Source organism: Pseudomonas sp. 22526, from assembly GCF_052044735.1.
Taxonomy (GTDB): Bacteria; Pseudomonadota; Gammaproteobacteria; order Pseudomonadales; family Pseudomonadaceae; genus Aquipseudomonas; species Aquipseudomonas piscium.
The window spans coordinates 86,775-142,097 of sequence record NZ_JBQENK010000014.1 but is presented as its reverse complement, the minus strand read 5'-3'; the positions used below and the strand labels follow the sequence as shown (position 1 = coordinate 142,097).

Here is a 55,323-nt window from a genome sequence, read left to right as displayed (position 1 = left end):
ACGTCACCTGGCGACCTTCGACCTGATCCAACCCAGGCCTTGGGCGTAGGACGTGGTAGGCCACGGCCGTTGGATGATCGAGCCATGCCGAGCGCTGCCACCTGCAACTGGATCGACGCTCGCAAACAGGACGCTCGCCAATGGAAAGTGGAGCCCTGAGCGGCTCCACTGCTTTTCCACCCGACAACTTCAACCCGTCAGTGGTGCGCGCCCTTGGCGCAATCGCAGCCTTCGGTAGAGGCGCAGGGTTCGCCGTTGGCATGGTGGCTGGCGCAGGCCTGGCAACAGTAGTGCTTGCCGTGACGCACGATGGCATGGGCGCCGAGCTTGCAGGTGCAACCCGGACAGGCACAGGTATCGCTGGACATGGGGTGACTCCTTTGTGGTGGTCGTCGACGACGCGATGCTGGCCGCGTCTCTAGCAGTGTAGTGGCTGCCCGTCACCCCTATTGACCCCTGGTCGCGACGGCCTCAGTTCCAGCCTTCCAGGCGCAAGGTCGCGCGCACCAGGCGCTGTTCTTCGTTTTCGATTTCCCGCAGGTTGTCGCAGAGGCCCTGGATATGCGCGATGGCGGCCTTGCGCGCCTGTTCCGGCAGGCGCCCGGTGACGGCGTTGTAGAGCCGCGCGTGCTGACGGTCGATCTGGCGTTTCTGCGCCTGGCGGTGGTAGAGGTTGTTGACCGAGGCGAATACCGAGTTGAGCAGCAGGTCGGTCAGCGAACGCAGGGTCTGCACCAGCACCGGGTTGTGCGAGGCCTCGCAGATCGCCAGGTGGAAGGCGTGATCCAGCCGCGCATGGGCCGAGGCATCGAGCTCCTGGCCGTGGGCATCCAGCAGCGCCTGATAGGCGCGGCCGATCAGCACGAAATCGGCCTCGGTGCCGCGCAACGCCGCCAGCCGCGCCGACTCGCCTTCCAGCAGGCTGCGCACTTCGAACAGGTCGTAGAGGGTGCGCGGCTGGGAACTGAACAGATGCATCAAGGCCGAGGTCGCGCCCTGCCCCGACAACTGGGCGACAAAGGAGCCCTTGCCCTGTTCGGTTTCGATGATGCCCCGAGCCCGCAGCAGTTTCAGGCCTTCGCGCAACGCCGTGCGCGACACCCCGAGTTTTTCCGTGAGGCGCCGCTCCGAAGGCAGCAGCTGACCGGTCTTCAGCACACCGTCGACGATCAGCCGTTCGATGCGCTCACAGACCACATCCGCCACCTGGTGCCGGGTCGAATCCTTGCTGTGCATGCGTCCTCCACTGGTATGACCAGCTGCGAAGAAAAAACCCGATCAAACGGATCACTAGGCCATCCTGCTGATATGCCTGGTTTTTTATAAAAAACCCGGCATCCGCGGCAAAACAAACTGGTTCGACCAGTCCCCGGCCCCGTGGACAGTAAGGCCAGCCGGGCCAATGATGCAACTGAGCGGCCCGCCCCCTGCCGACCGCCAAATAAAAACAACTCAGGGTCGTTAGCCACCCATGAATATCCTCTACGACGAACGCATCGACGGCGCGCTGCCCCCCGTCGACAAAACGGCACTGCTCGAAGTGTTGCGCCAGCGCCTGCCCGACCTGGACCTCCTGCACCAGAGCGAAGACCTCAAACCCTACGAATGCGACGGCCTTTCGGCCTACCGCACCACGCCGATGCTGGTGGCCCTGCCGCGACATATCGAGCAGGTGCAGGAACTGCTGCGGATCTGCCATGAGCGCCGCGTGCCGGTGGTCGCCCGGGGTGCCGGTACCGGCCTGTCCGGCGGCGCCCTGCCCCTGGAACAAGGGGTGCTGCTGGTGATGGCGCGCTTCAACCAGATCCTGCATATCGACCCCGCCGCCCGCACCGCGCGGGTCCAGCCCGGAGTGCGCAACCTGGCGATCTCCCAGGCCGCCGCGCCGTTCGGCCTCTATTACGCCCCCGACCCGTCCTCGCAGATCGCCTGTTCCATCGGTGGCAACGTCGCGGAAAACGCCGGCGGCGTGCACTGCCTGAAATACGGTCTGACCGTACACAACCTGCTCAAGGTGGAGATCCTCAGCGTCGAAGGCGAACGCCTGACCCTGGGCAGCGACGCCCTGGACGCCCCCGGTTTCGACCTGCTGGCGCTGTTCACCGGCTCCGAAGGCCTGCTGGGGATCATCACCGAAGTCACGGTCAAGCTGCTGCCCAAGCCGCAGCTGGCCAAGGTGCTGCTGGCGGCCTTCGACTCGGTGGAAAAAGCCGGCCGCGCGGTGGCCGATATCATCGCCGCCGGCATCATCCCCGGCGGCCTGGAGATGATGGACAACCTGGCGATCCGCGCCGCCGAAGACTTCATTCACGCCGGCTACCCGGTGGACGCCGAGGCCATCCTGCTGTGCGAGCTGGACGGCGTCGAAGCCGACGTCCACGACGACTGCGATCGGGTCCGCGCGGTGCTCGAACGGGCCGGCGCCACCGAGGTCCGCCAGGCCCGGGACGAAGCCGAACGGGTGCGTTTCTGGGCCGGGCGCAAGAACGCCTTCCCGGCGGTCGGTCGCCTGTCGCCGGACTATTACTGCATGGACGGCACCATTCCGCGCCGCGAACTGCCGGGGGTGCTCAAGGCCATCGCCGCGTTGTCCGCCGAATACCAGTTGCGGGTGGCCAATGTGTTCCATGCCGGCGACGGCAACATGCACCCGCTGATTCTGTTCGACGCCAACCAGCCCGGCGAACTGGACCGCGCCGAAGCCCTGGGCGGCAAGATCCTCGAGCTGTGTGTCGCGGTCGGCGGCAGCATCACCGGCGAGCACGGGGTCGGCCGGGAGAAAATCAACCAGATGTGCGCCCAGTTCAACAGCGACGAGCTGACCCTGTTCCACGCGGTCAAGGCGGCCTTCGACCCCGGCGGCCTGCTCAACCCCGGCAAGAACATCCCGACCCTGCACCGCTGCGCCGAATTCGGCGCCATGCACGTGCACGCCGGGCAACTGCCCTTCCCCGAGCTGGAGCGTTTCTGATGACGGCACACGCGGACAACGACGCCAGCGACGCACTGCTGGAACAGGTCGGGCAGGCGCTGGCTGGCAACACCCCGCTGCTGATCCAGGGCGGCAACAGCAAGGCCTTTCTCGGCCGCACGACTGCCGGCGAGGTGCTCGACACCCGCGCCCATCGCGGCATCCTCAGCTACGACCCGACCGAGCTGGTGGTGACGGTCCGCGCCGGCACGCCGCTTGCGGAACTGCTGGCCGCGCTGGACGCCGCCGGGCAGATGCTGGCCTGCGAGCCGCCGGCCTTCGGCGACGGTGCCACCGTCGGCGGCATGGTCGCCAGCGGCTTGTCCGGCCCACGGCGGCCCTGGGCCGGTTCGGTACGTGACTTCGTACTTGGCAGCCGGGTGATCACCGGCACCGGCAAGCTCCTGCGCTTTGGCGGCGAGGTGATGAAAAACGTTGCCGGCTACGACCTCTCGCGCCTGCTGGTGGGCAGCTACGGTTGCCTCGGGGTGCTCACCGAGGTGTCGCTCAAGGTCCTGCCGAAACCCCGCCAGTGCCTCAGCCTGAGCCTGGAAATGGACAGCGCCAAGGCCCTGGCCCGGCTCGCTGACTGGGGCCAGCAGCCGCTGCCCATCAGCGCCGCCAGCCACGACGGCCAGCGCCTGCACCTGCGCCTGGAAGGCGGCGAAGGTTCGGTGGCCGCGGCCCGCGACCGCCTCGGCGGCGAGCCCTTGGCCGCTGATTATTGGGCCAATCTCAATGAGCAACAGTTGGAATTCTTCGACGAAGGCCTGCCACTGTGGCGCCTGTCGCTGCCCAATAACACCGGCCCCCTGGAGCTGCCCGGCCAGCAGTTGATCGGCCAGCAGTTAATAGATTGGGCCGGCGCCCAGCGCTGGCTGAAATCCGCGGCGCCCGCGGAGCGTATCCGCAGCCTGGTCGAGCGCGTCGGCGGCCACGCCACCTGCTATAGCCATGGCCTGGTGGACAGCCCGTTCCAGCCGCTGCCGGCGGTGCTGCTGCGCTACCACCGCCAGCTCAAGGCGCAACTGGACCCGCAAGGGATCTTCAACCCCGGCCGGCTCTACGCCGAGCTCTGAACGGAGACCCGAAGCATGCAAACCACCCTGAGCGAACAGGCGCGCCAGTTGCCCCGCGCCGCGGAGGCCGAGAGCATCCTGCGCACCTGTGTGCATTGCGGTTTCTGCAACGCCACCTGCCCCACCTATCAACTGCTGGGGGACGAACTGGACGGACCGCGGGGGCGCATCTACCTGATCAAGCAGGTGCTGGAAGGCCATGAAGCCACGGCCAAGACCCAGCTGCATCTGGACCGCTGCCTGTCGTGCCGCAACTGCGAAACCACCTGCCCGTCCGGGGTGGACTACCACAACCTGCTGGACATCGGCCGCGCGGTCGTCGATGCCGCCGTCCCTCGCCCCCTCGGCCAGCGCCTGCTGCGCCAGGGCCTGCGCGCCCTGGCGCCGAACCCGGCACTGTTCAAGGCGCTGATCGGCACCGGCGCCACCTTGCGCCCCTGGCTGCCCGAGGCCGTGCAGGGCAAGCTGCCGCGCCAGGTCCAGCCGGCCAAGGCGCGTCCGACCACGGCCCACGCGCGGCGTGTCTTGCTGCTGGAAGGTTGCGTGCAGGCGAGCCTGTCGCCCAACACCAACGCGGCGACGGCGCGGGTCCTCGACCGCCTGGGCATCGCCGTGGAGCCGGTGGCCGAGGCTGGCTGCTGTGGCGCCGTGGATTACCACCTGGATGCCCAGGACGCCGGCCTGGAACGGGCCCGGCGCAATATCGACGCCTGGTGGCCGCACCTGGAAAACGGCGCCGAAGCCCTGGTGCAGACCGCCAGCGGTTGCGGCGCCTTTATCAAGGATTACGGCCACCTGCTGGCCCACGACCCACGGTATGCCGCCCGCGCCGAGCGGGTCAGCACCTTGGCCCGGGACCTGGTGGAAGTGCTGCGCGACGAACCCCTGGAACAGCTGCTCGCCCACAGCGACCAGCGCCTGGCCTTCCACTGCCCCTGTAGCCTGCAGCACGGGCAGAAACTCGGCGGCGCGGTGGAGGCGGTGCTCAAGCGCCTGGGTTTCGAACTCACCGAGGTGCCCGACAGCCACCTATGCTGTGGTTCGGCGGGCACCTACTCGCTGACCCAGCCCGAGCTGGCGCGACAACTGCGGGACAACAAGCTCAACGCCCTGGAAAGCGGCCGGCCCGAGGTCATAGTCACCGCCAATATCGGCTGCCAGACCCACCTCGACGGCGCCGGGCGCACCCCGGTGCGGCACTGGATCGAACTGGTCGAGGCCGCCCTGCCGCCCCTGGATTCTTCCCCTCAACCAGTTACCCCCTGAAAGGAGCACGCCATGCACAGCAAAGCCATCCTGGGTCATCGCGAAGTCCAGCGCATTCTTATCGCCGCGCGGGATGAAGCCGAGCGCAACCAGTGGCCGGTGAGCATCGCCATCGTCGACGACGGCGGCCACCCGCTGGCCCTCGAACGCCTGGACGGCGCCTCGCCGATCAGCGCCTATATAGCCATGGAAAAGGCCCGTACCGCGGCCCTCGGGCGCCGTGAGTCCAAGGGTTATGAAGAGATGGTCAACGGCGGACGCACCGCGTTTCTCTCGGCGCCGCTGCTGACTTCGCTGGAAGGTGGCGTGCCCGTGGTGTTCGACGGCCAGGTGATCGGCGCCGTCGGCGTGTCCGGGGTCAAGTCCGGGGAAGATGCCCAGGTGGCGCTGTTCGCCGCCCAGGCCTTGGAGTGACGCCTGCCCCCATCAGGCCTGCCGGGCGTTGCTGCGGTACATGAACAGCAGCGCCAGGGCCAGGCAGGCCATGGCCAGGATCCGGCTGCCGGACAGATCGATGGCCGGGTTGCCCAGCCAGCCGAAGTTGTCGATCAGCATGCCCATGCCCAACTGGCCGAGGATCACCGCCACGGTCGCCACCGCCGTGCCGACCCGCGGCACCGCGCCCACCATGACCATCATGTAGACCACACCGAACAACGCCCCGGTCAGCTGCCACTTGGGCACGTCCAGCAGGCTCATGCTCTGGGCCGGCTCGAAAAACAGGATCAGCAGCGCGGTACTGATCGCCCCCACGACGAAGGTCAGCAGGCTGCTGCGCAGCACCCCGACCCTTTCCCCCAGGCGGCCGTTGATGGCCGCCTGCACGCTCAACACCGCGCCAGCGGCCACCACCAGGATCAACAACAGAATCAGGTTCATGTTCAACCTCGGGCAATCAGGACAAGGGCGACAACGATCAAGACCAGGGCAATCCAGCGTTCGCCATCGACCCGTTTGCGGGCGCTGCCGAACCAACCGAAATGGTCGATCAGCACACTCTTGCCGACCTGGCCGGAGAGGATCGCAATCATGGTCATGGCGATGCCGATATGAGGCGTGGCCAGGGTCAGCACCACCACGTACATCGGCCCGAGAAAACCGCCGATCAATTGCCAGCGCGGCAGCTCGGCCAGGGCCGGGCCTTTCTGCGGACCACTGAACAGCAACAGCAGGAACAGGATCGCCGAGCCGACCGCGAAAATGCTCAGGGTCGCCCACAGGTGGCCGACCTGCGCGCCCAGCGGACCGAGCAGCCCGGCTTCGACCGACAGGCCCATGCCGGCAAGGATCACCAGGGGCAGCAGCAACAGGCGCAAGCCCGGCCGGGGCCGCGTTTCGACCTGGGCCGGCGCCGTGCGCGCACTATCGAGGGAGGATGTTTGCATGACAAACCTACATCAGGGATGGAAAGGATGGCGTGCATTATCGGTTGCCGATGTTTTGCGATAAATGGGAGCATCCCGACAACACCTTTGCGCAATACGCACAGCAAGGACTCAGCATGCAAGGCTTCAACGAACTGGGCTTCAAGGCCCTGCGCCTGTTCGTGGCGGTGCTCGACCACGGCAGTTTCTCCGAGGTCGCACGCCGCGAAGGGCTGGCGCCGTCCTCGATCTCGCGGCAGATCCAGCTCATGGAACAGGCCCTGAGCCAGCAACTGCTGTATCGCCACACCCGGGCGGTCAGTCCCACCGAAGCCGGGCGTCTGTTCGGTCATTACGCGCGCCAGGTGCTGGCGCAATGGGAAGAAGCCGAGCAGGCGTTGCGGGAACAGGAAAGCGAGCCCAGCGGGCTGGTACGGATCAATGCGCCGGTGGTGTTCGGTCAGCGTCACCTGTCGCCCTGGCTGGGCGAGTTGTACCGGCGCTATCCGAAGCTGCAACTGGATATCCAGCAAACCGACAACTTTATCGACCCGCTACAGGAAGGCGCCGACCTGCTGTTCCGCATCGGCACCCTGGCCGACTCCGGCATGCAGGCGCGCATCTTCGCGTCACAGCGCTACCAGGTGGCGGCCAGCCCGGCCTATCTGGCCGAGCACGGCACCCCGCAGCATCCCGAGCAACTGGCCGATCACCAGTGCCTGGCCTACAAGGGCGAGAGCGGCCAGCAGCGCTGGTTTTTCCGCAAGGGCAAGCGCGACTGGGTGCCCTACAACGTCAAGGGCCCCCTCACCAGCAACCACGCCGATACCCTGACCCAGGCCGCCGAACAGGGCCTGGGGCTGGTGATGTTTCCATCCTGGCTGATGCTTGGCGAGGCCTTGGACCAGGGGCGGCTGGTGCCTTTGTTCGAGGACTACCAGGTGTCTATCGGCCTCGAGCCGCAACAGATCGCCGCCCTCTGGCCCGGCAGCCGGCGCCTGTCGGTGAAGGTCAGGACAGTGATCGATTTCTTCGTCGAGAAGTTCGGGCCGGTGCCCTATTGGGATAGGTGAAGGACGGCTTCACACCACCAGTTGCGCAATCAGCCAGGCGTTGGCGCCGCTGATAACGGCGAACAGGCTCCAGGCGAGGACGCGGGTCGGCCAGCGGTTGACGAACACGCCCATCAACTGCGGGTCGCTGGTCATGCGGATCAGTGGGTAGAGGGCGAACGGCAGTTGCAGGCTGAGCACCACCTGGCTCAGCACCAGCAACTGGCCGACCGCGCCGTCGCCCAGCAGCCACACGCCGACGAAGGCCGGCACCAGCGCCAGGCCGCGGGTGATCAGGCGGCGCTGCCAGCACGGCAAGCGCAGGTTGAGGTAGCCCTCCATGATCACCTGGCCGGCGATGGTGCCGGTGAAGGTCGAACTCTGCCCCGACGCCAGCAAGGCCACGCCGAACAGCACGCTGGCCAGGGCCCCGCCCACCAGCGGATCGAGCAGGTGATAGGCGTCCTGCAGCTCCACCACCTCGGTGTGCCCGGTGCCATGGAAGGCCGCGGCGGCGAGGATCAGGATCGCCGCGTTGACCAGCAGCGCCAGCGCCAGGGAACCGATGGTATCGATGCGCGCCAGCTTGATCGCATCGCGCCGGCTGGCCTCATCCTGGCCCACCAGGCGGGTCTGCACGATGGAGGTGTGCAGGTAGAGGTTATGGGGCATCACGGTGGCGCCGAGGATGCCGATCGCCAGGTACAGCGGCGCCGCCTCACTGATCGCCGCCAGCGATGGCGTGAAGCCGCGCGCCACGTCCGGCCAGTAAGGTTTGATCAACAGCAGCTCGACGAAAAAACACAGGCCGATGGTGCCCACCAGCACCAGCATGATCGCCTCCAGGCGGCGGAAGCCGCGGTTCTGCAAGGCGAGAATCAACAGGGTGTCGAAGGCGGTGATGACAATCCCGGTGGTCAGCGAGACCCCGAGCAACAGGTGGAACGCCAAGGCGCAGCCCAGGACCTCGGCAAGGTCGGTGGCGATGATCGAGACCTCCGCCAGCAGCCACTGGGTGCGCGCCGTGCGGGTGCTGTAGCGCTGCCGGCAAAGCTGCGCCAGGTCGCGCCCGGTGGCGATGCCCAGGCGCGAGCACAGGCACTGCACGGCCATGCCCGCGAGGCTCGCCAGCAGCACCACGAACAGCAGGTTGTAGCCATAACGCGAGCCGGCCTCGATGGCGGTGGCCCAGTTGCCCGGGTCCATGTAGCCGATGGAAATCAGCAGGCCGGGGCCGGCGAAACGCAGGATGCGTTTGAACAACGGCGCCTTGGGATCGACAACGATGGTGCCGGCGACTTCCGGCGGGCAGAAGGGTGCGGTACCGACTTTGGGTAGAGTGAATTTCACGCGGGCATCCGGAAGGCTGGAACGGTGGCCCAGCTTAGAGGTTTCAGCGAACCGGCCCAAGCCTTTGCAGCCTCACCGATCCCTGGCATCTGTAGGAGCGAAGCTTGCTCGCGATAGCGGTGCGTCAGTCACCACAACAGCTGAGCCAGCCCCCTTTCCCCCCCCCCCGCACCGCCCAGCCACTCCTACAGCACCAGCATTTTCAGGCATGATGCCGAGCAGCCATCCGCGGAGCAGCGCCATGAACACTCCAGCCCAACCCACTGTCGCCCTGGCGATGCGTTCGTATTCCGGGCAGGTCGAGCTGCACCATCACGATTTTCCGCAGATAGTGCTGCCGCAGTCGGGGGCGATGGAGATCGAAGTGGACGGCCGTGGCGGCAAGGTCGACGCCAGCCAGGGCGTGCTGATTGCGCCGGGCGCCCGGCATAGCTTCCTGGCCGAGCGCCGTAACACCTTTCTGGTGCTCGACCTGGATAGCTCCGGCAACGAGCCGTCTCTGGCCGATACCCGCTTCTTCGCCATCGACCCGCAGATCCGCCACCTGCTCGGCTACGCCAGCCACAGCGGCGCCTCGCTCAGCGCTTGCAGCCAGGTCGCCAGCGCCTGGAGCGCCCTGCCGCTGGCCTGCCTCGCCCGCCCGACGCCAAGCGCGCCGCAGCGCCAGGCGCTGGCGCGGGCCCTGGCCCATATCGAGCAGCACCTGGGCAGCCCGCTGAGCGCCCGCGCCATCGCCCAGGCCGCGGGGGTCAGCGAGCGCAGCCTGTACCTGCTGTTCGAACGGGACATGTACTGCACGCCCTTCGCCTATATCTCGACCCTGCGCCTGGACCGCGCCATCGACCTGCTCGGCCGCACCCTGCTGCCCATCAGCGAGATCGCCCAGCGGGTCGGCTACGCCGATCAGAGCGCCCTGACCCACGCCCTGAAGAAGGCGCGCAACCAGACCCCGGCCGCCCTGCGCAAGGCCGCTCGCGACGCCCAGGCGCAGGCTGCGACAAGACTTCGGCAGGCCTGATCAATACCACCGTCGCGGCGACTTCTATGCTGGCCACACCGCCCTTGCCTCGGTGTGCCTATGACCGCCATCCATTCAACCCGCCTCGCCCCCTCCCGCAGCGGGGCCGCCACCGCCATCGGCGTGATCGCGGTGTTTCTCTGGTCGTGTCTGGCGCTGCTGACCACCCTCACCGCCGGCATTCCCCCCTTCCAGTTGCTGGCCCTGAGCTTCGCCGTGGCCTGCGGCGCCAGCCTGGTGCTGCTGGGCTTGCGGGGGCGCGCCGGCTTTCGTGGCTGGCGCCAGCCCTGGCCGGTGTGGACCCTGGGGTTCGGCGGGATCTTTGCCTACCACGCGCTGTATTTCTTTGCCCTGAAAGCCGCGCCGGCCGCCGAGGCCAGCCTGATCGCCTACCTCTGGCCGTTGCTGATCGTATTGCTGGCGGCCCGGGCCGGCGGCGAACCGCTGCGCGGCCGGCAACTGACCGGCGCCTTGCTGGGGCTGGCCGGCACCGCGCTCATCATGCAGCAGCGTGCTTCCAGCCAGGTCGGCGCGATGCCGATCGCGGGTTACCTGGCGGCATTCGGCTGCGCCCTGGTGTGGTCCGGCTACTCGGTGCTCAACCGCCGCTTCAGCAGCGTGCCCAGCAGCCTGATCGGCGGCATCTGCGGGCTGGTGGCGGTGGCCGGGCTGCTCTGCCACCTGATGTTCGAAAGCCCGGTGCAACCGGACCTCAAGCAATGGCTGGCGATCCTCGGCCTGGGGCTGGGCCCGGTCGGCCTGGCCTTCTTCGCCTGGGACCACGCCACCAAACACGGCAACCTGGCCACGCTCGGCGCGCTGTCGTACCTGGCGCCGTTGATCTCCACCCTGCTGCTGATCGTCATCGGGCAAAGCCCGGCCAGTGTGTGGCTGCTGGTGCCGGCGCTGCTGATCATCGCCGGGGCGGTGTTGGCGACTTCGGGAGCCCGTTCCGCCCAGGGTTGACCAGCGAAAACCCTCACGCCCGATAAGCACCGCGAAGGCCGCTCCAGCGCCCTTTTATCCGAAATTTCGCGCCACCGAATATCCCGCTGGAGTGCCCCGCGACAGCCGTGGGAAGATGCGCGCCCCTACGCGCTCACTCTGGAGAATCTGCATGTCCCTGTTCGGTAAACACGCCGCGGTCCTGGTCCTGGCGGCGCTGGCCGGTTTCAGCGCCCTGGACGTGTCCGCGGCCCAGCCGACGAACAACAAGGCCAAGGTCGAGACCGTCTCGATGCTCGGCGGCAAGTTCAAGTTCAGCCTGCCCAAGGGGTTCATCGCCAACCCGCTGCCGGCCGGCGACGAAGCCAGCGGCACCGCCGGCGCCACCGGCACCATGTACACCAACGCCAGTACCAAGACCGTGGTCATCGCCGCGGAAAACCTGATCCCCGATGCGGTGCAGGCCAAGGACAACGACGCGCAGTTCCTCGACAGCGCGGTGTCGGGCTTCCTCTCGCAACAGGCGGCGGCCCTGCCGGACTTCAGCAAGCAGAGCGAAAAAAGCATGACCCGCGGCGGCCTCGGCCTGCGCCAGATCGACAGCACCGCGACCCAGGGTGGCGGCATGACCCAGAGCTCCACCCTGCTGGCCGGCTCCGGCAGCCGCATGGCGGTGGTACAGGTGATTTCGCGGATCAACGACAAGGCCAATCACGACAAGCTGGTCAGCCAGATCGTCGGCAAGTAAGCCGACAAACCCGTAGCGACAACAGCCGCTACAGGCTCACCTGCTTCAGGGGTTGAGGCTGAGCAACCAGCGGTTCAGGTCCTGGAGCTCGGTGTCGCTGATGCTATGGCCGATGCCTGGGTAAGCATGGAACTGCGGAGCCAGGCCCAGCCCGCGCAACAGGCTGGCGGCCTCGGAACCGTCGCTGTAAGGCAAGCGCATATCCGCGGTGCCATGGGCGATGAAAATCGCCAGCCGCTCCAGGCCCGCGCCGCTCTTGAGCTGCGAGCGCAACACCGGCAGGATCTTTCCGCTCAGCGCCGCAATCCCACGGACCGCCTGGGGATGGCGCAGGCCCAGTTCGTAGGACATGATCGCGCCCTGGCTGAAGCCCACCAGGAACACCCGGTCGGCGCGGGTGTGGTACTTGGCGATCGCCTGCCCCACGAACTCGTCGATCAGCTTGGCGCTGTCGGCCAGCTCGGCGGTCACCCCGTCATAAGCCCCTTCGCCCTGCTTGTGAAACCACTGGTAACTGCCCTCTTCCACAGTTTGCGGCGCCCGTACCGAAAGGTAGGTGTAATCCGCCGGCAACCCGTCCTTGAGGCCGAACAGGTCCTCTTCGTTGCTGCCGTAGCCGTGGAGAAAAATCACCAGGGGCCGGTCGCGGGAATCGGCCGGGGCCTGTTCCAGATAGAGCAGCGGCAGGTCGTCGTGCAGTGCGCCTTGGGCCTGGACGGAGGCGGACACGCACAGCAGCAACAGGGCCAGGAACTTGAACATGGGATGTCCTTCTGGGTGACACCGGGGAAAGCGCCCGTTGCCTGGTTGTTTTGGCCGCGTAGCGGCCATCGCGAGCAAGCTCGCTCCTACAGGGGGTCGTCAGGGCCGGCTTCAATCGTTGGTCAGCTTGCCGCTGCGGATCGGCTGACGGCCGGCGACCTTGGCCTGCCAGATGCCCGGCTCGGTGTAGCGGCTGCGGTCCAGGGCGAACAGCACGCCGCTGGTGGCGGCGCGCACCACAGTGACGATGTCGTTCAGCGGGTCGACCACCTCGAAGATCGCATCGCCCCGCTCCACCCATTCGCCGGCTTCGCGCAGGAAGCTGACCACCCCATGGTGCGGGGCGAACAGGTATTGGGTGCCTTCGAACGGCATGCCCTCGCAACAGACGTCCGGGGTGGCCGGCCATTGGCCGTCGATAAAACCCTGCTCGGCAAGAAAACCGAGGATCGCTTCGCAGTTGGCCTGGGCCTGTTCGACCCGGGTGTCGCCCATGCTGCCCAGCTCCAGGGTGGTGGCGAGGTTGGCCGCGGGAATGGCCGCCCGCGGGAAGTCACGGGCCAGACGCAGCCAGGGCGTGGAGCAGGATTCGTCGAACGAGCTGCCGCCGGAGTCTTCACAGAGCAGCGCCACGCCGGCCTTCAGGCGCGCAGCAAGGGACTGCCACTGCGGCCAGTGCTGGGGCAAGGCATACAGATGGATCGCCGCTTCGAAATCGCAGTGCAGGTCGAGGGTGATATCGGCGTCGCAGGCATGGCGCAGCAGCAGGCGTTGCAGGGCCTGGAGTTGTGAGGTCGGGGCCGGCAGACCGTCGAGGACTTCGCCCATGGTCTGGCGGATCAAGGCGACGTTGGCCGCCGCATCGCTGCCCAGGCGGTCACCGATCAGGTCGCCCACCGGGCCGCTGAGTTCGACGAAGGCGCGGTTGAAATTCTTCCCGCTGCCACTTTCAAAACGCCCCAGGTGGCTGCTTTGCAGGTGTTGGTCGAGGCCGATGGGGTTGGCCACCGGCACCAGCTCGATCACGCCCTTGAGCTGCCCCTGGGCTTCCAGTTCGCTCAGGCGTTTTTTCAGTTCCCAGGCGGTGCGCATGCCCGGCAGCTCGTCGGCGTGCAGGCTGGCCTGGATATAGACCTTGCGGCTGCCGCTGCCAAAACGGAACACGCTGAGCTGGCGCTGGGTGCCCAGGTGGCTCCAGGGCAAGGAATGGTCGATGCGTTGCATGAAGGGCTCCGGAAGAAAAATGGAGTTCGGCGGGGGCCGTAGCCTGAGGCATTTGCGCGGCCGTGAAAAGGTCGTCGTCCGATGCCAGGTGGCGCGAGCTTCCTGTAGCCGCTGCCGTAGGCTGCGATCGGTCTGGGCCGCATTCGGAGTACGGCCGTGACGCCCTCAAGATCGCTGAAGGTCCTGCGGACCTTGGCGCAGCCTGCGGCAGCGGCTACAGGGGATCGCCCTGCTCCTGTCCGGGCCGGCAAATCGCGCCCACAAAAAAGGCGGCGCCGTCTTCACGGTAGCCGCCTTTTTCAGCCCGGCGAATTACTCGCCGTACACGTCGAACTTGAAGTACTTGTCCTGCACGGCCTTGTACTTGCCGTTGGCGCGGATTTCAGTGATGGCGGTGTTGAATTTCTCGGCCAGGGCGGTATCGCCCTTGCGCACGGCGATGCCGGCGCCGCCACCGAAGTATTTCGGATCGTTGTACTCGGGACCGACGAAGGCGAAGCCCTTGCCGGCGTCGGTTTTCAGGAAGCCGTCGTCGAGGTTGACCGAGTCGGCCAGCAGCGCGTCGATGCGACCGGAAACCATGTCCAGGTTGGCTTCCTGCTGGGAGCCGTAACGCACCAGGTTGATCCCGGCCGGCACCAGCACTTCGGTGGCGAAACGGTCATGGGTACTGGCGCGCAGCACGCCGACTTTCTTGCCCTTGAGTTCGGTCAGCGGGTCCTTGACCTCGGTGCCTTCCTTCATCACGAAGCGCGCCGGGGTGTGGTAGTACTTGATGGTGAAGTCGACGTTCTTCTTGCGGTCGTCGGTGATGGTCATGGACGACAGGATGGCGTCGATCTTGCGCACCTTCAGCGCCGGGATCAGGCCGTCGAACTCCTGCTCGACCCAGGTGCATTTGACTTTCATCTGCTCGCACAGCGCATCGCCGATATCCACGTCGAAACCGGTGAGCTTGCCGTCGGGGGTTTTCATCGAGAATGGCGGGTAGCCGGCTTCGATACCGATGCGGATCGGCTTGGCATCGTCAGCCACGGCGGTCAGGGACAACATGGACAGTGCCAGGGCACCGAACATCACAAGCTTCTTCATTTATAACTCCCGTAGACGGAGGCTTTTATTGGCAGAAAGGTTCGATTGGGGGAAATCGAAGTGGCCAGCAGTCTAGAGCGGCGCCCGGGAGGCAAATTGTGTTTATGCGACAAATACTTATAGAAATTCCACAGTCGGTTCAGGACTGCTCCCTGGCAGTGCAATGACCTTGGAAAACACCCCCGATCCATGCAGGTTCACCGATTTTCGCGCCCGCCTTGCGACCCGTCAGTCGCCCTGAAAACGTCCCGGACGACGCCATTCATCCGGGACACGCCTGCGAAGCGCGGCGGGATTCCACCCAAAGCGAATTCAGTCTTCGCCAGCCGCCACAATCCCTGTAGCCGCTGGCGCAGCCTGCGCAAGGCCCGCAGGGCCTCCAACGATCTGGAAGCCCCCACGAAAACCTCTAGCAAGCACACTCCACGACCACACCCGCCGGCCGCTCAAGCTCCACGCTGAGCTTGAAGCCTTCATCCAGCCAACCAGTCACGCCGCCAATCATCTCCTTTACCGGGTAACCCAGGGCCGCCAGCCTGACCGCGGCCTTGTTGGCGCCATTACAGTGCGGGCCGGCGCAATAGACCACGAACAGGGTGTCCCGGGAGTAGCCCGCCAGGCGTTCGGCGTTGATCAGGCGTCCGGGCAGGTTGATCGCCCCCGGCACATGGCCGCGCTCGAAGGCCAGGGGGCCACGCACGTCCAGCAGGACGAAATCCACCTCCCCGGCTTCCTGGCTGCCGAAGACATCGGAACAGTCGGTCTCGAAAGTCAGGCGGTTGGAGAAATGCATCAGGGCGATGGCCGAGGGGGCGGCGGGAATATCACGAACCAGGCTGGTCATTGCAGCGTCTCCAGAACGACAGTGGGTGTGACAGGACTTTATCGACCCGGCCGACGCCGCTACAGTGGCGCACAAGACACTGACTGGTAACTTTCCGCCAAATGCACAACGCCCCCGGTTTAGTCGCGATCCTGGCCTACAACGGCCTCTGCACCTTCGAGTTCGGCATCGCCGTGGAGATCTTCGGCCTGGCCCGCCCGGAGTTCGATTTTCCCTGGTACGAACATCGCATAGTCGCCGTCGAGCCCGGGCCGTTGCGGGCCATGGGCGGTATCCAGGTGCTGGCCGATGGCGGCATGGAGCTGCTGGAGCAGGCGCGGACCATCGTCATCCCCGGCTGGCGCAGCCGCAACGAGCCACTGCCGCCCGGGCTGAGCGAGGCCCTGGTGCGCGCCCATGAACGCGGCGCGCGGCTGCTGTCGATCTGCTCCGGAGTGTTCGCCCTGGCGGCCACCGGGCTGCTGGACGGCCGGGGCGCCACCACCCACTGGCAATACACCGATGAACTGGCCGAGCGCTTTCCCGCCATCCTGGTGGACCCGGACGTGCTTTATGTCGATTCGGGACAGATCATCACCTCGGCCGGCAGCGCCGCCGGGATCGATGCCTGCCTGCACCTGGTGAGCCGCGACTTCGGCACCCACATCACCAACTCAGTGGCGCGGCGCCTGGTGATGTCGCCGCAGCGCACCGGCGGCCAGGCGCAGTTCATTCCCGCGCCGGTCAGCCGCACGCCGCGCAACGACCTGTCGCGGGTCATGCAATGGGCCCGCGAACGCTTGCATGAACCGCTGGAAGTGCGGGACCTGGCCAGCCAGGCGTTGATGAGCGAGCGCACCTTCCTGCGGCGCTTCAACCAGGCCACCGGCGTCTCGCCCAAGGCCTGGCTGCAGCACGAACGCCTGGCCCGGGCGCGGGAGTTGCTGGAGAGCGGCAGCGAGCACACCGAGACCATCGCCCTGCGCTGCGGCTACCGTTCTGTGGAGAGTTTTCGCGTGGCCTTTCGCAGCGTGGTGGGCCTGCCGCCGTCGACGTATCGCGAGCGGTTCGGGCGTGGGGAGAAGGTGGTCGCCGATTGATACAGCGACCGAGAGGACGTTATCGCGGGCAAGCCTCGCTCCTACGCAAGCATGTTTCGTTGGCGTGACTGAAGAGCTGCTTCTGTAGGAGCGAGCGGGCGGCGATCCGACTTGCCCGCGAAAGGGCCGGCCCAGCCCTCCTCAATCCTCCGGCTTGCGCAACAGATAGGTGTCCATGATCCAGCCATTGGCCTGCCGCGCCGCCTTGCGCACTTGCTGGATCTGCCCCGCGACATCCTTGAGCCGGCCGGCGATCAGGATTTCCTCCGGCGTGCCGAGGTAGGCGCCCCAGTAGATTTCCAGGTCCTGGTCCGCCACCTGGCGATAGGAATCCTCGGCGTCGAGCATCACCACCAGGCTGTCGGCGTCGCTCACCTGCCCCGCCGCCAGCCGGCGGCCGGTGGTGATCTCGACCGAGCGGCCGATGCGGTTCAACGGCACCTTGTGCTGCGCCGCCAGGGCCTGGACGCTGGTGATGCCGGGGATCACCTCGAACTCGAACGCACAGCGGCCGCTGGCCAGGATCGCCTGCAGGATGCGGATGGTGCTGTCGTACAGCGCCGGATCGCCCCAGGCCAGGAAGGCCCCGGTCTCGCCGTCCGCCAGTTCCTCGTCGATCAGCCGCTCGAAGGTGCGCTGCTTGTCGCGGTTCAGCTCGGCGACGCTGGCCCGGTAATCCACCTCGGCGCCCCGCTGTCGCTCCGGGCTTTGCGCTTCGACAAAACGGTAGCCGGGCTGCTCGATGTAGCGTTCGCAGATTTCCCGGCGCAGGTCGATCAGCATGTCCTTGCTCTGGCCCTTGTCCATCAGGAAGAACACATCCGTGCGATTGAGCGCCTTGACCGCCTGCATCGTGATGTAGTCGGGGTTGCCGGCGCCGATGCCGATGATCAGGAGGGTTTTCATGGGGGCGGGTCTCGGGTGCTGCTCGGGGGATGGAGTATGGCTGGGTTGTGGCGGCGCGTCACAGGGCGGCCGTTCTGCGGCCTATCGCGAGCAAGCTCGCTGCTACAGGGTTGGCGCACTCATTGTAGGAGCGAGCTTGCTCGCGAAAAAATCCCCAGGCCACACCGAGCCAAGCCCGCTAATCGCGCTGGTCCAGGCGCAAGCGCCAGCGACCATTGAAACGCAGTTCGACCTGGGCCAGCGGCTCGACATCGATGGCGTTGAAGCTGGCCAGCGGGCACTGCATCACATGCAGCAGCGCCGCGCGGATAACCAGCGGATGGGTCACCGCCAGCACATGCCCGGGCTGCTCGCTCAGCGACGCCAACCATGACGCCACCCGCTCGCACAGCTGCGCCACCGACTCGCCGCCATGGGGCGCCGAGTGACTGTCGGCCAGCCAGGCTTGCAGGGCCTCGGGCTGCTCGCGCTGCAGATCATCGATGGACAGACCCTGCCAACGGCCCATGTCACAGTCGCGCAGCGCCGGCACCCTCTCCACAGTGGCGCCATACAGGGCGGCGGTCTGCCGCGCCCGTTGCTCCGGCCCGCTGAGCAGGCGCGGCGCACGCTTGAACGCGCCGGCCCGGGAGCCCGCCAGCGCCTGCCAGTCCATCTCCAGCGGTTCGTCCAGCGGGAAGCGCGCCAGCTTCTGGGCGAGGGTTCGGGCATGGCAGATCAGGGTCAAGCGGGTGGCCTGCACGGGGAATCTCTCGATATTGAATGAACGCAGTGGGCAATGTGGCTGCGTTTGTATCATTTGTCGCCGGGGGATTCCTACCTGTCGCCCCCAGCCTGTTGCCAGGTAGCGAAATCGTCCTGCTTGCGCAGCCTTTCGCGGCACCCTGCCACGCTGACACCACGCCCTGAAAAACCTCGAACAGCCAATAAACCTGGGCTTTTGCGCCCCCTTTTGGGGCATTCGAGGGCGGTTTTATTTTTCACTAGACATGTAGCGTAAATTACATAAATACTGTTTTCACTTTCAGTGAAACAAAAACGACATTCCACTCGCGAAGGCGTTTTATGCCGTCTCTCAGAGACCTGATCACCGACCCGGCCCTCGACCTCACGCCTTCGGAGCGCAAGGTCATCCGCGCCCTGCTCGACCATTACCCGCGCAACGGCCTGGGGCCCATGTCGCGGCTGGCCGAACACGCCGGCGTCAGCGATCCGACCATAGTGCGGCTGGTGAAAAAACTCGGCTTCGGCGGTTATGCGCAGTTCCAGGAAGCGCTGCTCAGCGATATGGACGATCGCCTGCGTTCACCCAGCACCCTGTTGCAACCACGGGCCCAGGTGCCCCGGGACGATGCCTGGAGCCATTACCTGCAAGGCAGCCTGCGCAGCCTGGAACAGACCCAGGCCCTGACCCAGCCCGAAGACGTGCGCATCCTGGTCGACTGGCTGCTGGACAGCCGACATGCGCTGTACTGCTACGGCGGGCGCTTCAGCAGCTTTCTCGCCAGCTACCTGCTCAATCACCTGCGCCTGATGCGCCCCGGCTGCGTGGCCCTGGACGACAACGCGCAACTGCCCGACCGCCTGTATGACGTGCAGCGCCAGGACGTCGTCCTGCTGTTCGACTATCGCCGCTACCAGAGCCAGGCCCTGCGCGTGGCCAGCGCGGCCAAGGCGCGGCACGCGCGGGTGGTGCTGTTCACCGACATCTACGCCTCGCCCCTGCGGGAGCTGGCGGACCTGATCATCAGCGCTCCGGTGGAGTCGGCCTCGGCCTTCGACACCCTGGTGCCGGCCCTGGCCCAGGTCGAGGCGCTGGTCGCCAGCCTGACCCTGCGCAGCACCGACCTGGACCGGCGCCTGGAGGGCATCGACGCCCTGCGCAACGAATTCGCCACTCACCTGCTGGAGGACAAATAAGGATGGTCTGCCTTCCCCACCAATCGCCCCGCGACCTGCCATTCACCCTCGACCGCACCGCCCTGCTGCTGGTGGATATGCAACGAGCCTGGCTCGAGCCGCAGTTCGACCCGCACTTGCAGGTGCCGGACGCCGAATACTTCCTCAAGCGCACCCATGAGCAGGTGATTCCCAACCAGCAGAAGCTCCTGGCAGCCATGCGCGGCGCCCGGCAGAACGTGTTGCACACCATCATCGAAAGCCTGACCGCCGATGGCCGCGACCGCTCGCTGGACCACAAGCTGTCGGACATGCACCTGCCCAAGGGCAGCCCTCAGGCGGCGATCATCGATCCGCTCGCGGCGCGGGAGAACGAAATCGTCCTGCCCAAGACCTCCTCCGGGGTCTTCAACTCGACCAACATCGACTACGTGCTGCGCAACCTGCAGACCCGCCACCTGATCGTCGCCGGCATCGTCACCGACCAGTGCGTCGACATGGCGGTGCGCGACGCCGCCGACCGCGGCTACCTGGTGACCCTGGTGGAAGACGCCTGCGCTACCTACACCGACGCCCGCCACCAGGCCTGCCTGAATGCGATCAAGGGCTACTGCTGGATCACCGACACCCAGACCGTACTCGGCCGCCTGCGGGAGATGCAGGCATGAGCCGGGATAACGAGCCGTTGACGCCGGTGGCCATGACCACCCTGCTCACCACCGACCTGATCGGCGTCAGCCGTGGCCGCTCGTTCCCCAGCGACGAACTGGACAGCTACACCAGCGCCGGCTGCGGCTGGGTCCCGGCCAACAGCGCGCTGACCCCGCAGGACATCATTGCCGAGCCCAACCCCTGGGGCGCCCGTGGCGACCTGCGGCTGATCCCCGACCTGGCCAGCCGGGTCCAGGTCAGCAACGGCCCGGACGCCAGCGCCTCGCCGCTGGACTTTATCCACGCCGACATCTGCGAGACCGACGGCCAGCCCTGGGCCGCCTGCCCACGCACCCTGCTGCGCAACGAGGTGCAGCGCTACGCCAGCGAGCTGGGGCTGCAGATCACCGCCGCCTTCGAGCACGAATTCAACCTGCACAGCGCCACCGCGCAACCGGAACGCCTGGCCTTCTCCCTGCAGGCCCAGCGCCAGGGCGCGGACTTCGGCGGCTGGCTGCTCAGCGCCTTGCGCGCCGCGGGCGTCGAGCCGGAAATGTTCCTGCCCGAATACGGCAAGCACCAGTACGAAATCACCTGCCGCCCGACCCAGGGCGTGGCCGCCGCCGACCGCGCGGTGAATGTGCGCGAGATCACCCGGGAAATTGCCCGGCAGTTGGGCGACACTGTCAGCTTCGCGCCCAAGACCGCGGAGCACGCGGTGTGCAATGGCGTGCACCTGCACCTGAGCCTGCAGGAACTCGACGGCGCGCCGGCGCTGTACGACCCACAGAGCACCAATGGCCTGTCGTACCTCGGCGAGTGCTGGGCCGCCGGCGTGCTCAAATACCTGCCGGCGCTCTGCGCCTTTACCGCGCCGACGCCGATTTCCTACGCACGCTTGCAGCCCCATCACTGGAGCGCCTCCTACGCCTGCCTGGGCCAGCGCAACCGCGAAGCCTCGCTGCGCATCTGCCCCACCGTGAGCATCGGCGGTAAGCCCGTGGCGCCGCAGTACAACCTGGAATTCCGTGCCCTGGACGCCACCGCCTCGCCACACCTGGCCATGGCCGCGGTGCTGATCGCCGGGCGCCTGGGCATCGAACAACAGTTGCCACTGCGCGCCGTGACCGACGAAGTGCCGGACGAACTGAGCGCGCAGCAGCGCCAGGACCGCGGCATCGTCGCCCTTCCGGCCTCCTTGCCCCAGGCGCTGGACTGCCTGCGCAACTGCCCGGAATTGCTGCAAGCACTGCCAGCCCCGCTGCTGGACACCTATTTCGCCGTCAAACACCAGGAAGTGAAACTGACCGAGCACCTGACCCCTGCCCAACTCTGTGAACACTATGCACACCTGTACTGAAACCGCTGAACTGGGGCTGTACACCCGACCGGCGTACCGGCTGCTGCGGGAAGATTCCGCGCACCCGCTGATCCTGGTCTGCGAGCACGCCAGCCGCTACATTCCGGCGCCGCTCAACGACCTCGGCCTGGACCCGGAAGCGGCGCGTGAGCACATCGCCTGGGACCCCGGAGCCCTGGAGCTGGCGGAAAACCTCTCGCAGACCCTCGGTGCCACCTTGCTGACGGCCAACTATTCGCGGCTGCTGATCGACCTCAACCGCCCGTGCCAGGCCCACGACAGCATTCCGTTGCAGAGCGAGATCTACCAGATCCCGGGTAACCAGCACCTCGACGAAGCCACCCGCGAGTACCGCCGCAAGCAGCTGTTCCGGCCCTTTCATGCGCGCCTGAGCGGGCTGATCGACGCACGCCTGGCCGCGGGCCGGCCGGTGCGGGTGGTGGGCATCCACAGTTTTACCCCGCTGTACTACGGCCAGCGCCGCACCCTGGAGATGGGCGTGCTGTTCGATCGGGCCGAGGGTTACGCCCGGCGCCTGCTGGAAGGCATGTCGGTCCATGACGTGAAGATTGCCGGCAACGAGCCCTACAAGATCGACGCCCTGGGCGACATGACCGTGCCGGCCCACGGCGATGCCCGCGGGCTGGATTCGGTATTGATCGAGGTGCGCAACGACCTGCTGCGCACCCCGCAAGCCATACAGTGCTGGACGGATTATCTGGCGCCGCTGTTGTAGAAAAGGCTGTGAGTCAGGATGGAGCTGTGGTTGTAAAAAAGCTGTTTGCTGTACCGGTACAACAACTATAAAAACCGCCGTGGCGTGTCTTTAAACCTGCCAGGTTCAAATACATTGCCTGCCGCTCCAGGTCGTCCATCGACATCGGCGTCAGGCATCCGCCCACCCTTTGGCTGACAAGGAGAACCTCTTCATGGAGATTGAAGAATTCGGCTACAAACAGGAACTCAAGCGCGGCCTGACGCTGCGCGACCTGGTGGTCTACGGGATGATTTTCATGATCCCCATCGCCCCGTTCGGGGTCTATGGCTATGTGAACCAGGAAGCACCGGGCATGGTGCCGCTGGCCTACATCATCGGCATGCTGGCGATGCTCTTCACCGCCCTCAGCTACGGCAGCATGGCCCGCGCCTTTCCCATCGCCGGCTCGGTCTACTCCTACGCCCAGCGCGGGCTCAACCCCCATGTCGGATTCATCGCCGGCTGGCTGATGCTGCTCGACTACCTGCTGATCCCGCCACTGCTGTATGTCTACGCGGCCATGGCGCTGAACCACCTGTACCCGGACATTCCCAAGGTCGGCTTCATCCTTGCCTTCCTGGTCAGCGCCACCTTCGTCAACCTGCGCGGCATCACCTTCACCGCGCGAATGAACATCCTGTTTCTCCTGGCGCAGCTGGTGGTGCTGGGGATCTTCCTGTTCTACGCCTGGAACGCCCTGCACGGCGGCGCCGGTAACGGCCAGCTGACCCTGGCGCCGCTGTACAGCCCGGAAAACTTTCACTTCGGCATGCTGATGCAGGGCGTGTCGATCGCCGTGCTGTCGTTCCTCGGTTTCGATGCCATCTCGACCCTGGCCGAAGAGATCAAGAGCGAGCCGGGCAAGAGCGTCGGCCGCGCCGCCCTGATCACCCTGCTGGTGATGGGCGCGATCTTCGTGGTGCAGACCTGGATCGCCACCGACCTGGCCGCCGGCATGGGCTTCAAGTCGGCCGACACGGCCTTCTACGAGATCGCCGAAATCGCCGGCGGCAGCTGGCTGGCGACCCTGACCGNGCGCTGGCCTGGGGCGTGGCGGTGGCCATCACCTCGCAAGCGGCGGTGTCGCGGCTGCTGTTCGGCATGGCCCGCGACGGCAAGCTGCCGAAGATCCTGGCCAAGGTCCACCCCAAGCACAACACGCCGCACGTCAGCATCTACCTGGTGGCCGTGCTGTCGCTGCTGATCTGCTACCTGTTCATCAACTCGGTGGACACCCTCACCTCCTTGGTGAACTTCGGCGCCCTGAGCGGTTTCATGCTGTTGCACCTGACCGTGATCAATCACTACTGGCGCCGCAACAAGTCGGCCCAGGTGCTGCGTCATCTGATTTGTCCGGTGATCGGCTTCCTAATTGTCTGCGCGATCATGTACAACATGGGGGCCGATGCGCAGAAACTCGGTTGCATCTGGATCGCCATCGGCCTGGTCTACCTGTTTTTCCTCAACAAGCTGGGCGCCAATACGGCGCTGGCCGATCCACTTTAATCAACACCCCCGGCCGCCGCGGCACCATGAAGGTGCTCCGGCGAATCCGAGTGGGCGCCGACAGGTGCCTGCGTGCCACCGCCCGCCCTCGCGGGCCGTGGCAGTAATGCGTGGAAACCGACAGTGATTGTCAGGTTCGACGCCCCAGGTCTCGCGGCCAGGCGTCGATCATTTTGATACAGGAGTACATCCATGCTGGTCTTACGCCCAGTTGCGCCAGACGATTTGCCGGAGTTGCAACGGCTGGCCCGTGAAAGCCTGGTGGGGGTGACGTCCCTGCCGGACGATCGACAGCACCTGCTGGACAAGATTCTCGACTCCTGCGCCTCCTTCGCCGCCAACGTGCAGGCTCCGGGGCCGGAGAACTACTTTTTTGTCCTCCACGACCCGGCCCGCGGCCAGCTGCGCGGCTGCTCGGAAATCCTCGCCATGGCCGGGTTTTCCGCGCCCTTCTACAGCCTGCGCAACCGGCCCTTCGTCAGCAGCTCGCGGGAGCTGAACGTGCAGCATGGCGTGCCGACCCTGTCGCTGTGCCAGGACCTGAGCAACCACAGCCTGCTGCGCGGCTTTCATATCGACCCGGACCTGGTGGGCACGCCCATGGCGGAGCTGCTCTCCAGGGCCCGCCTGCTGTTCATCGCCGCCCATGGCTTGCGCTTCGCCGACACCAGCATCACCGAGATCGTCGGCTACAGCAGCGACGGCCATTCGCCGTTCTGGGATGCCCTGGGCAAACACTTCTTCGACCTGCCCTACGTCGAGGCCGAACGCCTGTGCGGCCTGCGCAGCCGCAGCTTCCTCGCCGACCTGATGCCGCAATACCCGATCTACATCCCGATGCTGCCCAAGGCGGCCCAGGACTGCATCGGCCAGGTCCACCCCCAGGGTCGCGAGGCCTACGAGATCCTGCTGCGCGAGGGGTTCGAAGCCAACCACTATGTCGACCTGTTCGACGGCGGCCCGACCTTGTACGCCCGCCACAGCGGCGTTCGCTCCATCCGCCACAGCCTGATCGCCAACGCCTGCCCCGGCCCGCAGAGCGGCAGTGGCCGGGCCTGGCTGGCGAGCAACGAGCGGCTGGGGCAATACCGGGCGGCCCTGGTGCACCTGGACGAAGCGCCGGGGGACCTGGTCAACCTAGACCCGGAAGCCTTCCAGGCCCTGCAACTGCAATCCGGCGACCCGGTACGGCTGGTCGCCCTATGACGAACCCCGGACAGGTTTACATTCGCCGCCGCAACAGGCGCGCAGAAGGAGCTGCATCATGATCGTTCGCCCGGTACGCGTGACCGACCTGCCCGCGCTGATGGCCCTGGCCCAGCGCGCGGGCCTGGGGCTGACCAGCCTGCCGGCCAACCAGGAGCGCCTGACCCATCGGATTCGCTGGGCCCAGCGGACCTTTGCCGAGCAGGTGGAACGGGCCGACGCCGATTACCTGTTCGTGCTCGAAGACGACGACCAGCAAGTGATCGGCATCAGCGCCCTGACCGGCGCCGTGGGCCTGCGCGAACCCTGCTACAGCTACCGGGTCGGCATGACCGTCAATTCGGCGCCGCACCTGGGGATCCGGCGGCAGATCCCGACCCTGTTCCTGAACAACGAAATGACCGGCCAATCGGAACTCTGCTCGCTGTTCCTGCGCCCCGACCAGCGCCGTGATAGCAATGGCCGGCTGCTGTCCCTGGCGCGCCTGTTGTTCGTCGCCGAGTTCCCGCACCTGTTCGGCGCCAAGCTGATCGCCGAGCTGCGCGGCAAGGGCGACGAGAACGGCTGCTCGCCCTTCTGGAACAGCCTGGGCCGGCACTTTCTGCAGATGGATTTCGTCCAGGCCGATCACCTGTCCAGCCTCGGCCATAAACCCTTTATCGCCGAACTGCTGCCGCGCCAGCCGCTGTACACCTGCCTGCTCAGCGAACCGGCCCAGGCCGCGATCGGCCAGGCCCACGAAAACGCCGAGGCGGCGCTGGCCATCCTGCGCCACGAAGGTTTTGCCCATCAGGGCCATATCGACATCTTCGACGGCGGGCCGGTGATCGAGGCCGAGCTGAGCAAAGTCCGCGCCGTGCGCGAAAGCCAGGTGCTGCCGCTGCTGGTCGGCACCCCGGACGACGACGCGCCGACCTGGCTGATCCACAACCGCCGCCTGGAAAGCTGCCGCGTCACCAGCGCCCGCGGCCGCCTGGTGTCCGGCTGCCTGCTGGTGGATCGTCTCAGCGCCAAGCGCCTGCAACTGCAACCCGGCGACCTGGTGCGCGCCGTGCCGCTGCTCGCCACCCAGGCCAGGGCGGCTGCGGCCTGAACGCCTGATGACGGCGCTGGCCGATACGAGCAGCGCCGAGGGCCGCATCCTTCCGGGTCACAGACTCATTCAAGCTTGAACCCATCATCCAGCGGCACCCGGTAGCCGTTGGCCAGGCGATTGGTTTCGTTGGCCATGCCGACCACCGCCTGCAACTCGCCGAACATCTCATCGGTCATCCCCGCCTTGCGCGCCGCGGCAGTGTGCGAAGCAATGCAATACGGACAGTTGTTGGTGACGCTGACCGCCACGTAGATCAGCTCCTTGGTCAACGGATCGAGCGCCCCCGGCGCCATGATCTCCTTGAGGCTGTCCCAGGTACGCCGCAAGGTCGGCGGATGGGCCGCCAGGCATTTCCAGAAATTGTTCACCTGATCGACCTGACGAGTCCGCATGATGTCATCGAACACCGCGCGCACTTCGGGGCTGGCGTCGGTATATTCAGTGAGGTGGTTGCTGCTCATTGAAAGCTCCGCTGTGGGGGAACGAGGCTTTCGAGTATAGGCAGGGGGATAGGAGGTGCCGGTACCATCGCCATCGCGGGNATAACCCGTAGGAGCGAGGCTTGCCCGCGAAAGATCTCAAGACAAACGCGGTACCCGAGAAGCACCGCGTCATCTTCAATCGAGCACCACAATCACTGCCTGGCCGACAGCTCCATGATCATCCGCGCCAGCAGGTAGATGCGCGGCGCCACGCTGTCGACTTCGGCGTATTCCTCGGGGGTGTGGATATTGCCGCCGACGATGCCGAAGCCATCCAGGGTCGGCGTGCCGACGCCGGCCGACAGGCTGGAGTCCGCCGCCCCGCCGCTTCCCTCGATGGTCAGCTTGCGCCCCAGCTCGCCGTAGATGCCCTGGGCCATGGCCACCAGCGCATCGGACTTCTCGGTCTGCGGCATCGGCGGTAAACCGCGTTGTAAGGTGGTCTTGACTTCGGTGTCGGCGATCAGCTTGTTGGCCGAGACCCGCGCCAGATCCTTCTCGATGCGGTCGAACTCCTCCGGCACCGCCGCCCGCACATCCGCCTTGGCGATGGCCTGGTCGGGAATCACATTGGTGCGGTCGCCGGCCTTGAGCACGGTGAAGTTGATGGTGGTTTTCTTCGCTTCATCCCCCAGCTTGCCCAGTTGCAGGATCTGGTGCGCCGCTTCCATCGCCGCGTTGCGCCCCAGCTCCGGCGCGACCCCGGCATGGGCGGCCTTGCCCTTGACCTCCACCAGCGCCGTGGCGCTGCCCTTGCGCCACACCACCAGGCCATCGGCCGGGCGCCCCGGTTCCAGGTTCAGGGTCACGTCGTGGGCCTTGGCGGTTTTCTTGATCAAGTCGGTGGCGATCTCGGAACCGGTTTCCTCGCTGGCATCGAGCAGGAAGGTGATCTGGGCGTAGTCCTTGAACTTGAGGTTATCCAGGACCTTCAGCGCATAGATCCCGGCGACTATGCCGCCCTTGTCGTCCATCACTCCCGGGCCGTAGGCGCGACCGTCCTGGATGCGGAACGGCCGCTCGGCCGCGGTGCCTTCCTTGAACACCGTGTCCATGTGCGCCATCAGCAGGATCCTGGCCTTGCCGGTGCCCTTGAGGGTGGCCAGCACATGGCTGCCGCCGGCAGCGCCGTTGGGGACTTTTTCGATGCTGGCGCCAAGCTTTTTCAGTTCGGCGATGGCGATGTCGCTCACCTGGTTCAGCCCCGCCTCGTAGCCGGAGCCCGAGTCGATGTTCACCAGGCGCTCCAGCAGCTTCAGGGCGTCGCCCTGGTATTGCTGCGCATCGTTCTGTACTTGCGGGTGGGGTTCGGCGATAGCCTGGGTGGCCAGCAGGCCAAGGGCGAGGGTCAGGCCGATACGGGCGGCCAGCAATGAGCGAGGGGAAGTCTGCGTCATGAATCGGTCCTTGTTTCGTGTCGGAAGGTGCCCGCCCACCCTACCTGACAAATTCGCCCCCCTCCATGCTGGCGCAATGCTCTGCGAGCGGCCTCACAACGAGTTCAGCAGGACCTTTGGCGAGTGGTCGCCGCGGCGGCAACTGACCTTGTTGCGGCCGGTGGTTTTCGCCTCGTACAAGGCCTGGTCGGCATCGTTCAACCAGTCCAGGGCATCGCTATGGTCCGGGGAATAGGCAGCCAGGCCGATGCTCAGGCTGACCTGCAGCGCCGGGTTCTGCTCATAGCCCAATCCGCCGAAACGGCAACGCAAGGCCTCCATCAGTTCGGCGGCATGCTCCAGTGGCACGTCCGGCAGGATCACGCAGAACTCGTCGCCGCCGTAACGCCCAGCCTGGTCGCTGATCCGCAGGTTCTGCTTGAGCAGCTTGCTCAGCTGGCGCAACACGATGTCGCCGGCGACATGGCCATAGGTGTCGTTGATGGCCTTGAAATGGTCGATGTCGATCAGCGCGATGGCGCCGCCCTGGTTCTGGGTCGAGGCCTGGCGCCGGCAGCGCTGGAACTCGATTTCCAGCTGGTCCTTCCAGGCCCCGTGATTGAGCAGGCCCGACAGGCTGTCGGTACGGCTCAGGGCCAGCAATTCGCGCTTGTGCCGGGACAGCACATTGGCCTGCTGGTAGCAGATAAACCCCAGGGCCAGCGGATACAGGGTCAACATCGGCAGGCAGGCATAGAGTTGCAGCGAACTGCTCTGGGCCACGAAACCCGCGCCGAACAGCAGCAGCGCGAGGGCGATCCCCAGCGCTTGCGCCAGACAACCGGCAAGGAAAAAGGGCACGCCACCCAGGGCGATATTGTTCATCGCCATCAGCGACAGGGTGGTGGTGGTCGGCAGCGGGTTGAAGTGCATGGCCGCCACCCAGAACCCGCCGAGGAAGGCATCCACCAGCAGGTTGCGATGCTCGCCGCGAAACGGCACTGCCGAGCGGCGTGCCCACTGGTACGCCAGGTGCGGCCAGATGAAAGCATTGAACAGCATGAACGCCCAGACCCAGGGCGATGGATGCAGCGGGTACATGCCCGCGGCCACGCAGAAGAACCCCAGGGCCAGCCCCAGAATTCGCGTTTTGTACAGCCTCCTGGCCAGTGAAAGTCCCTTTCCTCCATTGTGCGGCGTCAAGGCCAAGTCGCCTCCGTTGAACGGTACGCAAGCCATGGGATGCGGTGGTGTTCAGAAGTCTATCAGCGCAACGGCAAATCGCCATCACCGCTCAGCCCCTGGAAACCGCGGTGGGTCAACGGGTCGGAGGGGCCATGTTCATCCCGTGAAAACCATCCGGCCGCCCTGCCCGCCTGCATTCATTTGCAGAATGAAGTCCGGAAGAAACTTCGTTTGTCAGCACACCCCGCGCCGACCAGAATCAGGCCCAGCCAACACCGCTACCCTCTTTGTCTCACTACGCCGGGAATCCTTGTTTATGAGCCTGCAGAGCTTCGTCAGCCCAGACCTGATCCGCCAACGTTTTTCACGGGCGATGTCGGACATGTACCGCGAGGAAGTGCCGCTGTACGGCGCCCTGATGGAACTGGTGGCCCAGGTCAACGCCGGGGTCCTGGGCAGCGACGAGAGGATCGCCCGGCAACTGCGCAGCACCGGCGAAATCCAGCGCCTGGACCTGGAGCGCCACGGCGCCATTCGCGTCGGCACCGCCACGGAACTGGCGACCCTGGGCCGGCTGTTCGCGGTGATGGGCATGCAGCCGGTGGGTTACTACGACCTCACCCCGGCCGGGGTGCCGGTGCACTCCACGGCCTTTCGCGCGGTGCATGAAAGCGCCCTGCAGATCAGCCCATTCCGGGTCTTCACCTCGCTGCTGCGCCTGGAGCTGATCGACAACCCGCAACTGCGCGACTTCGCCGAATCGGTGCTGGCCCGCCGGACGATCTTCACCCCCCGCGCCCTGGCCCTGATCGAGCAGGCCGAAACCCAGGGCGGCCTCGATGACAGCGCCGCCAACGAGTTCGTCGAGCAGGCCCTGGAAACCTTCCGCTGGCACCACAGCGCCACGGTCACGGCCGGGCAGTACCAGCAACTGAGCGCCCAGCACCGGCTGATCGCCGACGTGGTGGCGTTCAAGGGGCCGCACATCAACCACCTGACGCCACGCACCCTGGACATCGACCAGGTGCAAGCACTGATGCCCACCCACGGCATCACGCCCAAGGCGGTGATCGAAGGCCCACCGCGCCGTGAATGCCCGATCCTCTTGCGCCAGACCAGCTTCAAGGCGCTGGAGGAAGCCGTATCCTTCACCGACCAACCCGACAGCCGCGGCAGCCACAGCGCGCGCTTCGGCGAGATCGAACAGCGCGGCGCCGCCCTCACCCCCAAAGGCCGGGCGCTGTACGACCAGTTGTTGAACGCCGCCCGCGACGCCCTGGGGGACTTCCCCAACGAAGCCAACGCCCAGGGTTACAACACACTGATGGCCGAGCATTTTCACGCCTTCCCCGACAACCACGACGCCATGCGTGAACAGGGCCTGGCGTACTTCCGCTACTTCGTCAGCGACCAGGGCCTGGCCGCGCGCCAGCAGGCGGATCGGCCGACGAGCCTGGAGGCGCTGCTCCGCGCCGGGCATGTGCGGGCCGAGCCGCTGGTGTACGAGGACTTCCTGCCGGTCAGCGCCGCCGGGATCTTCCAGTCCAACCTGGGCGACGATGCCCAGAGCCACTATGCCGGCCACTCCAACCGGCAAGCCTTCGAGCGGGCCCTGGGGCGCCCGACTATCGATGAACTGCAGCTGTACGCCGACACCCAACAGCGCTCGCTCCAGGAATGCGCCACGGCGCTGGGCCTGCCGGCGCTCTGATTTTCCGTCCCACAGCATCAGCCAGGACGGCTGATGCTGGCCCTTTCCCGCACCCACCGCAGGGCAATGGCTACAGGGTGTTTCGCCAACCCTGATCGACAACATGCCGATACGAAACAGCCCGCCTCGCCCACTCCTCTCCTGCTTACCTTCCCATGACGCCTTCAGGCGCACCGTCAGTCGCCTGGGGGTCATTACCTCTTTTTATTTTGTCTCTATATGGATACAGTCACTCATGGATTACGAGATCCTGCAGACGACCGTCTTTGCCCAATGGCACACCAGACTACGGGACCTGCGCGCCAGGATAGCCATCGCTCGGCGTATCGAGCGGGCTTCGGCGGGCAACCTGGGCGATGTGAAAAACCTCGGCGGCGGTCTCTCGGAAATGCGCGTGAATCTGGGCGCCGGCTACCGCATCTATTTCACGGTTCGCGGCAACACCCTCATCGTCCTGCTGCTGGGCGGCGACAAGTCCACCCAGCCTGCCGATATCTGCCAGGCCCGTTCCCTGGCCAAGGAGTTCTGATATGTCCGACACACTGGTTCCCTTCGACATCGCCGCCCTGCTCGACAGCGACCAGGCGATCAGCGAATACCTGTCCCAGGTCCTGGCCGATGGCGAGACCGATGAACTGATCCGCGCCCTGGGCCATGTCGCCAGGGCCCGGGGCATGACGCAGATTGCCAAGACCACCGGCCAGGGCCGGGCCAGCCTCTACAAGGCCTTTGCCCCGGGCGCCAAGCCGCGCTTCGATACCGTGGTCAAGGTCATGCGCGCGCTGGGCCTGCAGTTGTGCACCACAGTGCCCCGAGGCTGAAGCTGGTCAAGACAGCGCCGGGAAGTACGAGGCAATAAAGGAAGACGTGGTGTTTGTCAGCTGGGTGGCTGGAGAGAACTGCTGAGAGGCCCTGGCAACCGCTGACGCCAGGCGTCGAATCTGTGCGGGTTGCATGAGCGGACTTGCAAAAATTCCAGGGCGGGAACCCCGAAGAGGGTGTTCGCCCAGTGCTCTGGCCTGGCAATCCATGCACCGGTAAAGAGCCCTTGCACCGGGCGAACGAGAACTATTTTAATCGAACAACAAAAGAAAGTCCGTGCACATATTCTGAAGAATTCTGAACACAAATCTGGCGGAAAATTTTGCATTCCGCTCACTTTCGTTCAACTCCTCTCACGGACCTCCCGAGATCCGGCGCGCCGGCCGCCACAACGACCAGCGCCCGGTTTCAGTCAACCTTCGTGCTGAGTAGTAACTTGCAATACATCGGTATAGGTCACCACCACGCTCTGGCCGACCTTGAGGTCTTTCAGCCGGGCCTGGACTTCCGGTTTTTCAACATCCAGGACCTTCTTGTTGCCCGCCGGCCCCTGGAAGGTCAGCTGATTTTTCTTCAGGTCGATAGCCGTGATCTTCAGCTGCACCTGCACCTGGCGATAGGCTTCACCGCCCGGGTTGGGATTGTCCTTGGTGGCGCGAACCACCCCGGTGCGTTCAGCGGAATTCGGCAGGCCTTTTTCCACATCGGTGTCCAGCACCGCCACCACCGCGTGAGTGACCCGCACATTGACCTGGTCGCCCACCTTCAGATGCCCCAGGTCCTTGGCCTGATCGCTGAGTTGTACATGCACCGGCTGGCCCTGGGCGCCTTCCAGCACCACGCGATGTTTGGCGGCATCCACGGAGAGCACCTTGGTCACCAGTTCATCGGCCTCCACGCTACCGGCCAACGGAATGTCGGCGGCGTAGGCATGCAGGCTGGCAGCGGACAGCAGAGTGGCCAAGGCAACGGCTTTGGCCAGAGAGTGAAGCGGCTTCATAGACATTCATCCCTGTAATTGAAGACAAGACCCGCGCCTTTCAGGTGCGCGGTGCCGCTTGAGCATAGACGCCATTGAGCACTTCACCTCGCTGGGCGGCAGTTTGTTGCACTACCGCTCAGGCGCCTCAGTAACCGGTCATTTCCAGATAACCGCTGCCGGTATGGCTGCCGCTCAGTTGCACCGGGCCTTCCCAATAAGGAATGCGTAGGTTCATCCAGGCCTTGGGGTTGAGTGCCTCGGCATTGACGTCAAAACCACGGCCGGGAATGCGCAAGCGCCAGCGGGTGGGCAGTGTGCGCCCGGCCACCTTGGAGTCCGCCAGCGGGGTGAGCTGGATATCCTCCTTGTGCAAGGTCTGGGTGTGGCCGCTGGCTTCGATCCAGGTGCCGGTGATGTAGGGCGGCTTGTGGTTTTCCCGCACGCGGAACAGCATCAGCCGCTCGCCGCTGTCCAGGTGCAGGGAGAACCAGTCCCAACCGCTCTGCCCGGCTCCCAGGGGCTGGCTGCTCCATTCGCGGTCGAGCCAGGCCGGGCCGCTGACCTGATAGGTCTGGCCATCGATCTGCAGGCTGCCCGAGGCCTGAAAAAACGGCTGGCTGTAGTAATAGGACGCCTGGCCCTGCTCGGACTTGCGGCTGTAGCCCCCTTCGCCCTGAAGCACCAGAGGCTGGTCGCTGCGCAGCTGCAAGCGGTAGGCGAAACCCGGGCCGCTAGCCTGCAGCTGCATATGCGCCAGGGGATCAGCGTCTGTGGACTGGCTGGTAAAACTCCAATCGTCGATCCAGGCCTTGAACGGCTGCGTGGTCACCCCGGCCTGCCCCACCCCGCCGCGGGCATAACGTTCGGCGGCGTGATGGGTGCTGGCCGAGGTTGCGGCGGCGTGGCCCAACCAGACATTGGGCGCCTGCCAGCCGGGTTGGTCGGGCTCGGCGCGCAAGGCGCTGCGAAACAGCGTCCACTGCACACCGAAGCGCTGACCGTCGCTGGCCTTGAGATCGGCGGTGAGGTACCACCATTCGATGCGAAAACCGTCATGGACGCCATGGTCCGCAGGGAAGCTGAACACCCGCCCCGGTACCACCTGGGTGAACGCCGCGGCGTCCTCGCCCAGGCCGGCGAAACCTTGCGCCGGCTCGTCGCCTTGATCGCAGCCGCACAGGGCCGATACCAGCAACAGGCCAAGCAGCCGATCAATCTTCATGGGCGAAGGTCCTGAGCAGATCCGCCGGTTGGCTGCGATACAGCCGCAGCAACGGCCAGGCCGATGCAAGCAAGGTGGCCAGTACCGCCAGGGCCAGCAGCTGCAGCAGTTGCAGCGGGAACACCCGCAACGGCAGGCGCCAGCCGAAGGCCTGGACGTTAATCACAGTATCCAGGCACCAGGCCAGGGCGATGCCCAGCGGCAGCGCCAGGAGCAAGGTCAGCAGCGCCAGCAGCCAGGTCTGCCCGAGATTGAGCAGCATCAACTGGCGCCGGCTCACCCCCAGCGCCCACAGCGGCGCGAGCTGGCCGAGGCGGCTCTGGCTCTGGGTCAGCAGGCTGATAAACAGCGCCACGCCGGCCACCCCCAGGGTCAGGCTGTTGAGCGCGGCGGTGGCGGCGAAGGTGCGTTCGAATATCTGACTGGACCAGCCCTTGAGCTGTGCCTGCTCGACGATGCGGCTGTCCTCAAGGCTGAAGCGCTGCTGCAAGGCGCTTACCAACGGCGCCACGGCGGACGGTTCGATACGCAGATTAAAGCGGTTGGGCGTCAGCTGCGGCCAGTGCGCCAGCAGGTGCTCGGCATTCACCAGCAGATGGCCCCTGGGGTTGCCGTAGTCGGCGTAGATCGCCACCACTTGCGGCGCCCACTGCCCCACCGGCACGGGAATATCCAGCCGATCGCCCAGCCGCACCTTGAGCCGGCGCGCCGTCTGCTCGCTGAGCATCAAGGTGTCGACGCTGGCCAGCTGGGTCCAGGGCTGCTCGCCCAGGGCCTCAAGCAAGGGCCAGTGCTGGCGGTAGCTGGCATGGTCGATCACCCCGTACAGGTCCGCCGGCCAGCCTTGCAGTTGCAACGGCACCTGCCAGCTGGGCAGTACCGCGGCAATGGCCGGCTGCCCGGGCAGCCAGCCTTGCAGCCCCCGCGCCTGTGCCGGGGTCTGCGGATTGATGTACAGCTCGGCGCTCAGGCGTTGGTCGAGCCAGTCGGCAAAGGTCTGGCGAAAGCCGGCGGTCATGCTGCCGGCGCCGATATTGGCGGCCAAGGCCAGCAGCAGCGCCATCAACGCCAGGCTCAGGGCCGGCAACTGCTGCCGGCAATCGGCGAGGAACCACTGCCCGAGCACCGAGCGGCTGCGCCCGAGCAGCGCGCTGAGCAATGCATTGAGCAGCACCGGCAAACCCAGGGCCGCTCCCAGCAGCAAGCCCGCCAGCAAGACGAAACCGCTGCCCAGGCTGTCGCCCCAGATCCAGGCCGCGCCCGCCAGCACTGCCAGGGCCGTCGCCACCCAGGCCTGACGCCGCAACCAGCGCGCATAAGCCTGGTGCCAGGCCTGGGGATCGGCCAGCGCCAGCAGCGGCAAACGCGCCGCCCGCAGCAGACTGTTGACCCCCGTCAGCAAGGCGCCGAGCAGGCTCAGGCCGATCCCGCTGAACCACCACCAGGGACTCAGGCTCAACCGCCCCGCCACCTCGGCGCCATACAGGCCGCGCAGGCTGGCGGCGACATCCGGCAACAGCACGCTGGCCAGCAGGTAACCGCTGAGCACCCCGGCCAGGCCGCCGAGCAAGGCCAGGCCGCCCAGTTCGACACAGAGGCAGGCAATCAGCATCCGCGCGCTGACCCCGCAGGCGCGCAGGGTGCGCAGCAGGCCGCGACGCTGCTCCAGGGCCAGGCCGATGGCGGCGTGCACGATAAACAGGCCGACCAGGAACGACAGGAAACCCAGGGCATCGAGGTTCAGGTGAAAGCTTTCGGTCAGGCGCGCCAGATCGTTTTCCTCACTACCGCGCTTGAGCACCAGCAGGCTCTTGAAGGCATCGGGCAAGGCCGGCGCGCTGGCGGCGAAATCCGCCGGCAACAGCAGCCGTGAGACCTGCTGCGGCAAACCCAGCAGCGGCTGGGCAAAACCTATATCCACCAGCAGCAGCCCCGGCGCCATGTCCGCCTGGCTGTGCAGCGGCGGCAGTGGCTGGCCGCTCGCGGTCGTCGGCCGATCGCCTTGGCGATAGCCGAGGGCTTCCAGGGTTTGCGGGGCGATCCAGGTGCTGCCCGGCGGGCTGACGAATTCGACCATGCGCGCGGAGTCCAGCACCTGGCCGGCGACCGCCGACCCGGCCGGCAACGACAGCGGCTCGATCCCCAGCAATTGCAGGCGCTGCTGTTCATGGCCCTTGAGTGTCAGCCGGCCTTGCACCACCGGCGACACCGGCCAGCCGGCCCGGCGCAGGCCGACGAACAGCTCCTGGGAAAACGGCACGCCGTTGGCCGTGGCCAGGCTGGCCTGGGGCGCGCCGCCGATCAGTTGGCTAGCCTTGGCGTAACTGTCCCGTGCCTGACTGTTGAGCGCCTGCACCCCAGTCAACAGGCTGGTGGCCAGCCACAGCCCGGTCAGCACACTGAAGAACTGCACCGGGTGCCGCCGCCAATGGCTGAGCAGCGCCCGCAGGCTGTGCCAGAAAACCCGCACCTCAGTGCTCGCCCGCGCCGGCCAGACGCCCGCCATGCAGCACCGCGATCCGCCCCAGGCGACTGGCGACGCGCTGGCTGTGGGTGACCATCAACAGGCTGGTGGGGGTATCGGCCAATAGCTCCAGCAACAGCTGCAACACATCGTCGCTGGTGGCTTCGTCGAGGCTGCCAGTGGGTTCGTCGGCCAGCAGCAGCCGTGGTTTGCCAGCCAGGGCACGCCCCAAGGCCACCCGCTGTTGCTGGCCGCCGGACAGCTGTTCCGGGTAGCGCCGCAGCAAATCCCCCAGGCCCAGGCGCTCCACCAATTGCGCCTGCCAGCGCTCATCGAAACGCCCGGCCAGCTTCGCTTGGAACCCCAGGTTGTCCTCCACCCGCAGGCTGCCGATCAGGTTGAACTGCTGGAACACCAGCCCGACTTCGGTCCGCCGCCAGTTGGCCAACTGGTTTTCGTTCATCCGCTCCAGCTGCTGATCGCCGATGCGGATGCTGCCGCGATCGACCTTGTCCAGGCCAGCGATCAGGTGCAGCAAGGTGCTCTTGCCACTGCCCGACTCGCCCATCAGCGCCAGGCTGCCGCCCTGCTCCAGATGCAGGTCGACACCCTGCAATACCGTCAACGGGCCCTGGGGCGTGGCGTAGCTTTTACAGACGGCTTGAACATCGAGCATGGGGTGGCTCTGGCAACGGAAGGCAGGCTCAAGGATAGCGCTTGTCGGAGCACGAGAGTTCGCGGCAGTAACCCCGCCCAGGGTTCAACCTGCGCTCAACGGTATTAAAACGGACTGTCCGAACCGCGGATGGGCAGTTGCTGCCCATCCTGGCTAAAAGCGACCTCATAGAAGTAACTGCAACACCGCGCCGGCAATCTGCCGGGTGAACCCTGACGTCCGGCGTAGCGTCGTTCCCGCAGGCCTGCTCCGCGAGCAAGCCTTTGTCGGTGGTCGTTACTTCGGTTGCTCCACGGTACGCAGATAGGGCTTCAGCGTCTTGAAGCCTTGCGGGTATTTCTTCCTGGCGTCCTCGTCGGATACCGAGGTAGGAATGATCACATCCTCGCCCGGGCGCCAGTTCACCGGGGTGGCGACGGTGTGCTTGGCATTCAGTTGCAGGGAATCGAGTAGGCGCAGCACTTCATCGAAGTTGCGTCCGGCGCTCATCGGGTAGACCAGCATGGCCTTGACCTTCTTGTCCGGGCCGATGATGAACACCGAACGCACGGTGGCGTTGTCCACGGCGGTGCGCGCGCCGCCACTGGCATTGGGGTGGATCATGTCGTAGAGCTTGGCCACCACCAGGTTTTCGTCGCCGATCATCGGGTAGTTGACCGCATGCCCCTGGGTTTCCTGGATGTCACCGACCCAGGCATGGTGGTCGCTGACCGGGTCGATGCTGAGCCCGACGATCTTGGTGTTGCGTTTGTCGAACTCCGGCTTGAGCCTGGCCATATAACCGAGCTCGGTGGTGCACACCGGAGTGAAGTCCTTCGGATGGGAGAACAGGATCGCCCACTTGTCGCCGATCCACTCGTGGAAGTGCAGCGGACCTTCGGTCGTGTCGGCAGTGAAATCGGGTGCTTCGTCGCCAATGCGGATTGCCATGTTTGGTCTCCTTGCAGTGACTGGGAGGGGGGAGCTGTGAGGGGCCGACGGTTGTTACGGCCCCGTTCGGGTATCTGCGTAAACCTGTCGGCGCGAATCAGTATAGGAGACACATCAGGGCCAGGTGAGCACCGACAAAAAAGCCCGGCAGTGCCGGGCTTTGCTCTCAGGTCCGCCTTCAGAAGCGGTAGTTGGCGCTCAGTTCCAGGGTCCGTGGCGCGCCCGGCGTGATCAGATCCACCGAGCCATGGGCCGAGGCGTAATAGTCCTTGTCGAAGACATTACGCAGGCGCAGGGCCATGTCCCATTTCGGCAGGTTGTACAGCAAGGCCGCGTCCACCGTGGTGTAGGCCGGCATGACCACCTGGTTGTCCAGGGCGGTGTAACGGTCATCGACATAGTTGGCCCCCATGCCGACACGCCATTCCTGGGTCAGAGAACGCACCAACCACAGATTGGCGCTGTGGCGCGGGGTCAGGGTCGGGGTCTGGCCTTCGTTGGCGACGCCGTTGGTACGGCTGTTGGACTTGGTGATCTCGGCATCCAGGTAGGCATAACCGGCATAGACCTGCCATTTGTCGCTCAACTGCCCGCTGGCGGTCAGTTCCAGACCATCGGTACGCTGCTCACCCGCCAGCACCAGCTTGCTCGGGTTCGCCGGATCGGTGGTTTTCATATTGGTGCGTTCCAGACGGAACAGCGCCGCGGTCAAGGCCAGGCGATTGTCGAACAGGTCCCACTTGCCGCCGATCTCGAAGTTGGTGGTCTCTTCCGGTTCCAGGTCCTGGTTGCTCGTACTCAGGGCGAACATTTCCGCGGACGGCTGGTAGGAACGGCTGACCGAGATGTAATAGGACTGGATCTGGTCAGGCTGATACACCAGGCCGACCCGCGGGCTCCAGGTGGTATCCGTCCGGGACAGGCTGCTGTGGGTCAGGTCGTCGGAATACTCCTGGTCGAACACGTCGTAGCGCACGCCCACCAGGGCTTTCCAGTGTGGCGTCAGCTCGATCAGGTCCTGCACGTAGAAGCCGGCGGTGTCCTGGGTGTTGCTGCCCTTGGCGGTCTGCCGGTTGGCCTGGAACGGCACATCGACCAGAGCATCGCGATACACCGGCACCCGCGCCACGTTGGACTGGCTGAACACCGACTGATCCTTCACCTGGCGCCCCAGCTCCACGCCATAAAGCAGGCTGTGGTTCATCCCGGCGAGCACCGCCTGCTGCTTGAGCTCGGTCTGGTTGAACCAGCCATCTTCCTTGCGCTGCACATTGCCGCGGTTGAGCTTCACCAGCAGTTCGCCATTGGGCGCGGTGACGAAGCGGGTCGGGCTGGAGTCGGCGAGCGTATTGTTGCGGTCCAGATCGTAGTGGTAGTAGCGGCTGGTGTTGCTCAGGCTGAAGTCGTCGTTGATGCGGTAGTCGACACCCGCCGTGAACGAAAACACCTCGCTGCGGGTGTAGTCGTCATCCGGGTCGGCGGAACCGAAGCGCTTGTCGCGGTCGACATCGACCGGGCGATTGCCGCGCGCCGGGATGCCGAAGTCGATCAGGCGCTTGTCGTACAGATAGGTAGCGCCCAGGTTCAGCTCCAGATCGTCCGAGAGCTTGAAGTAGGCCGACGGCGCGATGGCTTTGCGGTCGATATAGCCGTCATCGCGGAAGGTGTCGCTGTTCTCCAGCGCCCCCGTGACCCGGAAAGCCTTGTCGTTGTGCTGCTGATCGGCCCAACCGGCGTCGAACTGCGTGCGCTTCTTGCCTTCGCTGTCGAAGCTGACACCCACTTCCTGCTTGGGGGCGAAGTTGGGCTTCTTGCTGATGCTGTTGATCAGGCCACCGGACGAGCCGCGACCATAAAGCACCGCCGCAGGCCCCTTGATCACTTCCACCCGCTCGACATTGGACAGGTCGCGGAAATACAAGGCGTCGTCGCGAATGCCGTCGACGTACATGTCGCCAATGGCGCTGAAACCACGGATGGTGACCTGATCGCGCTGACCATCGCCGTTGGACAGGCCAACCCCGGGGACATTTTTCAGCACGTCCTCCATCGACTGCGCGCCCTGATCCTTGATCACGCTCTGGGGGATCACGTTGACGGTTTGCGGGATATCACGCAGCGGCGCATCGATCTTCAACGCACTCCTGCTCTCGGTCGGCATGTAGCTCTGCTCGCTGTACTCACTGTTCACAGCGGTGGCCGGAAGGGTTAGAGCAGACTCCGTTTCTGCCTGTAGATCAGGTACGACCAGAAGACCCAGCAACGACAGAGAGGCCGGGTAAATGCGCGATGAGACCACCATGAACACCTTTTGTAGGAATTATCGCGCGGATGATAACGATTATCTTTTGTAAGTAAATACAAATGATTACAATTTTTAATATTGACAGCGTTTGGGACGGGCGTCTCGATTTGGCAAGTGCGCTGTTCAGCTTCAGCCCGTGTTGGTACAGCGCTTATTGCATCTACAGGAATTCATTGGTGGCAGGCTTTGCACGGGGTTCAGGCCGATGCGCCGGTGGCGTTCGTTACAGCCATGCCGACTGAAACCTTCGAGGTTCAGAACCAGCGCCGCCCTATCGACCAGAGGCGACGGGCTATAGTATTGCGCCCCTTTTCTTCATCGCAGGACGCGAAAGATGAATTACACCCAGGCCCAACTGAAATACCGGCTGTCCATCGCCGCAGGCGCATTGCTGTTTACCGGCGCCTTGATCTCCACCCTGTTTTCCACCCTGAAAATGCTCCACTGGCGCATGAACAGCTACAGCGACGCCGCAGTGATCCTCAACCGCCAGGTCAAGGACTTTGTGTCCATGGTCTACAACAACACCCGGCCTCTGGACTGGTTCTGGGACAACAGCCCGACCCCCGACTTCATCCACCTGAGCAACCCACCCCACTGGAAATTCCTGGTGATCTACCTGCTGATCTTCGTCGGCGCGGCGCTGTTCACCTGGGGCCGGACCCTGATGCGCAAAGTCGAAGAAGTCGAACCGCTGATCCAGGCCCGGCTCAAGGCCACAGCAGAAGAAGGTGTTGCGGTCATGACACTCCAGCAACTGGAAGACTCGACCCCGGTGGAGGCCGTACCTTCGTTTTTTTCGCAGGTTCGACTGCTTTGTGTGCTGCCGTTGGGGATAGCCGTGGTTTACCTTGGGGTGCTGTGGATGTTGCACATTTTGTAATGTCCGGTGGTGGCGGATTGAGTTCTCGACGCTCGGTGATAGATGTCCATGGGTTTCGCTAAATCAAGGAGAGCTTTTGAGAGTTTTCTAACGGACGAAGTCACCACGGGAGTAAAAACACAAAGTGATCCACATGTGGCAACGATCATCGGCAGCCAATAGTGGTCAGTGGACGGAGCGATGATAAATAAGTAGCTATGCTTCCTTATATTTCTGAACGGAACAGCTACTCTTCGGCAACCAGTTTAAATAAAAATTCGCACCAACAAAGGAGAACCACATTGGATAAGTCAGAATTTTTAAGGCACTGGAAATTTCGAGTTCACAGAGTGCAGATTGCGCACTATGAGGCTGGAAGATACTACGAGCTGCGACATTTCTGGATAGGTACTCCAGCAATTATTTTAAGCTCACTTGTAGGTACAGCAGTATTTGCTTCCCTATCAAACACAATTAATGCCGAAGAACTTATATGGGCAAAAAATGTTATTGGCTTTATTAGTATCTTATCCACAGTCTTGATTAGCCTGCAAACATTCCTAAACTTTTCCGAAAAAGCCGAAAAACATAAATCCTCTGGCGCTAAACATGCCCATTTAAAGCACAAAATTGAGTTACTCGCTCTAATTCAACCTAAGGATGACGAAAAACTAAAGACGGCCCTAGAAGAAATAGAAAATGAATGGAATGAAATCCGCTTAGATAGTTTGAACTTCCCAACTTCAATCTGGGAAAAGATAGAAAAAAACATGACATTAGAACATGACAAAATCAATTACCCTGAGTTTGGAAAAAATGCATAGAATTGGCAGGCTACCAAGCCTCGCTTTGTCACCTCGCGTAGAAGCCCCTCAAAACTCCGGATGAATAGGTCCGACGCAAACAGGTGTGTCAAGTCAGGGTAATTACCCAGCTCTCACTGTCGCTACTAACGCCCTGACACAACCACTCAAACATCCCCACCAATGCGCGGTTGCACCCTTCAGGCGGCGCCCCTATAGTTCGCCCTCGCGGCAAAATCCGCGAACGACCTTGGCCGGTCGAATTACAACGACGCATCAGCGTCCAAAACACCATTGCAGACGCTTTTTTTGTGCCTGCGATTCTGTGTTATGGCGGCTGTGTGCGGGACACCTTCGGGTGTGCCGGTGTCGTTGTAAACCGGTCGGCCAACCCTCACACAGCTGCCACCCTCAATTTGCTTGGCCGCAAATGGTGGAAGCTCTACAACGAGTAACGACCATGGACGATCAATCGATTTCCCGCTTCACCCCCATCGACACCCACGACGCCGACTCTCCCGTTTTCTACCTCGATACCGACGCGCCCTTGAGCGATCTGGCGGCTTGCGCAGCCCATCGTTTCACTGTGGTGCGCGACCTGATGGACAGCCTGTCCACGCTTAACCTGAAAGATATTTCCGACTGTGATCTGACGCGGGTGACGCGAGGGGTGCATCTGCTCACCCGGGAAGGGTGTGCGGTGTTGGAGGTGATTCAATGGCGCACGGCGCAGGAGCCCTGAGCGCTATTGAGCCTGGGAGGCTGTTTGTAGCCGCTGCCGAAGGCTGCGATCGGCTGCGCAGCAGACGCAAACCCTGCCTCCCGGCTTTACCTGCTACACCGCGTCGTCAGGTTCGGCGGGCGCTCTGCGCCCGATCGCAGCCTTCGGCAGCGGCTACAGGGAGCGTCAAAGCCTTCGCACCTTTTGAGGAGATCCCCGTGCACTATCTCATCTGCATCGAATGGGGCGACGAACACACCGCCACCGGCATCCAGATTCCTGATATTCCCGATGCTGTCACCGCGGGCGACAGCTTCGAGAGCGCCTAGCGTGGTAGGCACAGCGGCCAACGTGGCGGACGTCACTCAAGTCGACCGACTGCTGCATGGCAAAGAGAAGGCGGTGCATGCCGATGCTGGCTACACGGGGGTGGAGAAGCGGCCCGAGCACGAAGGAAGCCAAGTCATCTGGCAGATTGCGGCGCGCCGCAGCACCTACAAGAAGCACGGAAAATGCAGCCTGTTGTACCGAATGAAGCGCAAGATCGAGAGAGCCAAGGCGCAGACGCGCGCCAAGGTCGAGCATCCGTTTCGTGTGATCAAGCGCCAGTTCGGCTACACCAAGGTGCGCTTGCGTGGGCTGGCAAAAAACACCGCGCAGTTGGTCACGCTATTCGCTCTTTCAAATCTGTGGATGGGGCGCCGGCACTTGCTGACGAATACGGGAGAGGTGTGCCTGTGATGCAGGTAGTAGCCGTCGCGAGGTGCTCGCGGCGGCTAAAAACACAGAAGTGAGCGGGTGAATTGGTCGTTTTAGATCGACTCCCTGCTTTCAAAAACGGCAGGTGCGGAAGTCGGCCCAAAATATCGGACTACTTCAGACCATCCTTAGTCAGGTGGTGCGAGCGCCGACCATTCGAAAGCCCATGAGAGAAATCGTTATCTGGACGACCAGAACCAGACACAGCAATACCGCTGCCATTCCCCAGTCACCGCGGTCGGCGATAACCCCCAACGTCGCGATCATTATCGTGGCGCCAATATTGCCGACTAACCAGAAAATTGAGGTCGCCGTCCCAGACCTGGAGAGTCCGGCAGTGTCGGCTATCAGTTGCAGCAGAAGAGGCAGCGGAGATAACAGCGCGGCACCGATCACGATCCCTGCCAGACTCAATATCCAAGGGGAACCAGAGGTGAAAAGCAGTACCGTGCCTCCCCCTGCCAACAATGAAACCCCGGACAGAATGCCCCCCACGGTTGCACCGCTACGAACCAGTAAAGGCATGAACGTCATACCCGCGATACCACCGGCCAACATCAGAACAACGATAAATCCTGAAACCTGGGCATCGATCCCCTGACGCAACAGGATCGGCTCCAGCCATGTCGTAATGGCGGAGAAATAGCCGTTGGTTAAAAAAATCATCAGCAAAACAGCCGTGAACGGAGCCGTGCGCAATAAATCGACACCCTCCGCCAGTAAACGGCCGCCGGACTTGGTCGGAGCGGACGTTGTTTGCACAAGAGGGCCATCTCGCGGGACATAAATGAAGGTCAATAGCGCAATCAGCCCCAGGATCGCGACGTCAATCAACAACGAACTGCTGATGTTCCCCTCCTCCGTCAACGGGACAATCATGAACGCGGAGCCTATACCCAGGAAAATCACCATACTGAACAGCGTCGTGACCCGCACATGTTCATCTTCAGAAAACCAGGTGATCATCAACTTGACGAGCAGCGACATGGTCAACGGTTGAACAAACCCGAACAACAGTTGGCCGGCAAGCAGGTATTCATAATGGGGTTGTAACACCCGGATCAATGCCGCCAACAACATGGCAATGGCTGTGATACGCAACGCTGTTTGCACCGATATCCGGTCAATCAGGCCACCGCTGGGAAGTGCCAGCGGTAATGCAAGTGCCGTCACAGCCAAAGACAATGAACCGACTTTCCCATAAGTAATACCGTACTGGGTGGACACCTGATCCGTGATAGGCGCAAAGCGCATCCACTCATACTGGGTCAACGCCAGCATGCCGGAGTAAATACAAAGAATACGGTAACGTACTGGGATCACTTTAATCTCCCGCAAGAAGACACAAGTGAAGTCCGGGGCGAATGCGCCGGACCTTGAGTTCACACTGTGCAATCAAAACGCCCTCACAGGGCATTGGTTGTCAGCAACCTTAATACTTGATTCCGCTTGCCAGGCTCCAGTCACCGTATTGCGTGCGGGAAACTGTAATATCGCGAAAACCGGCGATCGTCAGCAGCTCCCTTATCTCGGTCTCTGACAATTGCTGACCCTGGGTCCAAAGCAACATGTTCGCGTTATAAGCCGCGACATTATGTGGGCCGGTCTTTTCTTTATTAAAAAACATCTCATGAAGAATGATACGGCCGCCGCTGGGCAGTGCATCAAAACTCTTTTTGGCCAGAAACAGACACTTGTCCAGCGGCCAATCATGAAAAATATCACTGTAAAGATGCACATCGGCGGCTGGATACTCAGACGCCCAGATGTCTCCTTTATGGGTTGTGATGCGCCCCGCCATCCGGTATTGCTCGACGTAGGTATCGGCAATATCGCACACATAGGGAAGATCAAAGATCACGGCATTCAGTTCAGGCCATTTCTCCAGCGCACAAATAGAGTGAACACCCGAACCACCGCCCACATCCAGAAGACAGGTATACCCGGACAGATCAATCCGACCCGACCAGGCCCGAGCCGGTCCTTTGCTTTTACTGTGCATCGCCTTGGTGAAAATTTCGCTGTGTAACTGGTCCTGCGCATTGTTCTCAAACAGATCAGTCTCACCGAACAACCCGGACTCTCCACTGAGCATCGACTCTTTGAAGAATGCATAAGAGAACGCATCTTCTTTGTGGCGTGCGGATTGCAGGACCCCACTGAACGAGGTCTCCGACTTTCGGGTCAGAAACGCTTGCGCCAAAGACGTCAGGCCATAGCACTCCCCACTCTTCTCAAGCAGCCCCTGACTGGTGCACATCGCCACAAGCGCCTGTGCGGCCCGAGGTGCCAGTTCCAATGCCGAGCCGATTTCACCCAGCCTCAGCGCTTTGCCTTCAAGCAGATCAAACAGTTTTACTTCATCCGCAAAAAACAAGGTGTAGGTATTGATAAACCCGAAGTAGATATCAAATATCTGTTTATCACTGTGATGCTCCGTGTGCACTGTACTGTCCATGTAGATGCATATCCCATTTCAAAAATGCCGTTGAAGACCATCAACGATGCCATGACAATAGAAACCCTCAACAACACGATCAAACGCCTGCCTGGCCTCATGCGAAGCGTTGCCCACCAGGTAACCATGTGAACAGGCCTTCAACATCTCGATGTCATTACAACTGTCCCCGAACGAGATGACTCTGGCCGGGGAAATCTCATGTTTCTTGACGATGAAATCGACCCCCTGCTTCTTTCCGCACCCCGGGTGCATGATTGCTACATCGTAGACATTCTCAGGGTCGCCGGCGGCGGCACTGGCGTAGGTAATTGAGGCCTCAAGACCAACCTGCAAACAGAGTCTATGGATCTGCTCGATGGCGATCGCTTCATTGCCATCGGCATTCAAGTAATAACCCCGAATGCGTTTTTGCTGGAAAGCCTCCGACTGCAACGTCAACTCAATACCCTCTCGCTCGAACAGGGCGCTCAGCCTTATGACCCGCTCTGGAAACGTTCCAGCGCCTTGTAACGGCCAACCCTCATCCTCCAGAACACTGTCCGGGTGATTCCAGTACAACTCGGTTCCCAGACTGGTAAGTGCAAAGTCCCAGGGAAATTCGGGGTATCTCTTCATCTTGTCCAGGACCACCGCTTGACTGTTTCCCGTGGCCCAGCCAAATAACAGGTGGTGCTTGCGTTTCAGTTGATTCAAACAGCTTTCCAGTTTGTCTATCCCGGCATCCGCCTCCCGAGACGACAAGACCGGCATAAACGTCTCGTCAAAATCAGAAACTATCAACCAGGTGTCTTTGCTCGTCATACCTGCTCACTCTCTGATGAGTCCCATGGACTGTGAGGATATTTCAATCCGGGAAAACTCCCCGACCGCTCCCTCGGAAAAGGGCGACTGCACACTAAACCCGACGCGCACTTCATCCGGGCAGTTGCTCACATAGAACGCCCGATGAAAAACCACGGCACCCTCAGAGCCACTCAGATAACACGAGAACACATCCCCACTTCGCGAAATGAACAGCCGCACAGGCTCATCGTTTACCTCGATGCCATTGACTTCATCGCTATAGGGCGATGAATGCACCGATACGATCTTCTTGTTGCTGCCGTACTCTTCAACACCGAACTTCAGCTTGTGCAGCCCGACTTGAAGAAAGAGCCCTGCAGCATCAAACTTGGCCAGGCTGAATAACTTGATGTCAGCGCCAAGGGCAAACTCTCCCGTCACGGACGTGAGCAAAGTGCCCAAGCTGTCCACCGTATGAAGCCCTGGAATATTGAACGAATCGCTACCGGGTTCGCTTCGCATTTTCAGAACCGGCGCTACATAACGCAGCTGCGCGCAATGCTCGGCACCGAACACACGATCACTGATCCTCAGTACGGTGTTCGGGTCTTTGCGCAAAAGAGGCGTAGTGCCAACGGTGTCATCCATACAGGTTCATTCCGCCATCGACCGACAGGGATTGAGCCGTGATGTCTTCGTTCTCAAGGACCGCCAGACAGAACCGGGCAATGTTTTCCGGGGCCTGTGTACGACCCAACGGGATAAGACCCTCCATGCGAGCCCACAAGTCATCCAGCGACTCGTTGGGCGCGATGAGGCGGTTCTCCAGGTACTTCCACATATTGGTTTTGACGATGCCGGGGCAAACGCAGTTGACCCGGATATTGTGAGTGGCCAACTCCAGCGCCAAGGCGCCAGAGAAGCCCTGCAACCCGGCTTTCGCGGCGCAGTAGGAAGATATTCCAGGAAAGGCGACTTTTGCGGCAATGGAGCTGATGTTCAGGATCGCGCCGCCCTTGCCTCTCTGGATCAGTGCGCGGGCAGCTTCACGCGACGTCAAGTAAGGTGCTGTAAGGTTGGTTTGCACGATCGCGTCAAACTCGCTCAGCGATGATTCAACCGTGTTGATCAGGTGGCTGCTGCCAATGGCGTTGACCAGGCCGTAAAAGTGCTCTGACTCATGGACAACACCACTTACGGCTTCTATGACCTGGGCTTCAGACGTTGCGTCGACCGCAATGGCCTTTACCGAAAGCCCTTGCTCCACAAGATCCGCCGCCAGCGTGCGAGCCGCCTGATAACCACTGACATCCTGAGTTTGATAGTGGTTGATTGCATTGGGTGTCCGGTCGGTATCAAAGATGTAGACATGAACACCTTCTTTGGCCAGTACTTCAACAATCGCGGAGCCGATGCCTCTGGCACCGCCCACGACGATCATGGTTTTACCGGACAACTTGCCTTGCGCTTTATTTCCCTGCGTCATAAACCACTGCTCCTGAATCCATAGAAAGCCTGCCGAACCCTATACAGGGTTCAGAAAACCAATAAATAGTTGAAACTGCATTTGAACGTGCGAAGTCTAATTAGCTAATGCGCACGGCGGGTCAGCCAACAATGCGCCCAGTATTCGAGGTGCAACATTTGCCTGGAAAGTCTCGATTGTTGGCCACTCATAGGCATCACCGAAGACCTTGCGAACTCGAACCAGCAAACTGGACTCAATGTATTCAGCCAGGTTGAAGCGACCACTGTTATGTTCTACGACAATAATTTCGCCACATTGGCTCAGCATCTCTTTAACCAACTCAAGATCCGGCCGAACGGACAGAAACCGAATATGTGTGCATCTTTTTGTCGTGGCGACCTGAAAGGCTTCGTACGCCATCGACTCCGATGACACTATCAATGAACCGGCGGCAAACTCGGGCTGAAAAATATAGATATCTTCAGACAGCTTCCGGTACTTCTCCCTCAGGGCACACACTCTTTCCATGGGCTGGTCGTACATTAAGTACAGGCCGTTTCCACCCAGTGCTTTCTGCCGATGAATACAGGCCAACAGATCGAGAGGGTCTGTCAGTTCGTATACGGTTTCTTCCGTCAGCAAGCTGAATACGGTTGAGGCGTACGTAGCGCCGCCCCACACACCGTTCTTCCGAGCGCCAATGACATGCAAATTACGACAGGCAATCAAAGCAGAGTGCAGTACATCTATCGCGTTGAGGTAATACTTGTCATCGGTCAGGACAAACTTCAGTTCATCATCCGGGCACCCCATCGCGCAGGTCAGCAACGCTGACTCGGCCAGGCCGGTGTTGCAATAACCGGACAATGACTTAAGGCCAAACCGAGCGGCCAGATCCGCGGTGAATACATGGACAGGTGCCCCTGACCGAACTTCTTCGATAATGTCGGCCGTCCGACTGCAACTGGAAGCTTTCCTGAGATCATTCTTCTGCTGATCGTCCGTTGACGTCATCAAACTCTGATGGCTGGCACGTTTGAAGGAGTGAACGCCTTTTTCGGTATGACAGATGATCGCGGTCGACCGATGGTCCTTCTCTGCCTGGCGAATGTGTTCACTGATCGCCTGGGTGTCGTGTCCATCCACTTCATAAACATCAGAAAAGTAGGCGGCCAAATACTCCGGCTTCAACTTCCCGGGAAGTGGGTCAATCCCTCTGCCATTGTTGTCCACTATCAACGTCAGGTTCTTGACCTCAAGTTCGCCAATCAGGCGAATCGCCTCGAAAGACACCCCTTCGTTCAACTCACCGTCACCCGCCACACAGATAACACGTGCATCACGATTGGTATTCGCCCGCCCCAACGCAATGCCCACTCCCTCGCCCAGGCTATGCCGCATGCTGTAGGCAAAACCGTAGTGTTTATTGACAACGGCCGGAACCTTGTCGTGAACCGCAGCCAAAAAAGCCAAAGGCATACCGTTGAGCACATGACGATAAGCATAAAACAATGGCGCAATATGCCCCCTGCCAATCACCAGATCCTGATTGGCCACCCCTGCCGCATTGCAGAGTTCCAATGCAAACAGTGCTTCGGCAATGTTCAGTGACGACAGGCAAGATGCCAGGGTTCCGTAACCGGCAATTTCATGAATCCGCTCCAGGCAGACCCTTACGTCTGAATAGAAAGGCGTAAATTGTCTGGCAATGGCTACCGACAGTTCGTTGATCGTCTGGCACTTCGACGACTCGGCAATACCGACTTCAACTTCCTCATTGGCACGCACATACTCATCGGCCGTCAGGTACGCCTTCCGTTTATGCACGCTTTGACGAATGCCATATAACGGCGTCAACAGGCTAGCAACTGGCTCGAGGTCATAACTGACTAATTGATTCATTCAACACCTCGAACACGTCACTTAGCGTTTCTGCTGACATGATGTAGGCGGGCGCCAGGCAAGCCCAATCTTCCTCACCTCGGATAATCAACTTCCTTTCAAAGCACAGCCCACCCAATTTCTTGCCTGCCTGCTCCCCAAGGCTTGAGTCCAGGGTTATGCCGATCAGCAAGCCTTGGGATTCAATCCGGGCGATACGCTCATTCCCGGCGATTTCCTGACACAGCGCCTGGGTCTTTGTAATGAGTTTTTGTAACTGCCCTGCGGCCTCTATCTGTTCCAGCACGCGCATCGACGCATTGATGGCCGCGATCGAAACCGGGTTGCTTGCATAGGTATGCGAGTAGGAAAACGGGATCCACGGCTCTGGCTTGTCAAACACCGAGGCGATTTTATGGGATGTCACCATAGCGGATGCCGGGTAATAACCACCGCTGATGCCTTTCCCGAGCGCGACGATATCGGCAGAAACCCCAAACTGATGGGTATTCAAGAACTCTCCGGTTCGAGAGGCGCCGGTCACGATTTCATCGGTAATCATCACAATATCGTAACGGTCACACAGTTCACGAATACCGATCAGGTACTCGCGGGGAGTTTGCCGCATCCCTTTCAAATGGTTGACCGGCTCGAAAATAATGCAAGCGATCTGCTCCGCACCATAATGAAGAATAATATTCTCCACATCCGCCACGCTGTGCATTTCCAACGCCTGACCTTCGTGAACGACAGGGAATGGCGGGTTGATCCGAATAGTGTCGTAACCGCTGCAACGCAGGTCCTTGAAATCGTTCCTGCCGGTAATACTGTGGGCCCCCAAGGTGGCGCCGTGATAGGAGTGCTTGCGGCAGATCACTTTCTTCTTGAACGTATTGCCTTTGCGCTGGTGATATTCCAAGGCCATGGCAATCGACGACTCGATGGCTTCCGAGCCGCTGTTGACATACAGCACGCCGCCATCTTCCATCTTGGCGCGCTTGAGCAGCAGCTCTGAAGTTTCAAACAGCTCGGACGAATAGAAATGATCCTTGGGGTGGAAAGGCAGATCCGTCAACGTTTTGGAAATATGCTGCTTGATGGGGTCGCACGAATACCCGAACGGTACGTTAAACATGCCCGAAATCGCATCCGTGTAGATGCCACCCTCTGCATGAACACTGACATCTTTAACAGAGCCAACAATTTGGTCTTTCACGCGTGACTGATAGACAAACATCCCTTTATGCCTTCTATTAATTAGATCGGATAAACCTGAGAACCAGCGCCCAGCACTTTACTGTGTGGCGGAACCGACTTTGCCACGACAGCACCCGCACCGATAATTGACCCCTTACCCACTGTGACGCCCGGCAAGATTGTTGCGCCGCCGCCAATCCATACATCATCTTCAATGACTACAGGTGCACCCGATTCTATATAACGACGCCGCTGCTCAAGATCCTTGGCATGGTTAGAGGTATAAATACCGACATGAGGCCCGATAAACACACGGTTCCCGATGTTTATTTCAAACGCATCGAGGAACACCCCATTGGCATTAATAAAAACACCTTCACCAATGTTTATGTTCGAACCAAACTCACAAAAGAAATTGCCCCACTGTTCAAACCCCTCACCCACTGATCCGAACAGGAGTTTATAAAGCGGCTCCCGACCATCAGGGTTATTGCTGATGGAGGAACACAAAGCACGGGCGGTGCGCCTACGGGCAACTAAAGCAGGTTCCGCCGCATCGAATGTCATGAACTCACGCATACGCCACCCTGTACACACGGGCGTAACAGAGAGCACTCATGCCGTGCTGATCGGCAAGTAAACGGGGGCAAACAAGACGATCATTAGTTCCGCGCCTGCCACTACCACCAACAACTAACGCCCACACTTTCCCAATAGCCTGATTCCCTTCAGCCATCATCATCTCCATCTACTATTTATTTTTTAAATATACTTCAGCACTTCCTGAAATCTTTCCACCTTCTACACTCGCCACCAGCGCTTTGCAAGTTTGTTATTACGTCAGTCGTATTGTTATGTCACTGTTTTCAGGGCCTGTTACTTCCGTTCTGGATTGAGTGTGACGGCGCCGATGGGCTGCCAATTACGCGTCGCACCTGACCAGCGATGCGTAGGTTGATAAGGGACTTGCTGCTACAGGGCCAGCACCTCTTGATCCTCGCCGCGATGACGCTGCGCAAGGGGTTACGAAGCGGAATATATAACTCCAGACACACAATTCAACCTGCGCTACTATGCGCCTGGAGTTATAAAGCACCTCTCCCCCCAATAAGGAGATGGAGGTGCAAAGCAGACAGTTGATCAAGGAGCTTGAAGCCGCAGGCTGGGTGCTGGAGCGCGTCACCGGCAGCCATCATCTGTTCAAGCATCCCTACCGGCCCGAGACCGTTCCGGTGCCTCACCCGAAGAAGGATCTGCCACGGGGGACGGTCAAGGCCATCAAGAAACTGGCCGGGCTGATATAGCCCCCTTCAGCCTTCGCACCTTTTGAGGAGATCCCCGTGCAATATCCCATCTGCATCGAATGGGGCGACGAGCACACTGCTACCGGCATCCAGATTCCCGACATTCCCGGGGCGGTAACCGCCGGCGACAGCTTCGAGGCCGCATATAGCGCGGCCATCGAGATCGCCCACGTCATGCTCGAAGAACTGGCCCGTGCAGGGCACGCCATTCCCCTGCCCTCTCCCACCGGCACGCACCGCGCCAACCCCGACTTCGAGGGGATGGGCTGGGGCATGCTGGATATCGATATCACGCCTTACCTGGGCAAGACCGAGAAGGTCAATGTGACCCTGCCGGGGTATGTGATTCAGCGAATTGATCGCTTTGTGCGGGAGCACAACATCAAGAGCCGGTCGTCTTTTTTGGCGGATGCGGCGATGGAGAAGCTGGGGCGTTAAAAGCCGCGAAGTCTCCTACGCACAACCCCGAACTCCAGGCCGGCCGGTAGGCCGCCTCGCGTTGCTTTTGCTTTTGATCTGAACGCCCCGTTAACCACGATGGCCGAACGCAGGTATTGAGCCGTGGGTAACCCGGCAGGGATGCCGGGTTAGCCGCCCCAGGCCATGGATGGCCTGTGGCGGCGGCCCACGGATCAATGCCGAAGTGAGGGCATGCCGAGCCTAGGCGAGGTACCGAGTGGGGGGGCGAAGCGTTTTGGTTACTTTGGCGCTTTTCCAAAGTGACCCGCCGTAAGGGCGGAACCCTAAGTAGCCGTGACCGCAGGAATGGATATGTACACCGTCCAAAAAATGCAGCGCCAGAACAGACGCCATCGCGAGCAAGCTTCGCTCCTACAGGAGCCCAGCCGCTGTTACCGCAGCAACGGATATGCACACAAGAAAATCGCGACCTAAAGCCCTTCTCACTGCACCGGCAAAAAATTCATCAGCAACAGGCTTTGCGCATAGTTCAACCCGATGCGCCGGTAGCGCTCATCCAGCATCTGCGTCAACAAATCCAACCGCGCCACGATCTTCCCGAACTCCACAGCAAAACTCAGATTGCTGCCCTCCTCCGAAATCTCATTGGAAAACAGCAACAGCTCTCCATTGGCCCCCTGCCGCTGACTGAGCATCCAGGTGGCCTTTTCAATATTGCGCGCCGCATTGCTGACAAACTGCGGATCGATAGTGTCGGTCATAAAAAATTCGGTGCGCCCGCCATGGGCGGTAACCAGCATGCTGCCGATCGCATAGATAAAGGCCCCGACCCGGTCGCCACGAAACTCCGGGCTCAGGGCATAACTCAGCGCGGCCAGGTCGCGGCGGTCGCCCAAGGCCGGCAAGGCCTTCTGCTGTTCGATGGCCTGGCGGATATCTCGTGCGGCGCTGGTGGCGTCGGTGTAGCCCCACTCGCGCCACTGGTTGGGGTTGCGCAGGTAGAGCTTGTTCATCAGCAAATAAAGGCTTTGCAGGTTGTCGCGCATGCTCAGGGTGGCCATGCGGTCGACACTGGTCTGGAAGAATTCCTGGGGTTTGCCATTGCTGAACTGGTGGACCATGTCACGCCCCTGCTGCTGGCTGCAGCCACTGGCGCAGACCATCAAGACAGCAGCCAGCCACAGCGGCTGGCGCAACACATGCAGAAAACAACGAGAAAGCGGATAAACCATCGGCACCGTTCTGGACTCTGGCCGCGCGGGGAATCGGCGCGGCCTGGCCAGGAGTAGAACCGCAAAAACGCAAAAAGTGCGGTGGCCGCAACCTCAGCGCAGTTGCAGCGGGTCCACCAACCCGACGGCGATGGCCATGCCCACCAGTTCCGGCAAGTGCTCGGCTTGCATGCGTTTCATCACCCGTGCCCGGTACAGGTCGATGGTCTTGACACTGACCCCCAGCTGCTCGGCGATCTCGCGGTTGCTGTAGCCCTGCACCAACGGCAGCAACACGTCCTTCTCCCGCGGCGTGAGGCTCTCCAGGCGCGCTTCGACCCGGGCCTCCCCGGCGTTGCGGCTGTGGCGGTCGTCGGCGCGACTCAGGGCCTGCTGCACACTGTCCAGCAGCAGCTGTTCGTTGTAGGGCTTCTCGATGAAGTCCACGGCGCCGGCCTTGAACGCCCGCACCACAATGGGCACATCGGCGTGGCCGCTGACGAAGATCAGCGGCAGGTGGATATCCCGCTGGCGTAGCTCTTCCTGGACGTTGAGCCCGCCCATGCCGGGCATGCGCACATCCAGCAGCACGCAGGCGTCGAGGCTGGGGTCGCAGTGTTCGAGGAACTCCCGACCGCTGGTGAAGGGCACGGCCTTGAGGCCCACCGACTCCAGCAGCCAGACGGTGGAGTCGAGCATGCCCGGGTCGTCGTCGACCACATACACCAGCTGCTGCGCCGCACTCGTCATTGCCTTGCTCCTGTTGTCGGTTGGGTGAATGAATCGGCTTGCGCCGGGGCCGTCGCCGGCAAGTGGCAGCACATCTTCAAGCCGCGGCTCTGGGGCTGGGCCTGCAAGTCGCCGCCGAAGCCTTCGACGATGCTGCGGCTCATGGACAGCCCGAGCCCCAGGCCATTGGCCTTGCTGGTGTAGAAGGGGGTGAACAGCTGCGCCAGCTGCTCGGCGGAGACGCCCGGGCCCTGGTCGCTGACGCTGACCTCGACCCCGCCTTCGCTACTGGCCTGGGCGCCGAGGACGATCTGCGAGCCCTGCTGCGGATGCACCTCGCGATTGGCCTCGATGGCGTTGCGCAACAGGTTCAACAGCACCTGCTCGAGCAAGA

General features: G+C 62.7%; 55 protein-coding genes and 3 pseudogenes (2 of these 58 running past the window's edge). 27 read left to right on the top strand and 31 right to left on the bottom strand.

The features are described from left to right. Window positions 1–26, top strand: partial view of a DUF6555 family protein gene (locus ACTJKT_RS21425; RefSeq protein WP_440788461.1) — the final stretch only. It extends 202 nt beyond the left edge of the window; 26 of the gene's 228 nt are visible here — the last part of the coding sequence; the start codon falls outside the window, past its left edge; the stop codon is at window positions 24–26. 171 nt (window positions 27–197) lie between these two features. Here the strand turns inward: ACTJKT_RS21425 and ACTJKT_RS21420 are convergent, their stop codons facing one another. After that, window positions 198–368: a metallothionein gene (locus tag ACTJKT_RS21420; protein ID WP_097302812.1), complete on the bottom strand. Its 171-nt coding sequence runs from the start codon at window positions 366–368 to the stop codon at window positions 198–200. Between the two features lie 103 nt (window positions 369–471). After that, window positions 472–1,236: a transcriptional regulator GlcC gene (gene glcC, locus ACTJKT_RS21415; RefSeq protein ID WP_440788460.1), complete on the bottom strand. Its 765-nt coding sequence runs from the start codon at window positions 1,234–1,236 to the stop codon at window positions 472–474. Window positions 1,237–1,471: 235 nt separating this feature from the next. Between glcC and glcD the strand changes: the two genes are divergently transcribed. Genes glcD through ACTJKT_RS21395 form a run of 4 tightly spaced genes read left to right on the top strand, consistent with a single transcriptional unit; the run spans window position 1,472 to window position 5,730 of the window. Continuing rightward, window positions 1,472–2,971, top strand: coding sequence for a glycolate oxidase subunit GlcD (glcD, locus tag ACTJKT_RS21410; protein ID WP_440788459.1), 1,500 nt, complete (start codon window positions 1,472–1,474; stop codon window positions 2,969–2,971). Beyond that, the gene (gene glcE, locus ACTJKT_RS21405) at window positions 2,971–4,050 is read left to right on the top strand and encodes a glycolate oxidase subunit GlcE (protein ID WP_440788458.1); all 1,080 of its coding nucleotides are present in this window, start codon (window positions 2,971–2,973) and stop codon (window positions 4,048–4,050) included. Before glcD ends, glcE begins: the two co-directional genes overlap by 1 nt. Window positions 4,051–4,065: 15 nt before the next feature. Next, window positions 4,066–5,316: a glycolate oxidase subunit GlcF gene (gene glcF / locus ACTJKT_RS21400; protein WP_440788457.1), complete on the top strand. Its 1,251-nt coding sequence runs from the start codon at window positions 4,066–4,068 to the stop codon at window positions 5,314–5,316. 12 nt (window positions 5,317–5,328) lie between these two features. Then, on the top strand, window positions 5,329–5,730 hold the full coding sequence (locus ACTJKT_RS21395; RefSeq protein ID WP_440788456.1) for a heme-binding protein: 402 nt from the start codon (window positions 5,329–5,331) through the stop codon (window positions 5,728–5,730). Window positions 5,731–5,742: 12 nt separating this feature from the next. Here the strand turns inward: ACTJKT_RS21395 and ACTJKT_RS21390 are convergent, their stop codons facing one another. After that, window positions 5,743–6,195 (bottom strand): DMT family transporter, encoded by a 453-nt coding sequence (locus ACTJKT_RS21390; RefSeq protein WP_440788455.1) that lies wholly within the window; start codon window positions 6,193–6,195, stop codon window positions 5,743–5,745. A gap of 2 nt (window positions 6,196–6,197) precedes the next feature. Then, a complete protein-coding gene (locus ACTJKT_RS21385) occupies window positions 6,198–6,701 on the bottom strand; it encodes a DMT family transporter (protein WP_063429513.1) in 504 nt (167 codons plus the stop codon). Between the two features lie 116 nt (window positions 6,702–6,817). Between ACTJKT_RS21385 and ACTJKT_RS21380 the strand changes: the two genes are divergently transcribed. Then, entirely contained in the window at window positions 6,818–7,753 is a 936-nt protein-coding gene (locus ACTJKT_RS21380; RefSeq protein WP_440788454.1) for a LysR family transcriptional regulator, read from the top strand. A gap of 9 nt (window positions 7,754–7,762) precedes the next feature. Here the strand turns inward: ACTJKT_RS21380 and ACTJKT_RS21375 are convergent, their stop codons facing one another. After that, window positions 7,763–9,082: an Nramp family divalent metal transporter gene (locus ACTJKT_RS21375; protein WP_440788453.1), complete on the bottom strand. Its 1,320-nt coding sequence runs from the start codon at window positions 9,080–9,082 to the stop codon at window positions 7,763–7,765. Between the two features lie 241 nt (window positions 9,083–9,323). Between ACTJKT_RS21375 and ACTJKT_RS21370 the strand changes: the two genes are divergently transcribed. The 3 genes from ACTJKT_RS21370 (at window position 9,324) to ACTJKT_RS21360 (ending at window position 11,793) form a co-directional block, all read left to right on the top strand. Then, window positions 9,324–10,100 carry a helix-turn-helix domain-containing protein gene (locus ACTJKT_RS21370; RefSeq protein WP_440788452.1) on the top strand — a complete coding sequence of 259 codons (777 nt, stop codon included), beginning with the start codon at window positions 9,324–9,326 and terminating at the stop codon, window positions 10,098–10,100. 60 nt (window positions 10,101–10,160) lie between these two features. Next, window positions 10,161–11,066, top strand: a complete 906-nt coding sequence (gene yddG / locus ACTJKT_RS21365) for an aromatic amino acid exporter YddG (RefSeq protein WP_440788451.1) — start codon at window positions 10,161–10,163, stop codon at window positions 11,064–11,066. Window positions 11,067–11,217: 151 nt separating this feature from the next. Next, window positions 11,218–11,793, top strand: coding sequence for a hypothetical protein (locus ACTJKT_RS21360; protein ID WP_307950506.1), 576 nt, complete (start codon window positions 11,218–11,220; stop codon window positions 11,791–11,793). A 45-nt stretch (window positions 11,794–11,838) separates the two neighbouring features. On the opposite strand, the gene ACTJKT_RS21355 is transcribed toward ACTJKT_RS21360, so the two are convergent. From ACTJKT_RS21355 to ACTJKT_RS21340, 4 genes are all read right to left on the bottom strand, one after another. Continuing rightward, entirely contained in the window at window positions 11,839–12,555 is a 717-nt protein-coding gene (locus ACTJKT_RS21355) for an alpha/beta hydrolase (protein WP_440788450.1), read from the bottom strand. 111 nt (window positions 12,556–12,666) lie between these two features. Beyond that, entirely contained in the window at window positions 12,667–13,779 is a 1,113-nt protein-coding gene (locus ACTJKT_RS21350) for a succinylglutamate desuccinylase/aspartoacylase family protein (protein WP_440788449.1), read from the bottom strand. 312 nt (window positions 13,780–14,091) lie between these two features. After that, window positions 14,092–14,871, bottom strand: coding sequence for an ABC transporter substrate-binding protein (locus ACTJKT_RS21345; protein ID WP_009048194.1), 780 nt, complete (start codon window positions 14,869–14,871; stop codon window positions 14,092–14,094). 409 nt (window positions 14,872–15,280) lie between these two features. After that, a complete protein-coding gene (locus ACTJKT_RS21340; RefSeq protein WP_440788448.1) occupies window positions 15,281–15,715 on the bottom strand; it encodes a rhodanese-like domain-containing protein in 435 nt (144 codons plus the stop codon). Window positions 15,716–15,816: 101 nt separating this feature from the next. Between ACTJKT_RS21340 and ftrA the strand changes: the two genes are divergently transcribed. After that, a complete protein-coding gene (gene ftrA, locus ACTJKT_RS21335; protein WP_440788447.1) occupies window positions 15,817–16,794 on the top strand; it encodes a transcriptional regulator FtrA in 978 nt (325 codons plus the stop codon). Between the two features lie 141 nt (window positions 16,795–16,935). Here ftrA and cobF read toward each other — a convergent pair whose 3' ends face one another. Both cobF and ACTJKT_RS21325 read right to left on the bottom strand, forming a co-directional pair. Next, a complete protein-coding gene (cobF, locus tag ACTJKT_RS21330; protein ID WP_440788446.1) occupies window positions 16,936–17,700 on the bottom strand; it encodes a precorrin-6A synthase (deacetylating) in 765 nt (254 codons plus the stop codon). A 178-nt stretch (window positions 17,701–17,878) separates the two neighbouring features. Next, the gene (locus ACTJKT_RS21325; protein ID WP_440788445.1) at window positions 17,879–18,442 is read right to left on the bottom strand and encodes a histidine phosphatase family protein; all 564 of its coding nucleotides are present in this window, start codon (window positions 18,440–18,442) and stop codon (window positions 17,879–17,881) included. Between the two features lie 323 nt (window positions 18,443–18,765). On the opposite strand from ACTJKT_RS21325, the gene ACTJKT_RS21320 reads away from it, so the two are divergent. From ACTJKT_RS21320 to astA, 7 genes and pseudogenes are all read left to right on the top strand, one after another. Then, the gene (locus ACTJKT_RS21320) at window positions 18,766–19,620 is read left to right on the top strand and encodes a MurR/RpiR family transcriptional regulator (RefSeq protein WP_440788444.1); all 855 of its coding nucleotides are present in this window, start codon (window positions 18,766–18,768) and stop codon (window positions 19,618–19,620) included. A 2-nt stretch (window positions 19,621–19,622) separates the two neighbouring features. Beyond that, entirely contained in the window at window positions 19,623–20,267 is a 645-nt protein-coding gene (locus ACTJKT_RS21315) for an isochorismatase family cysteine hydrolase (protein WP_097302795.1), read from the top strand. Continuing rightward, entirely contained in the window at window positions 20,264–21,610 is a 1,347-nt protein-coding gene (locus ACTJKT_RS21310; protein ID WP_440788443.1) for a glutamine synthetase, read from the top strand. The genes ACTJKT_RS21315 and ACTJKT_RS21310 overlap by 4 nt, the downstream gene beginning before the upstream one ends. Next, window positions 21,594–22,346 carry an N-formylglutamate amidohydrolase gene (locus ACTJKT_RS21305; protein WP_009048186.1) on the top strand — a complete coding sequence of 251 codons (753 nt, stop codon included), beginning with the start codon at window positions 21,594–21,596 and terminating at the stop codon, window positions 22,344–22,346. Before ACTJKT_RS21310 ends, ACTJKT_RS21305 begins: the two co-directional genes overlap by 17 nt. 193 nt (window positions 22,347–22,539) lie before the next feature. Continuing rightward, a pseudogene (locus ACTJKT_RS21300) lies at window positions 22,540–23,873 on the top strand (APC family permease). A 192-nt stretch (window positions 23,874–24,065) separates the two neighbouring features. Further along, entirely contained in the window at window positions 24,066–25,079 is a 1,014-nt protein-coding gene (locus tag ACTJKT_RS21295; RefSeq protein ID WP_440788442.1) for an arginine N-succinyltransferase, read from the top strand. Window positions 25,080–25,137: 58 nt separating this feature from the next. Further along, complete coding sequence (gene astA / locus ACTJKT_RS21290; protein ID WP_440788441.1) at window positions 25,138–26,172, top strand: arginine N-succinyltransferase; 1,035 nt, start codon at window positions 25,138–25,140, stop codon at window positions 26,170–26,172. 65 nt (window positions 26,173–26,237) lie between these two features. Here the strand turns inward: astA and ACTJKT_RS21285 are convergent, their stop codons facing one another. The 3 genes from ACTJKT_RS21285 to ACTJKT_RS21275 all read right to left on the bottom strand — a co-directional run bounded on the left by ACTJKT_RS21285 (window position 26,238) and on the right by ACTJKT_RS21275 (window position 29,272). After that, a complete protein-coding gene (locus ACTJKT_RS21285; RefSeq protein ID WP_440788440.1) occupies window positions 26,238–26,636 on the bottom strand; it encodes a carboxymuconolactone decarboxylase family protein in 399 nt (132 codons plus the stop codon). 173 nt (window positions 26,637–26,809) lie between these two features. After that, entirely contained in the window at window positions 26,810–28,054 is a 1,245-nt protein-coding gene (locus ACTJKT_RS21280; RefSeq protein WP_440788439.1) for a M20/M25/M40 family metallo-hydrolase, read from the bottom strand. 93 nt (window positions 28,055–28,147) lie between these two features. Next, on the bottom strand, window positions 28,148–29,272 hold the full coding sequence (locus tag ACTJKT_RS21275; protein WP_440788438.1) for a diguanylate cyclase: 1,125 nt from the start codon (window positions 29,270–29,272) through the stop codon (window positions 28,148–28,150). A 262-nt stretch (window positions 29,273–29,534) separates the two neighbouring features. Here ACTJKT_RS21275 and hglS point away from each other — a divergent pair, with 262 nt between their 5' ends. From hglS to ACTJKT_RS21260, 3 genes are all read left to right on the top strand, one after another. Next, the gene (gene hglS / locus ACTJKT_RS21270; protein WP_440788437.1) at window positions 29,535–30,929 is read left to right on the top strand and encodes a 2-oxoadipate dioxygenase/decarboxylase HglS; all 1,395 of its coding nucleotides are present in this window, start codon (window positions 29,535–29,537) and stop codon (window positions 30,927–30,929) included. Window positions 30,930–31,164: 235 nt separating this feature from the next. Beyond that, window positions 31,165–31,458: a type II toxin-antitoxin system RelE/ParE family toxin gene (locus ACTJKT_RS21265; protein ID WP_440788436.1), complete on the top strand. Its 294-nt coding sequence runs from the start codon at window positions 31,165–31,167 to the stop codon at window positions 31,456–31,458. Between the two features lies 1 nt (window position 31,459). Next, on the top strand, window positions 31,460–31,750 hold the full coding sequence (locus ACTJKT_RS21260) for an addiction module antidote protein (RefSeq protein WP_440788435.1): 291 nt from the start codon (window positions 31,460–31,462) through the stop codon (window positions 31,748–31,750). A 413-nt stretch (window positions 31,751–32,163) separates the two neighbouring features. Here ACTJKT_RS21260 and ACTJKT_RS21255 read toward each other — a convergent pair whose 3' ends face one another. The 6 genes from ACTJKT_RS21255 to ACTJKT_RS21230 form a co-directional block, all read right to left on the bottom strand. Continuing rightward, the gene (locus tag ACTJKT_RS21255) at window positions 32,164–32,751 is read right to left on the bottom strand and encodes a hypothetical protein (RefSeq protein ID WP_063429489.1); all 588 of its coding nucleotides are present in this window, start codon (window positions 32,749–32,751) and stop codon (window positions 32,164–32,166) included. 127 nt (window positions 32,752–32,878) lie between these two features. After that, window positions 32,879–33,955, bottom strand: a complete 1,077-nt coding sequence (locus ACTJKT_RS21250; RefSeq protein ID WP_440788434.1) for a lipocalin-like domain-containing protein — start codon at window positions 33,953–33,955, stop codon at window positions 32,879–32,881. Continuing rightward, the gene (locus ACTJKT_RS21245) at window positions 33,945–36,461 is read right to left on the bottom strand and encodes an FtsX-like permease family protein (RefSeq protein WP_440788433.1); all 2,517 of its coding nucleotides are present in this window, start codon (window positions 36,459–36,461) and stop codon (window positions 33,945–33,947) included. Before ACTJKT_RS21245 ends, ACTJKT_RS21250 begins: the two co-directional genes overlap by 11 nt. Beyond that, the gene (locus tag ACTJKT_RS21240; RefSeq protein WP_440788432.1) at window positions 36,427–37,095 is read right to left on the bottom strand and encodes an ABC transporter ATP-binding protein; all 669 of its coding nucleotides are present in this window, start codon (window positions 37,093–37,095) and stop codon (window positions 36,427–36,429) included. Before ACTJKT_RS21240 ends, ACTJKT_RS21245 begins: the two co-directional genes overlap by 35 nt. A 276-nt stretch (window positions 37,096–37,371) precedes the next feature. Beyond that, window positions 37,372–38,025, bottom strand: a complete 654-nt coding sequence (locus tag ACTJKT_RS21235) for a peroxiredoxin (RefSeq protein ID WP_097302782.1) — start codon at window positions 38,023–38,025, stop codon at window positions 37,372–37,374. Window positions 38,026–38,203: 178 nt separating this feature from the next. Beyond that, window positions 38,204–40,327, bottom strand: a complete 2,124-nt coding sequence (locus tag ACTJKT_RS21230; protein ID WP_440788431.1) for a TonB-dependent receptor — start codon at window positions 40,325–40,327, stop codon at window positions 38,204–38,206. Between the two features lie 337 nt (window positions 40,328–40,664). Between ACTJKT_RS21230 and ACTJKT_RS21225 the strand changes: the two genes are divergently transcribed. From ACTJKT_RS21225 to ACTJKT_RS21205, 5 genes and pseudogenes are all read left to right on the top strand, one after another. Then, window positions 40,665–41,213 (top strand): YniB family protein, encoded by a 549-nt coding sequence (locus ACTJKT_RS21225; protein WP_440788430.1) that lies wholly within the window; start codon window positions 40,665–40,667, stop codon window positions 41,211–41,213. A gap of 281 nt (window positions 41,214–41,494) precedes the next feature. Further along, on the top strand, window positions 41,495–42,016 hold the full coding sequence (locus ACTJKT_RS21220; protein ID WP_440788429.1) for an SLATT domain-containing protein: 522 nt from the start codon (window positions 41,495–41,497) through the stop codon (window positions 42,014–42,016). A gap of 439 nt (window positions 42,017–42,455) precedes the next feature. Continuing rightward, entirely contained in the window at window positions 42,456–42,737 is a 282-nt protein-coding gene (locus tag ACTJKT_RS21215) for a hypothetical protein (RefSeq protein WP_440788428.1), read from the top strand. Window positions 42,738–42,934: 197 nt separating this feature from the next. Next, window positions 42,935–43,042, top strand: a pseudogene (locus ACTJKT_RS21210) (type II toxin-antitoxin system HicB family antitoxin); the annotation flags it as partial. 1 nt (window position 43,043) lies between these two features. Beyond that, a pseudogene (locus ACTJKT_RS21205) lies at window positions 43,044–43,457 on the top strand (transposase); the annotation flags it as partial. 150 nt (window positions 43,458–43,607) lie between these two features. On the opposite strand, the gene ACTJKT_RS21200 reads toward ACTJKT_RS21205, so the two are convergent. The 8 genes from ACTJKT_RS21200 to ACTJKT_RS21165 form a co-directional block, all read right to left on the bottom strand. Further along, a complete protein-coding gene (locus ACTJKT_RS21200; RefSeq protein WP_440788427.1) occupies window positions 43,608–44,798 on the bottom strand; it encodes an MFS transporter in 1,191 nt (396 codons plus the stop codon). A 109-nt stretch (window positions 44,799–44,907) separates the two neighbouring features. Then, the gene (locus ACTJKT_RS21195; protein ID WP_440788426.1) at window positions 44,908–45,933 is read right to left on the bottom strand and encodes a methyltransferase; all 1,026 of its coding nucleotides are present in this window, start codon (window positions 45,931–45,933) and stop codon (window positions 44,908–44,910) included. An 18-nt stretch (window positions 45,934–45,951) separates the two neighbouring features. Further along, on the bottom strand, window positions 45,952–46,737 hold the full coding sequence (locus ACTJKT_RS21190) for an HAD-IIB family hydrolase (protein ID WP_097302773.1): 786 nt from the start codon (window positions 46,735–46,737) through the stop codon (window positions 45,952–45,954). Window positions 46,738–46,743: 6 nt separating this feature from the next. Next, a complete protein-coding gene (locus ACTJKT_RS21185; protein ID WP_097302772.1) occupies window positions 46,744–47,367 on the bottom strand; it encodes a DUF1349 domain-containing protein in 624 nt (207 codons plus the stop codon). Continuing rightward, the gene (locus tag ACTJKT_RS21180) at window positions 47,360–48,205 is read right to left on the bottom strand and encodes an SDR family NAD(P)-dependent oxidoreductase (RefSeq protein ID WP_440788425.1); all 846 of its coding nucleotides are present in this window, start codon (window positions 48,203–48,205) and stop codon (window positions 47,360–47,362) included. The genes ACTJKT_RS21185 and ACTJKT_RS21180 overlap by 8 nt, the downstream gene beginning before the upstream one ends. Window positions 48,206–48,301: 96 nt before the next feature. After that, a complete protein-coding gene (locus ACTJKT_RS21175; protein WP_440788424.1) occupies window positions 48,302–50,089 on the bottom strand; it encodes a 1-deoxy-D-xylulose-5-phosphate synthase N-terminal domain-containing protein in 1,788 nt (595 codons plus the stop codon). Then, complete coding sequence (locus tag ACTJKT_RS21170) at window positions 50,067–51,305, bottom strand: aminotransferase class III-fold pyridoxal phosphate-dependent enzyme (protein WP_097302769.1); 1,239 nt, start codon at window positions 51,303–51,305, stop codon at window positions 50,067–50,069. Before ACTJKT_RS21170 ends, ACTJKT_RS21175 begins: the two co-directional genes overlap by 23 nt. Window positions 51,306–51,325: 20 nt before the next feature. Continuing rightward, a complete protein-coding gene (locus ACTJKT_RS21165) occupies window positions 51,326–51,844 on the bottom strand; it encodes a sugar O-acetyltransferase (protein WP_440788423.1) in 519 nt (172 codons plus the stop codon). A gap of 542 nt (window positions 51,845–52,386) precedes the next feature. Between ACTJKT_RS21165 and ACTJKT_RS21160 the strand changes: the two genes are divergently transcribed. Next, the gene (locus ACTJKT_RS21160; protein WP_440788422.1) at window positions 52,387–52,569 is read left to right on the top strand and encodes a type II toxin-antitoxin system HicA family toxin; all 183 of its coding nucleotides are present in this window, start codon (window positions 52,387–52,389) and stop codon (window positions 52,567–52,569) included. 36 nt (window positions 52,570–52,605) lie between these two features. Further along, window positions 52,606–53,007: a type II toxin-antitoxin system HicB family antitoxin gene (locus ACTJKT_RS21155; protein ID WP_097305320.1), complete on the top strand. Its 402-nt coding sequence runs from the start codon at window positions 52,606–52,608 to the stop codon at window positions 53,005–53,007. A 464-nt stretch (window positions 53,008–53,471) separates the two neighbouring features. Here ACTJKT_RS21155 and ACTJKT_RS21150 read toward each other — a convergent pair whose 3' ends face one another. From ACTJKT_RS21150 to ACTJKT_RS21140, 3 genes are all read right to left on the bottom strand, one after another. Next, complete coding sequence (locus tag ACTJKT_RS21150) at window positions 53,472–54,221, bottom strand: hypothetical protein (protein WP_440788421.1); 750 nt, start codon at window positions 54,219–54,221, stop codon at window positions 53,472–53,474. A 93-nt stretch (window positions 54,222–54,314) separates the two neighbouring features. After that, a complete protein-coding gene (locus ACTJKT_RS21145; protein ID WP_440788420.1) occupies window positions 54,315–54,950 on the bottom strand; it encodes a response regulator transcription factor in 636 nt (211 codons plus the stop codon). Next, a protein-coding gene (locus ACTJKT_RS21140) for a PAS domain-containing sensor histidine kinase (protein ID WP_440788419.1) crosses the window boundary here: on the bottom strand, window positions 54,947–55,323 show its end. It continues 1,513 nt past the right edge of the window; only the last 377 of its 1,890 coding nucleotides appear in the window; its start codon lies beyond the right edge, outside the window; the stop codon is at window positions 54,947–54,949. The genes ACTJKT_RS21145 and ACTJKT_RS21140 overlap by 4 nt, the downstream gene beginning before the upstream one ends.

Excerpts from the sequence above, each read along its gene's own strand:
- ACTJKT_RS21185 (WP_097302772.1), bottom strand. The coding sequence starts at position 47,367 with ATGGATGACACCGTTGGCACTACGCCTCTTTTGCGCAAAGACCCGAAC.
- ACTJKT_RS21420 (WP_097302812.1), bottom strand. The coding sequence starts at position 368 with ATGTCCAGCGATACCTGTGCCTGTCCGGGTTGCACCTGCAAGCTCGGC.
- ACTJKT_RS21345 (WP_009048194.1), bottom strand. The coding sequence starts at position 14,871 with ATGAAGAAGCTTGTGATGTTCGGTGCCCTGGCACTGTCCATGTTGTCC.
- ACTJKT_RS21295 (WP_440788442.1), top strand. The coding sequence starts at position 24,066 with ATGCTGGTCTTACGCCCAGTTGCGCCAGACGATTTGCCGGAGTTGCAA.
- ACTJKT_RS21275 (WP_440788438.1), bottom strand. The coding sequence starts at position 29,272 with ATGGCTTGCGTACCGTTCAACGGAGGCGACTTGGCCTTGACGCCGCAC.
- ftrA (WP_440788447.1), top strand. The coding sequence starts at position 15,817 with ATGCACAACGCCCCCGGTTTAGTCGCGATCCTGGCCTACAACGGCCTC.
- ACTJKT_RS21235 (WP_097302782.1), bottom strand. The coding sequence starts at position 38,025 with ATGGCAATCCGCATTGGCGACGAAGCACCCGATTTCACTGCCGACACG.
- ACTJKT_RS21380 (WP_440788454.1), top strand. The coding sequence starts at position 6,818 with ATGCAAGGCTTCAACGAACTGGGCTTCAAGGCCCTGCGCCTGTTCGTG.
- ACTJKT_RS21230 (WP_440788431.1), bottom strand. The coding sequence starts at position 40,327 with ATGGTGGTCTCATCGCGCATTTACCCGGCCTCTCTGTCGTTGCTGGGT.
- glcE (WP_440788458.1), top strand. The coding sequence starts at position 2,971 with ATGACGGCACACGCGGACAACGACGCCAGCGACGCACTGCTGGAACAG.
- hglS (WP_440788437.1), top strand. The coding sequence starts at position 29,535 with ATGAGCCTGCAGAGCTTCGTCAGCCCAGACCTGATCCGCCAACGTTTT.
- ACTJKT_RS21255 (WP_063429489.1), bottom strand. The coding sequence starts at position 32,751 with ATGAAGCCGCTTCACTCTCTGGCCAAAGCCGTTGCCTTGGCCACTCTG.
- ACTJKT_RS21150 (WP_440788421.1), bottom strand. The coding sequence starts at position 54,221 with ATGGTTTATCCGCTTTCTCGTTGTTTTCTGCATGTGTTGCGCCAGCCG.
- ACTJKT_RS21145 (WP_440788420.1), bottom strand. The coding sequence starts at position 54,950 with ATGACGAGTGCGGCGCAGCAGCTGGTGTATGTGGTCGACGACGACCCG.
- ACTJKT_RS21195 (WP_440788426.1), bottom strand. The coding sequence starts at position 45,933 with ATGGACAGTACAGTGCACACGGAGCATCACAGTGATAAACAGATATTT.
- glcF (WP_440788457.1), top strand. The coding sequence starts at position 4,066 with ATGCAAACCACCCTGAGCGAACAGGCGCGCCAGTTGCCCCGCGCCGCG.
- ACTJKT_RS21320 (WP_440788444.1), top strand. The coding sequence starts at position 18,766 with ATGCCGTCTCTCAGAGACCTGATCACCGACCCGGCCCTCGACCTCACG.
- ACTJKT_RS21260 (WP_440788435.1), top strand. The coding sequence starts at position 31,460 with ATGTCCGACACACTGGTTCCCTTCGACATCGCCGCCCTGCTCGACAGC.
- ACTJKT_RS21340 (WP_440788448.1), bottom strand. The coding sequence starts at position 15,715 with ATGACCAGCCTGGTTCGTGATATTCCCGCCGCCCCCTCGGCCATCGCC.
- glcC (WP_440788460.1), bottom strand. The coding sequence starts at position 1,236 with ATGCACAGCAAGGATTCGACCCGGCACCAGGTGGCGGATGTGGTCTGT.
- ACTJKT_RS21350 (WP_440788449.1), bottom strand. The coding sequence starts at position 13,779 with ATGCAACGCATCGACCATTCCTTGCCCTGGAGCCACCTGGGCACCCAG.
- ACTJKT_RS21360 (WP_307950506.1), top strand. The coding sequence starts at position 11,218 with ATGTCCCTGTTCGGTAAACACGCCGCGGTCCTGGTCCTGGCGGCGCTG.
- ACTJKT_RS21355 (WP_440788450.1), bottom strand. The coding sequence starts at position 12,555 with ATGTTCAAGTTCCTGGCCCTGTTGCTGCTGTGCGTGTCCGCCTCCGTC.
- ACTJKT_RS21385 (WP_063429513.1), bottom strand. The coding sequence starts at position 6,701 with ATGCAAACATCCTCCCTCGATAGTGCGCGCACGGCGCCGGCCCAGGTC.
- ACTJKT_RS21225 (WP_440788430.1), top strand. The coding sequence starts at position 40,665 with ATGAATTACACCCAGGCCCAACTGAAATACCGGCTGTCCATCGCCGCA.
- ACTJKT_RS21265 (WP_440788436.1), top strand. The coding sequence starts at position 31,165 with ATGGATTACGAGATCCTGCAGACGACCGTCTTTGCCCAATGGCACACC.
- astA (WP_440788441.1), top strand. The coding sequence starts at position 25,138 with ATGATCGTTCGCCCGGTACGCGTGACCGACCTGCCCGCGCTGATGGCC.
- ACTJKT_RS21315 (WP_097302795.1), top strand. The coding sequence starts at position 19,623 with ATGGTCTGCCTTCCCCACCAATCGCCCCGCGACCTGCCATTCACCCTC.
- ACTJKT_RS21175 (WP_440788424.1), bottom strand. The coding sequence starts at position 50,089 with ATGAATCAATTAGTCAGTTATGACCTCGAGCCAGTTGCTAGCCTGTTG.
- ACTJKT_RS21245 (WP_440788433.1), bottom strand. The coding sequence starts at position 36,461 with ATGGCGGGCGTCTGGCCGGCGCGGGCGAGCACTGAGGTGCGGGTTTTC.
- ACTJKT_RS21305 (WP_009048186.1), top strand. The coding sequence starts at position 21,594 with ATGCACACCTGTACTGAAACCGCTGAACTGGGGCTGTACACCCGACCG.
- yddG (WP_440788451.1), top strand. The coding sequence starts at position 10,161 with ATGACCGCCATCCATTCAACCCGCCTCGCCCCCTCCCGCAGCGGGGCC.
- ACTJKT_RS21190 (WP_097302773.1), bottom strand. The coding sequence starts at position 46,737 with ATGACGAGCAAAGACACCTGGTTGATAGTTTCTGATTTTGACGAGACG.
- ACTJKT_RS21170 (WP_097302769.1), bottom strand. The coding sequence starts at position 51,305 with ATGTTTGTCTATCAGTCACGCGTGAAAGACCAAATTGTTGGCTCTGTT.
- ACTJKT_RS21215 (WP_440788428.1), top strand. The coding sequence starts at position 42,456 with ATGGACGATCAATCGATTTCCCGCTTCACCCCCATCGACACCCACGAC.
- cobF (WP_440788446.1), bottom strand. The coding sequence starts at position 17,700 with ATGAAAACCCTCCTGATCATCGGCATCGGCGCCGGCAACCCCGACTAC.
- ACTJKT_RS21280 (WP_440788439.1), bottom strand. The coding sequence starts at position 28,054 with ATGACGCAGACTTCCCCTCGCTCATTGCTGGCCGCCCGTATCGGCCTG.
- glcD (WP_440788459.1), top strand. The coding sequence starts at position 1,472 with ATGAATATCCTCTACGACGAACGCATCGACGGCGCGCTGCCCCCCGTC.
- ACTJKT_RS21370 (WP_440788452.1), top strand. The coding sequence starts at position 9,324 with ATGAACACTCCAGCCCAACCCACTGTCGCCCTGGCGATGCGTTCGTAT.
- ACTJKT_RS21165 (WP_440788423.1), bottom strand. The coding sequence starts at position 51,844 with ATGCGTGAGTTCATGACATTCGATGCGGCGGAACCTGCTTTAGTTGCC.
- ACTJKT_RS21240 (WP_440788432.1), bottom strand. The coding sequence starts at position 37,095 with ATGCTCGATGTTCAAGCCGTCTGTAAAAGCTACGCCACGCCCCAGGGC.
- ACTJKT_RS21285 (WP_440788440.1), bottom strand. The coding sequence starts at position 26,636 with ATGAGCAGCAACCACCTCACTGAATATACCGACGCCAGCCCCGAAGTG.
- ACTJKT_RS21310 (WP_440788443.1), top strand. The coding sequence starts at position 20,264 with ATGAGCCGGGATAACGAGCCGTTGACGCCGGTGGCCATGACCACCCTG.
- ACTJKT_RS21250 (WP_440788434.1), bottom strand. The coding sequence starts at position 33,955 with ATGAAGATTGATCGGCTGCTTGGCCTGTTGCTGGTATCGGCCCTGTGC.
- ACTJKT_RS21395 (WP_440788456.1), top strand. The coding sequence starts at position 5,329 with ATGCACAGCAAAGCCATCCTGGGTCATCGCGAAGTCCAGCGCATTCTT.
- ACTJKT_RS21390 (WP_440788455.1), bottom strand. The coding sequence starts at position 6,195 with ATGAACCTGATTCTGTTGTTGATCCTGGTGGTGGCCGCTGGCGCGGTG.
- ACTJKT_RS21180 (WP_440788425.1), bottom strand. The coding sequence starts at position 48,205 with ATGACGCAGGGAAATAAAGCGCAAGGCAAGTTGTCCGGTAAAACCATG.